Annotated in this window: 43 protein-coding genes and 1 pseudogene (1 of these 44 running past the window's edge); 14 read left to right on the top strand and 30 right to left on the bottom strand. The window is 70.0% G+C overall.

Features of this window, described 5'->3' with window-relative positions; genetic code table 11:
- Positions 1-1,720 carry the 5' portion of a preprotein translocase subunit SecA gene (gene secA, locus ACFQ4H_RS11040; protein ID WP_377569803.1) on the bottom strand. Its footprint begins 1,133 nt before the window's first position, so the window shows 1,720 of its 2,853 coding nt (coding positions 1-1,720); it begins with the start codon at positions 1,718-1,720; the stop codon falls past the left edge of the window.
- Positions 1,721-1,902: 182 nt separating this feature from the next.
- Between secA and ACFQ4H_RS11035 the strand changes: the two genes are divergently transcribed.
- On the top strand, positions 1,903-3,156 hold the full coding sequence (locus ACFQ4H_RS11035; protein WP_377569801.1) for a GNAT family N-acetyltransferase: 1,254 nt from the start codon (positions 1,903-1,905) through the stop codon (positions 3,154-3,156).
- Positions 3,157-3,363: 207 nt separating this feature from the next.
- On the opposite strand, the gene hpf is transcribed toward ACFQ4H_RS11035, so the two are convergent.
- The 5 genes from hpf to mtrA all read right to left on the bottom strand — a co-directional run bounded on the left by hpf (position 3,364) and on the right by mtrA (position 9,431).
- Positions 3,364-4,017 (bottom strand): ribosome hibernation-promoting factor, HPF/YfiA family, encoded by a 654-nt coding sequence (gene hpf, locus ACFQ4H_RS11030; RefSeq protein WP_377569938.1) that lies wholly within the window; start codon positions 4,015-4,017, stop codon positions 3,364-3,366.
- A gap of 319 nt (positions 4,018-4,336) precedes the next feature.
- On the bottom strand, positions 4,337-5,053 hold the full coding sequence (locus ACFQ4H_RS11025) for a ComF family protein (protein WP_377569936.1): 717 nt from the start codon (positions 5,051-5,053) through the stop codon (positions 4,337-4,339).
- 69 nt (positions 5,054-5,122) lie between these two features.
- Positions 5,123-6,958 (bottom strand): LpqB family beta-propeller domain-containing protein, encoded by a 1,836-nt coding sequence (locus ACFQ4H_RS11020; RefSeq protein ID WP_377569800.1) that lies wholly within the window; start codon positions 6,956-6,958, stop codon positions 5,123-5,125.
- A gap of 2 nt (positions 6,959-6,960) precedes the next feature.
- Positions 6,961-8,631 carry an MtrAB system histidine kinase MtrB gene (gene mtrB / locus ACFQ4H_RS11015; RefSeq protein WP_377569934.1) on the bottom strand — a complete coding sequence of 557 codons (1,671 nt, stop codon included), beginning with the start codon at positions 8,629-8,631 and terminating at the stop codon, positions 6,961-6,963.
- A gap of 110 nt (positions 8,632-8,741) precedes the next feature.
- The gene (mtrA, locus tag ACFQ4H_RS11010) at positions 8,742-9,431 is read right to left on the bottom strand and encodes an MtrAB system response regulator MtrA (protein ID WP_377569798.1); all 690 of its coding nucleotides are present in this window, start codon (positions 9,429-9,431) and stop codon (positions 8,742-8,744) included.
- A gap of 166 nt (positions 9,432-9,597) precedes the next feature.
- On the opposite strand from mtrA, the gene ACFQ4H_RS11005 reads away from it, so the two are divergent.
- Positions 9,598-9,756, top strand: a complete 159-nt coding sequence (locus tag ACFQ4H_RS11005) for a hypothetical protein (protein WP_377569796.1) — start codon at positions 9,598-9,600, stop codon at positions 9,754-9,756.
- A 111-nt stretch (positions 9,757-9,867) separates the two neighbouring features.
- Here the strand turns inward: ACFQ4H_RS11005 and ahcY are convergent, their stop codons facing one another.
- The 12 genes from ahcY to ACFQ4H_RS10945 form a co-directional block, all read right to left on the bottom strand.
- Positions 9,868-11,367: an adenosylhomocysteinase gene (gene ahcY / locus ACFQ4H_RS11000; protein WP_377569795.1), complete on the bottom strand. Its 1,500-nt coding sequence runs from the start codon at positions 11,365-11,367 to the stop codon at positions 9,868-9,870.
- A 394-nt stretch (positions 11,368-11,761) separates the two neighbouring features.
- The gene (manA, locus tag ACFQ4H_RS10995) at positions 11,762-12,988 is read right to left on the bottom strand and encodes a mannose-6-phosphate isomerase, class I (RefSeq protein ID WP_377569793.1); all 1,227 of its coding nucleotides are present in this window, start codon (positions 12,986-12,988) and stop codon (positions 11,762-11,764) included.
- Positions 12,989-12,990: 2 nt separating this feature from the next.
- The gene (locus ACFQ4H_RS10990; protein ID WP_377569792.1) at positions 12,991-13,944 is read right to left on the bottom strand and encodes a cation diffusion facilitator family transporter; all 954 of its coding nucleotides are present in this window, start codon (positions 13,942-13,944) and stop codon (positions 12,991-12,993) included.
- 73 nt (positions 13,945-14,017) lie between these two features.
- Entirely contained in the window at positions 14,018-15,214 is a 1,197-nt protein-coding gene (locus ACFQ4H_RS10985; RefSeq protein ID WP_377569791.1) for an SIS domain-containing protein, read from the bottom strand.
- Complete coding sequence (locus tag ACFQ4H_RS10980; RefSeq protein WP_377569932.1) at positions 15,211-15,399, bottom strand: Trm112 family protein; 189 nt, start codon at positions 15,397-15,399, stop codon at positions 15,211-15,213. Before ACFQ4H_RS10980 ends, ACFQ4H_RS10985 begins: the two co-directional genes overlap by 4 nt.
- Positions 15,400-15,470: 71 nt before the next feature.
- Positions 15,471-16,880, bottom strand: coding sequence for a phosphomannomutase/phosphoglucomutase (locus tag ACFQ4H_RS10975; RefSeq protein WP_377569789.1), 1,410 nt, complete (start codon positions 16,878-16,880; stop codon positions 15,471-15,473).
- Positions 16,881-16,972: 92 nt separating this feature from the next.
- Entirely contained in the window at positions 16,973-17,908 is a 936-nt protein-coding gene (locus ACFQ4H_RS10970) for a hypothetical protein (protein ID WP_377569788.1), read from the bottom strand.
- A gap of 135 nt (positions 17,909-18,043) precedes the next feature.
- A complete protein-coding gene (locus ACFQ4H_RS10965; RefSeq protein WP_377569931.1) occupies positions 18,044-18,724 on the bottom strand; it encodes an endonuclease V in 681 nt (226 codons plus the stop codon).
- 107 nt (positions 18,725-18,831) lie between these two features.
- Positions 18,832-20,271, bottom strand: a complete 1,440-nt coding sequence (locus tag ACFQ4H_RS10960) for an aldehyde dehydrogenase family protein (RefSeq protein WP_377569786.1) — start codon at positions 20,269-20,271, stop codon at positions 18,832-18,834.
- A gap of 9 nt (positions 20,272-20,280) precedes the next feature.
- Positions 20,281-21,033, bottom strand: a complete 753-nt coding sequence (locus ACFQ4H_RS10955; RefSeq protein WP_377569785.1) for a GNAT family N-acetyltransferase — start codon at positions 21,031-21,033, stop codon at positions 20,281-20,283.
- Positions 21,030-23,597, bottom strand: a complete 2,568-nt coding sequence (locus ACFQ4H_RS10950; RefSeq protein ID WP_377569783.1) for a hypothetical protein — start codon at positions 23,595-23,597, stop codon at positions 21,030-21,032. Before ACFQ4H_RS10950 ends, ACFQ4H_RS10955 begins: the two co-directional genes overlap by 4 nt.
- A gap of 132 nt (positions 23,598-23,729) precedes the next feature.
- Positions 23,730-24,095, bottom strand: a complete 366-nt coding sequence (locus tag ACFQ4H_RS10945) for a DUF3499 domain-containing protein (RefSeq protein WP_377569781.1) — start codon at positions 24,093-24,095, stop codon at positions 23,730-23,732.
- A gap of 147 nt (positions 24,096-24,242) precedes the next feature.
- On the opposite strand from ACFQ4H_RS10945, the gene ACFQ4H_RS10940 reads away from it, so the two are divergent.
- Positions 24,243-24,692 (top strand): metallopeptidase family protein, encoded by a 450-nt coding sequence (locus ACFQ4H_RS10940; protein WP_377569780.1) that lies wholly within the window; start codon positions 24,243-24,245, stop codon positions 24,690-24,692.
- Between the two features lie 211 nt (positions 24,693-24,903).
- Here the strand turns inward: ACFQ4H_RS10940 and ACFQ4H_RS10935 are convergent, their stop codons facing one another.
- The 3 genes from ACFQ4H_RS10935 to ACFQ4H_RS10925 all read right to left on the bottom strand — a co-directional run bounded on the left by ACFQ4H_RS10935 (position 24,904) and on the right by ACFQ4H_RS10925 (position 29,286).
- Positions 24,904-25,161 (bottom strand): WhiB family transcriptional regulator, encoded by a 258-nt coding sequence (locus ACFQ4H_RS10935; RefSeq protein ID WP_184534144.1) that lies wholly within the window; start codon positions 25,159-25,161, stop codon positions 24,904-24,906.
- A 426-nt stretch (positions 25,162-25,587) separates the two neighbouring features.
- Positions 25,588-28,194 (bottom strand): bifunctional FO biosynthesis protein CofGH, encoded by a 2,607-nt coding sequence (locus ACFQ4H_RS10930; protein WP_377569778.1) that lies wholly within the window; start codon positions 28,192-28,194, stop codon positions 25,588-25,590.
- Between the two features lie 198 nt (positions 28,195-28,392).
- Entirely contained in the window at positions 28,393-29,286 is an 894-nt protein-coding gene (locus ACFQ4H_RS10925; protein WP_377569777.1) for a hypothetical protein, read from the bottom strand.
- A gap of 97 nt (positions 29,287-29,383) precedes the next feature.
- Here ACFQ4H_RS10925 and cofD point away from each other — a divergent pair, with 97 nt between their 5' ends.
- Together cofD and ACFQ4H_RS10915 are read left to right on the top strand one after the other, a co-directional pair.
- A complete protein-coding gene (gene cofD, locus ACFQ4H_RS10920) occupies positions 29,384-30,331 on the top strand; it encodes a 2-phospho-L-lactate transferase (protein ID WP_377569775.1) in 948 nt (315 codons plus the stop codon).
- On the top strand, positions 30,328-31,452 hold the full coding sequence (locus ACFQ4H_RS10915) for a coenzyme F420-0:L-glutamate ligase (RefSeq protein ID WP_377569773.1): 1,125 nt from the start codon (positions 30,328-30,330) through the stop codon (positions 31,450-31,452). Before cofD ends, ACFQ4H_RS10915 begins: the two co-directional genes overlap by 4 nt.
- Before the next feature lie 132 nt (positions 31,453-31,584).
- Here the strand turns inward: ACFQ4H_RS10915 and ACFQ4H_RS10910 are convergent, their stop codons facing one another.
- Positions 31,585-32,685: a mannose-1-phosphate guanylyltransferase gene (locus tag ACFQ4H_RS10910; protein WP_377569771.1), complete on the bottom strand. Its 1,101-nt coding sequence runs from the start codon at positions 32,683-32,685 to the stop codon at positions 31,585-31,587.
- A 55-nt stretch (positions 32,686-32,740) separates the two neighbouring features.
- Positions 32,741-33,886 carry a glycosyltransferase family 4 protein gene (locus ACFQ4H_RS10905; protein ID WP_377569769.1) on the bottom strand — a complete coding sequence of 382 codons (1,146 nt, stop codon included), beginning with the start codon at positions 33,884-33,886 and terminating at the stop codon, positions 32,741-32,743.
- A 148-nt stretch (positions 33,887-34,034) separates the two neighbouring features.
- Here ACFQ4H_RS10905 and ACFQ4H_RS10900 point away from each other — a divergent pair, with 148 nt between their 5' ends.
- Positions 34,035-34,736 (top strand): TIGR03089 family protein, encoded by a 702-nt coding sequence (locus ACFQ4H_RS10900; protein WP_377569767.1) that lies wholly within the window; start codon positions 34,035-34,037, stop codon positions 34,734-34,736.
- Between the two features lie 112 nt (positions 34,737-34,848).
- Here the strand turns inward: ACFQ4H_RS10900 and ACFQ4H_RS10895 are convergent, their stop codons facing one another.
- Positions 34,849-36,855 carry an acetoacetate--CoA ligase gene (locus ACFQ4H_RS10895; protein ID WP_377569765.1) on the bottom strand — a complete coding sequence of 669 codons (2,007 nt, stop codon included), beginning with the start codon at positions 36,853-36,855 and terminating at the stop codon, positions 34,849-34,851.
- Positions 36,856-36,912: 57 nt separating this feature from the next.
- Positions 36,913-37,452, bottom strand: a complete 540-nt coding sequence (locus ACFQ4H_RS10890; RefSeq protein WP_377569764.1) for an acyl-CoA thioesterase — start codon at positions 37,450-37,452, stop codon at positions 36,913-36,915.
- A 23-nt stretch (positions 37,453-37,475) separates the two neighbouring features.
- Here ACFQ4H_RS10890 and ACFQ4H_RS10885 point away from each other — a divergent pair, with 23 nt between their 5' ends.
- From ACFQ4H_RS10885 to ACFQ4H_RS10865, 5 genes are all read left to right on the top strand, one after another.
- Positions 37,476-38,132, top strand: a complete 657-nt coding sequence (locus ACFQ4H_RS10885; protein ID WP_377569762.1) for a hypothetical protein — start codon at positions 37,476-37,478, stop codon at positions 38,130-38,132.
- Between the two features lie 210 nt (positions 38,133-38,342).
- Positions 38,343-39,014: a hypothetical protein gene (locus tag ACFQ4H_RS10880; protein ID WP_377569761.1), complete on the top strand. Its 672-nt coding sequence runs from the start codon at positions 38,343-38,345 to the stop codon at positions 39,012-39,014.
- A gap of 140 nt (positions 39,015-39,154) precedes the next feature.
- A complete protein-coding gene (locus ACFQ4H_RS10875; protein ID WP_377569759.1) occupies positions 39,155-40,012 on the top strand; it encodes a hypothetical protein in 858 nt (285 codons plus the stop codon).
- Between the two features lie 58 nt (positions 40,013-40,070).
- A complete protein-coding gene (locus ACFQ4H_RS10870; RefSeq protein ID WP_377569758.1) occupies positions 40,071-40,979 on the top strand; it encodes a hypothetical protein in 909 nt (302 codons plus the stop codon).
- On the top strand, positions 40,979-43,276 hold the full coding sequence (locus ACFQ4H_RS10865; protein WP_377569756.1) for a hypothetical protein: 2,298 nt from the start codon (positions 40,979-40,981) through the stop codon (positions 43,274-43,276). Before ACFQ4H_RS10870 ends, ACFQ4H_RS10865 begins: the two co-directional genes overlap by 1 nt.
- Here the strand turns inward: ACFQ4H_RS10865 and ACFQ4H_RS10860 are convergent.
- Genes ACFQ4H_RS10860 through ACFQ4H_RS10845 form a run of 4 tightly spaced genes read right to left on the bottom strand, consistent with a single transcriptional unit; the run spans position 43,226 to position 49,747 of the window.
- Positions 43,226-44,497: a hypothetical protein gene (locus tag ACFQ4H_RS10860; protein WP_377569755.1), complete on the bottom strand. Its 1,272-nt coding sequence runs from the start codon at positions 44,495-44,497 to the stop codon at positions 43,226-43,228. The two genes, ACFQ4H_RS10865 and ACFQ4H_RS10860, sit on opposite strands and share 51 nt — an antisense overlap.
- A gap of 6 nt (positions 44,498-44,503) precedes the next feature.
- Positions 44,504-45,625 carry a hypothetical protein gene (locus ACFQ4H_RS10855; RefSeq protein ID WP_377569753.1) on the bottom strand — a complete coding sequence of 374 codons (1,122 nt, stop codon included), beginning with the start codon at positions 45,623-45,625 and terminating at the stop codon, positions 44,504-44,506.
- Entirely contained in the window at positions 45,622-49,518 is a 3,897-nt protein-coding gene (fxsT, locus tag ACFQ4H_RS10850) for an FxSxx-COOH system tetratricopeptide repeat protein (protein WP_377569752.1), read from the bottom strand. The genes ACFQ4H_RS10855 and fxsT overlap by 4 nt, the downstream gene beginning before the upstream one ends.
- Before the next feature lie 10 nt (positions 49,519-49,528).
- Positions 49,529-49,747 (bottom strand): hypothetical protein, encoded by a 219-nt coding sequence (locus ACFQ4H_RS10845; protein ID WP_377569750.1) that lies wholly within the window; start codon positions 49,745-49,747, stop codon positions 49,529-49,531.
- A 194-nt stretch (positions 49,748-49,941) separates the two neighbouring features.
- Here ACFQ4H_RS10845 and ACFQ4H_RS10840 point away from each other — a divergent pair, with 194 nt between their 5' ends.
- Positions 49,942-51,363, top strand: a complete 1,422-nt coding sequence (locus tag ACFQ4H_RS10840) for an HEXXH motif domain-containing protein (protein ID WP_377569749.1) — start codon at positions 49,942-49,944, stop codon at positions 51,361-51,363.
- Between the two features lie 177 nt (positions 51,364-51,540).
- On the opposite strand, the gene ACFQ4H_RS10835 is transcribed toward ACFQ4H_RS10840, so the two are convergent.
- Complete coding sequence (locus ACFQ4H_RS10835) at positions 51,541-52,710, bottom strand: acyl-CoA dehydrogenase family protein (RefSeq protein WP_377569747.1); 1,170 nt, start codon at positions 52,708-52,710, stop codon at positions 51,541-51,543.
- A 265-nt stretch (positions 52,711-52,975) separates the two neighbouring features.
- Between ACFQ4H_RS10835 and ACFQ4H_RS10830 the strand changes: the two genes are divergently transcribed.
- Both ACFQ4H_RS10830 and ACFQ4H_RS10825 read left to right on the top strand, forming a co-directional pair.
- Positions 52,976-54,403: a UDP-glucose dehydrogenase family protein gene (locus tag ACFQ4H_RS10830; protein WP_377569745.1), complete on the top strand. Its 1,428-nt coding sequence runs from the start codon at positions 52,976-52,978 to the stop codon at positions 54,401-54,403.
- A gap of 175 nt (positions 54,404-54,578) precedes the next feature.
- A pseudogene (locus ACFQ4H_RS10825) lies at positions 54,579-57,671 on the top strand (SCO7613 C-terminal domain-containing membrane protein); the annotation flags it as partial.

Below are 57,671 nucleotides of genomic sequence, written 5' to 3'. Positions count from 1 at the left end.
ACCGACCACGCAGCTGGTTGTCGATCCGCCGCGACTCGTGCCGTTCGGTGCCCAGCACGTAGAGGCCACCGACCGCCGCGACCTCCTCGGCCTCGGCGTCGCACTCCTGCTTCCACCGGGGCAGGATCTCCTCGTACGCCTTGGCGTACTCGTCGGCGTGCTCGACCGGGTCCAGGCCCCGCTGACGCAGCTCGTTGGCGGCGAGGAACTCCGGGTTGCCGCCGAGCAGGATGTCCGTACCACGGCCCGCCATGTTGGTGGCGACCGTGACCCCGCCCTTACGCCCCGCCTGGGCGACGATCTCGGCTTCCTTGGCGTGGAACTTGGCGTTGAGCACCGCGTGCGGGATGCCCCGGCGGCGCAGCAACTGCGACAGGATTTCCGAGTTCTCCACCGAGACCGTGCCGACGAGCACCGGCTGACCGACCTCGTGCCGCTCGGCGATGTCCTCCACCACCGCGTTGAACTTGGCCTTCTCGGTCTTGTAGATGACGTCCGGCCGGTCGAGGCGCATCATCGGCCGGTGGGTCGGGATGGTGACGACACCGACCTTGTAGACCTTGTTGAACTCGCCCGCCTCGGTCTGCGCGGTACCGGTCATGCCGGAGAGCTTGTTGTAGAGCCGGAAGTAGTTCTGGAGGGTGATGGTGGCGAGGGTCTGGTTCTCCTGCTTGATCTCCACCCCCTCCTTGGCCTCGATGGCCTGGTGCATGCCCTCGTTGTAGCGCCGACCGTGCAGGATGCGGCCGGTGAACTCGTCGACGATCAGGACCTCACCGTCGCTGACGATGTAGTCCTTGTCGCGCTTGTAGAGTTCCTTGGCCTTGATGGCGTTGTTGAGGTAGCCGACCAGCGGCGTGTTCACCGACTCGTAGAGGTTGTCGATGCCGAGCCGGTCCTCGACCTTGGCGACGCCCCGTTCGGTGACCGCGATCGTACGTTTGGCGTAGTCGACCTCGTAGTCGCCCTCACCGTCCTTGCCGGGCTGCAACCGGGCGACCGCACCGGCGAACTCGGAGTACCAGCGGGCCGAGTGCTCGGCCGGACCGGAGATGATCAGCGGGGTACGGGCCTCGTCGATGAGGATCGAGTCGACTTCGTCGACGACCGCGAAGTTGTGCCCGCGCTGCACCAACTCGTCCTTGGACCAGGACATGTTGTCGCGCAGGTAATCGAAGCCGAACTCGTTGTTGGTGCCGTAGGTGATGTCGCACTCGTAGGCCGCGCGGTGTTCCGAGGCCGGCCGGTTCGGCAGGACGACGCCGACGGTCAGGCCGAGGAACTCGTGCACCCGGCCCATCCACGCGGCGTCCCGCTGGGCCAGGTAGTCGTTGACCGTGACCACGTGCACACCCTTGCCGGAGAGGGCGTTGAGGTAGACCGCCATGACCGAGGTCAGGGTCTTGCCCTCACCGGTCTTCATCTCCGGGATGTTGCCGAAGTGCAGGGCTGCCGCTCCCATCACCTGCACGTCGTAGGGTCGCTGGCCGAGCACCCGGTGCGCCGCCTCGCGGGCGGTGGCGAACGCCTCCGGCAGCAGGTCGTCGAGGGACTCGCCATCCGCGATGCGCTCGCGGTACTGATCGGTCAGGCCGCGCAACTCCTCGTCGGTGAGGTCGACGTAGTCGTCCTCCAGTGAGTTGACGGCAGCGGCGATTGCCTTGAGCCGGCGCAACATGCGACCTTCGCCGGCGCGGAGGACCTTTTCCAGAATCGACACGGATCAACGCTCCCCTAGACAGTCTGCCGACCTATCGTAGGCGCTGTATCGGGGCATTCGTCAGCCGCGCCACTGACCAGGCTGATCGAACCAGACATTCCACCCGCCAAATCGGCCAGGTCGGGGTCCGGGAGAGGAAAATCGGTTACGCCCAGCGCGAACCTGCCGGAAAGATCCGCGACATGGAACCCACCGAACTCCATGAGGCCGACCTCCTGCTGCGCCCATGGCAACCGTCGGACGCCGAAGCGGTCCACCGGGCCTGCCAGGATCCGGACATCCAGCGCTGGACCGGCGTACCGTCGCCGTACCTGCTGGAACACGCCACCCATTTCGTGACCACGCTGGCCCCGCAGCGCTGGGCGGACGGTACGGGTGCCGCGTTCGCCGTCTGCGACGCCGGCACCGGCGAACTGCTGGGCTCCTGCGGCCTGGTCACCATCGACCAGGTGCTGCGTTCGGGCGAGGTGGGTTACTGGACCGTTCCCGGGGCCCGGGGACGGGGGGTGACCGTACGCGCCGTCCGGGCGGTCAGCCGGTGGGCGTTCGAGGTACTCGGCCTGCGGCGGGTCACCTGGCAGGCGGAGGTTGGCAACCACGCCTCCCGACTGGTCGCGCTGCGGGCCGGTTTCCGGATCGACGGCCGGCTCCGGTTGGCCGATCCGCACCCCGGGGGCGGCGGCGACGGTTGGGTGGGTTCCCTGCTCCCGGCCGACCTGGTCGAACCACCACCGACCACGCCAGCCGAGCCCGGCTCGCTCGTCGCCCGGCGGGCTGCCGTGTTCGGTCGGCCCCAACCGGTGCTGCCGGCCACCGCCGGTGACGTGGCGATCCGGCTACGGCCGCTGGCGGACCGGGACCTGGACGCCATCGTCGCGACCTGCCGTGATCCGGAGACGCAGCGCTGGACCACCCTGCCGCTGTCGTACCAGCGCTCGGACGCCGAGTCGTTCGTACGCGAGATCGCCCCGACGGTCTGGGCCCGGGGTGTCGCCGCCGAGTTCGCCATCGCCGACCCCGACGACCGGTACGCCGGGTCGATGTCGCTACGGCTGTCGCCAACCGACCCCGGGCTGGCCGACGTGGGCTTCATGGCCGCCCCCGAGGCCCGGGGCAGGGGTTTCGTGCCGGCGGCCCTGGTCGCAATCTGCGCCTGGGGCTTCGCCGTACTCGGCCTGGACCGGATCGAGTGGCGGGCCAACGTCGGCAACGTCGCCTCCCGCCGGGCGGCGGAGAAGGCCGGCTTCGTCATGGAGGGCACCGCCCGGGGCGCCATCGACCAGCGGGGGCAGCGGGTCGACGCCTGGGTCGGTGCGCTGCTGGCCGGTGATCTCCCGGCCCGCGCCGACAAAACCGAACGCGCCGACAAAACCGAACCGGCCTGCACCGGTCACACCGGACCGGTCCGCGCCGACCGCACCGGAAGATCCGGTTGAGCTGGGCGTCCACCGGGAGACGCGACCCGTCACCGAAGGTGAGGACAATTCGCGAAAAGCTGGGGAAACTGTCTCTGCCCCCGGCCCGCCGACGAAACGGGTAATTGGCCGGCCCCCACCGGTGGGGCGGTGAATTGGTGACCGGGGAGGCTGTGGAACATGGTCCAGGGGCGACTGAAGAAGCTTGGCCGCCCCTGGACCACCCGGTCACGCGGCGAGGGCGATGATTCCGTAATCGTAGCCCTTACGTCGATAGACGACGCTCGGCCGACCTGATTCCTTGTCGAGGAACAGGTAGAAGTCGTGACCGACCAACTCCATCTGGAACAACGCATCGTCGACGGTCATCGGGGATGCGGGGTGCAGTTTTTCTCGTGCGATGCGCCAGGGTTGGTTCTCGTCGTACTCGTCGAAAATCGGATCCACGTCGTCGACCTGCGCTTCGGCGACGGCGGTCGCCGTACGGCCGGTCGGGCTCGCCAGCGGCTCGGCGCCGAAGCTGGCCACCGGCAGGTCGGCTGTTGCGGCAGCGACGGAGACCGGCGTGTGCCGGCCGTGGTGGACGCGACGCCGGTCGGCAGCGCGGCTCAGCCGGGTGTCGAGCTTGCTGATCGCCGTGTCCAGTGCGGAGTAGAAGTCCTTGGCGCAGGATTCCGCCCGGATCACCGGCCCGCGGGACACGCACGTGATCTCCACTCGCTGGCAGTGGTCGATCTGACGGGGATTCCGCTCGTGGAACAGCTCGACGTCAACGCGAATCAGCTTATTGTCGTAACGCTCGATCTTCGCGAGTTTCTCGGCTACATGAACCCGGAAATGTTCCGGCACTTCGACGTTGCGGCCCTTGACCACGATTTCCACGTGTGACCTCCCAGATAATCGGATGGTCGGGTAAAACGAGATTCCGGCCGTCCGCCCTCTGGGCGTTTCCCTTCGGCGTCGACCGGTTACTGACGGCACGCCTCCTTTCACAGCTGGGGCGGGGCTGCAACACCCTTGATACCCCTGCTGAGGAAAACGCTAACCCTTTTCCCGCACATAGTCACCCCCATAGGCAAGACCGTTTCGAGAGTTATGCCACGTCGCCACGATCGGGGGAGAAGATCGCTCCGGAGAGTCATCCGACGGGCCGTCGGCCGGGCTGGGCACGGCCTCAACCGATGTGCCGTCGCCTCGTCCCTCATCCGGTGTTGCGTCGCCGCGTCGCAGCCAGCACCGCTGCGGAGTGCACCGGCAGTCCGGCACCGGCCAGCAGGTGGGCAACCGCAGCCAGGGTCGCCCCGGTGGTCACGATGTCGTCCAACACGATCACCGGACGTTCGGCCGCCGACCGGCTCAGCACGGACCGCTTCCCGGGGCGCAGCCGGAACGCCGAGACCGCCGCCTCGGCCCGACCACGGCTGTCCAGGGACGCCGAATCAGGTCGGGGCAACGCCTGTAGCGGCCGGGCCACCTCGACCGGCCAGCCTGCCTGGCGCAGCCGTACGGCGGTATGCCGGGCCAACCGGCGGAGATGATCGCCGTGCCGGGCCCGGACGGCGCTGGCGGTGGCCGGTACGGGAACCAGGAGCACCGGCCGTCGTCGCCCCACCGAGCCGGCCACCACCTCGGCCAGCAGATGCCCCAACGGCCGGGCCAACCCGTGTCGGCCCCGTTCCTTGTACGACAGCAGCACCTCGCGCAACTGTCCGTCGTACGCCCCGAGCGCCACGCAGTCCGGCAGCCCGGGCGGGGCGGGGGTGGGGCGTACCGGTCCTGGCCGTAGCGCCTCCAGTGCCTGGACGCATGACGCGCAGACGCCGTACCGCAGCGGCACCCGCGACGTCCGGCAGCCGGCGCACTCGGCTGGCAGCAGGAGATCCGTCAGTTCCGACCAGAGGCCCATCACCCCTGCCATTCTCGCCACGGCCGGCAAGCCGCGACCCGCCACGGTCGCACTTCGGAGCCATCGGGAGGAAGTCGACGATCAATAGGAGAAGAACGGGGCGGTGCAACTGGTCGTACCGGACGAGGTCGACGGCGAGGCCTTGCTGCCCACCTGGTCCTGACCGATCTGCTCGATGACGGAGTAGCGCGCCTCCCAGGCAGCCGAGTTCGCCTCGTACATGAACCGGACGGCCGGGGAGGGAACCTGCGGGTTGTCCGGATAGGTGGAGATGTTGGTGACCTGGGCACCGGTGTCGGCTGCCAACTCCAGTTCGAGCGCCCCGTCCACGGTGATCTCGTAGATCGCCGACCGGTCCTTGACCCCGGCCAGGGTTATCGAGTTCTCCTTGCTCCAGTCGACCGAGGTGAGTTCACCCAGCGAGGTGACCAGACGCCGGGCCGGGCCGGGGGTGACGACGCCGTTGTCGACGGCCAACGCGGCCACGAAGAGCGCGCCACCGGCGATGAACGCGATCCGGTGGCCATCGAGCGCCGCCGCCACGGCGGTCACCTTGCCGGTCGCGTTGGGCACCCTGACCTCGGTGAGATCGGCATTGTCGCCGAAGCGGTAGAGCTTGCCATCAGCCACGACCAGGCCGACCGGTCGTTCGGCATCGCCGCTCTTCAACCAGACCGGCCGGCTCATCGACCGGTAGGTCTGCGCGCCCTCGGCAAAGGTCCGCACCACGTCGGAACCGGTACCGGTCAGCAGTCGCCGTTCGTCACCGACCTTGGTCACCAACGCTGCCAGAACACCGTCATCATCCCGACTGAAGGCCGCAGAGACCACGTTACGGTTGAACTCGGGCACAACCGGCATCGAACCTGTGGCGGTGTCGGCACCGACGAGGGGATGCACCGCACCGCCGGAGATGCAGTATCGGGTGGGACGGTCGGCGAGCCGGTAGAGCGGGTTCTGCAGAAGATACGCGCCGGTGTCGTCGATGGTCTTCCGGGTCTGGTTCCGGATCTTCAGTTCGAGTTCGCCGTTCAGGTCCCGCAGCGACCAGGCAAGCTGTACGGCCAGCCGGTCCAGCTCGGTCTCCTCGTTCGGGCCGGCCAGACTGGAGAGATTGACCTCGATCCGATCGCCGTTCTGCAACACGTTGCCGATCGAGTTCGTCCCCTCGGGCAGCCGGAGCACCGCGGACGTCAGCCAGTCGGACGGACCGTTCGTCAACCAGTCCAACACCTTGTTGGCCCGTCCCTGACGAGGCAACACCAGCGGTAGGTACCGCATGTCGGGCACCAGTGCGGACCGGTCGGCATTCCAGAAGTAGATGGTCTGCGCCTGGTAGTAGGTCTTCAGCGCCTTGGTGCTCATCAGCAGCACCTGCGGCACGTTGAGCAGGTACAACCCCCGGGCGGCCGGCACCTCGCCAGCGCCACGCTGGGCCCGGCCGATGGTGAACCGGTACGACGACTCGGTGGCCACCGGTGGGGTGAGGGTGCCATCCGCCCGTAGCAGGCCGACCTGTTGCACGCGGATCGTGACCTCGGTGGTGTCGGTCTTGAGGTCGTAGGACGACTGTGGTGTGTCACCGACCAACCGCACGACGTTGATCACAACGTCGCTGCCCGGCTTCTCGCGGATCTTCCCCCGCTGACTCGGCTCGACGAAGTTGGTGACCCGGCTGTAGGCGCCGCTCGTCTCACCGGCGGCGGCCTCCAGGAAGTTGGTCACGAGCTGTTTCGCGTCGTCACCGCTGTCCAGCCGTTCGGGTGGCTTGATGCTGCTGCCATCGACCGAGCCGTACTTCTGGGCCGGGCCGGGTCCGTCGACCTGGACCCCGCTCTCGTCAGGGATGCCGCACCCGGCCACCCCCGTAGCCAGCAGCGTGGCAGCGGTCGCCGCTGCAAGGAGTCGACGGTTCATCGCTACACCTCCGCCCGGGCGTCCTCGCCCATCACCGGCGCTGGCCCGATCGCCAACGCCCCACCGGGTCGCCGTGCCCCACCTTCGATGGCCAGGGCCGCGTCAGCCGGCACCAGGCGCAGCGGCGAACTGGTGAGCCGGTCACCGGCGCGGGCCGGCAGGGTGAGCCGGAACTGCGCACCCTGTCCCGGCGCTCCCCACGCCTCCAGCCAACCGCCGTGCAGCCGGGCGTCCTCCGCGCTGATGGACAGCCCGAGACCGGTGCCTCCGGTCTGCCGGGCCCGGGACGGGTCAGCCCGCCAGAACCGGTTGAAGACGAGTTTCTCCTCGCCCGGTTTGAGCCCCACCCCCCGGTCCCGGACCGTGATGGCCACGGCGGTCTCGTCCGCCGCCAGGGTGACCTCGACGGGCCGACCCTCACCGTGCTCGACCGCGTTGCCGACCAGGTTGCGCAGGATCCGCTCCACCCGGCGGGGGTCCACCTCGGCGATCACCGGAGCGTCCGGCAGGTGTAGCTCCAGGGGCACACCCACCCGACTCGCCAGACAGTCGAGCCGGTCGACCACCCGCTGCACCACCGGCACCAGGTCGGTCGGCTCGGCGTCCAGCACCGCGAAACCCGCGTCGAACCGGCTGATCTCCAGCAGGTCGGTCAGCAGGCTCTCGAACCGGTCGAGCTCGGCCTGGAGCAGCTCCGCGCTGCGGGCCACCGCCGGGTCGAACTCGTCGCGCTCCGCGAAGATCAGATCTGCCGCCATCCGTACGGTGGTCAGCGGGGTACGCAGTTCGTGTGACACGTCCGAGGTGAACCGCCGCTGGAGCCGGGACATCTCCTCGAGCCGGAGGATCTGGCTCTGCAGACTGGTGGCCATCTGGTTGAAGGAGGCGGCCAGCAGCGCCAGGTCGTCCTCACCGTTGACCGCCATCCGCTGGTCCAGAAGTCCCGCCGACAGGCGCTGCGCCGTACGGGCGGCACCCCGGACCGGGTTCACCACCAGCCGGGTAACCAGGGCGGAGAGCAGGCCGAGCAGCAGCACCAGGGCGATTCCGGTGACCAGCACCGTGGAGCGGGCCTGGGCGGCGGTCTGGTCCTGCCGGTCGAGCGGTACGAAGTAGTAGAGCTGCACCTGGCCCAACCGGCTGGGTACGGGTGAGCCGTAGACCAGGTATTTAAGTCGACCACGACCGAGGTCGCCGGTACGGATCTGGTGAGCCACCTTCCCCTGGGCGATCTTCTCCCGCAGCTCCGGACTGATCATGGGCTGGACCTCGGCCGCCGGGGAGGTAACCGTCTTGATCGACGTCGACCCGTCCGCGGTCAGTGCCACCACGGCACCGCCGATCTGTTTCGGGTCACCGCCGGCCAGATAGTCGACGGTGCTCTCGAAGGTGCGTTGCACCCCGGATTCGTACGGCTGGGTGTGGGTGTCCAGTTGGCTGGCCGCGTAGACCTGACCACTCTCCAGCCGTTCCCGAACATCCGCTTTGGCGTTGTTGAGCAGGATGTTGGTGATGTTGTCGGCGACCAGGTAGGCGAAGCCGCCGACCAGCAGGCTCGACGTGACCAGGGTGATGCTGACGACGCGGACCTGTAGGGATCGACGCCAGGTACGGCGCAGCCCGGCGACCGTCGCCCTGCCACGGGTGGCAACGGCACGCCAGGGCGTACGCATGGTCCTGAGCGCGCGAGCGAGAAAAGCCGACACGGCGGTTACGGGGCGGGTCACAATGTCCCCAGGCTATCCGGTGGTATGCGGCACGACCCAGCTATCCGGTCCCGGCCCTATCCCGTACCAGCCTTGTAGCCCACGCCCCGGACGGTCAGGATGATCTCCGGTCGCTCCGGGTCCGGCTCGATCTTGGCCCGTAGCCGCTGGACGTGCACGTTGACCAGGCGCGTGTCCGCCGCGTGCCGGTAACCCCAGACCTGCTCCAGCAGGACCTCCCGGGTGAACACCTGGCGCGGTTTGCGGGCCAGCGCGACCAGCAGGTCGAACTCCAACGGCGTCAGCTTGACCTCGTCGCCGTCCCGGCTGACGGTGTGCGCCGGCACGTCGATGCTGATCTGGTTACCGGGCGGCCCGATGGTCAGCATCTCGGGCGCGGCATCCTCACCGCGCCGGAGGCGGGCCCGCATCCGGGCCACCAGTTCCTTCGGCTTGAACGGCTTGACCACGTAGTCGTCGGCACCCGACTCGAGGCCGAGGACGACGTCGACGGTGTCGCTCTTCGCGGTCAGCATCACGATCGGAACGCCGGACTCGGAGCGGATCGCCCGCGCCACGTCGATGCCGCTCATCCCAGGCAACATCAGGTCCAGCAGGACAATGTCGGGCCGACTCTCACGGAACGCGGCCAGCGCCCGCTCCCCGTCCGCCACGAACGAGGGCAGGAAACCCTCACTGCGCAGCACGATGCCGAGCATCTCGGCCAGCGCAGGATCGTCGTCGACCACCAGTACCCGGGCTCTCATGGATCTAATATTTCATCCCCGGCCCAGCCTGTGGGAACCGCTCCTCCCCGCCGCCAGGCCGGATCCTCGTCAAGATCCTGACAATACTGGACTTGTCCTACCCGACCGGTGCCGGTGGAAGTCCGTCGGACGCCCAGGTCGGCGGATCGTCTGCTGCAATGATCCGATGAGGTCCTTCATTCCGTGGCTCACGGTCCTCGCGGTGATCGTCCTACTGAACGCGATGCGGCTGCGCCCCCTCGCCACGGCGGTGGCCGTCGGCTGGCTCGGCTACTGCATCTGGACCTGGGTACGCGGTGGCCGCCGGTCGGAACGTAGCGACTGACCGCGTCGGCCGGGCCGCCCGGCCGGTCGCTCGATCGACCGCGCCCCGCCCTGAACAACGGCGAACGGGCCGGCTGAGCAGCCCAGCCGGCCCGTTCGCGGTGCGTGATTCTCAGTACCGGTAGTGGTCGGGCTTGAACGGCCCCTGCACCGGTACGCCCAGGTAGGACGCCTGCGCCTCGGTCAGCTCGGTCAGCTTGGCGCCCAGCGCAGCCAGGTGCAGCCGGGCCACCTTCTCGTCCAGGTGCTTCGGCAGCACGTACACGCCGACCGGGTACTCCTCGGTCTTCGTGAACAGCTCGATCTGGGCGATCGTCTGGTTTGCGAACGAGTTCGACATCACGAAGGACGGGTGCCCGGTCGCGTTGCCGAGGTTCAGCAGACGTCCCTCGGACAGCACGATGATCGCGTGCCCGTCGTCGAACTGCCAGAGGTCCACCTGCGGCTTGATGTTGATCCGCTTCACGTCGGAGCGCTTCGACAGCCCGGCCATGTCGATCTCGTTGTCGAAGTGGCCGATGTTGCCCACGATCGCCTGGTGCTTCATCCGGGCCATGTGCTCGTTGGTGATCACGTCGAAGCAGCCGGTCGCGGTGACGAAGATGTCGGCGATCTCCACGACGTCGTCCAGCGTCGAGACCTGGTAGCCGTCCATCGCCGCCTGCAACGCGCAGATCGGGTCGACCTCGGTCACGATCACCCGGGCACCCTGACCACGCAGCGACTCGGCGCAGCCCTTGCCCACGTCGCCGTAGCCGAGCACGACAGCCACCTTGCCACCGATCAGTACGTCGGTGGCGCGGTTGATGCCGTCGATGAGCGAGTGCCGGCAGCCGTACTTGTTGTCGAACTTGCTCTTGGTCACCGAGTCGTTGACGTTGATCGCCGGGAACAGCAGCGTGCCGGACTGCTGCATCTCGTACAGCCGGTGCACACCGGTCGTGGTCTCCTCCGTCACGCCCTTGATGCCGGCGGCGATCCGGGTCCAGCGCCGGTCGTCCTCCGCGAGCGACCGGTGCAGCAACTCCAGGATCACGGCGTACTCCTCGGAGTCCGCGCTCTCCACCGGCGGCACCGCACCCGCGCCCTCGAACTGCGCACCCCGGTGCACCAGCAGCGTCGCGTCGCCACCGTCGTCCAGGATCATGTTCGGACCCTGGCCGTCCGGCCACAGCAGCACCTGCTCGGTGCACCACCAGTACTCCTGGAGGGACTCACCCTTCCACGCGTACACCGGGACGCCGGCCGGCGCCTCCACAGTGCCCTCCGGGCCGACGACGATCGCCGCCGCCGCGTGGTCCTGGGTGGAGAAGATGTTGCAGGACGCCCACCGGACCTGCGCACCCAACGCCACCAACGTCTCGATCAGGACGGCGGTCTGGATCGTCATGTGCAGCGAGCCGGTGATCCGCGCGCCCTTGAGCGGCTGAGCCGCTGCGAACTCCCGCCGGATCGCCATCAGGCCGGGCATCTCGTGCTCGGCCAGCTGGATCTCCTTGCGCCCGAACGCGGCGAGCGACAGATCCGCCACCTTGTAGTCGCCCTCGGCAAGCGTGGTGGGCCGGGCCTTGGTCGACGCTCCACCTGAGGGCGCCGGAAGGGTGCTGGTCATAGAAGCTCCTGTCGTACGGGTCTGCTGCGCGACCCTCCACCTTACGCGCGCCCCGAGCCCGGCTCTTCGGCCGAGTCCGGCCGACGCGTAGCGCGCGGGGCGGCCGGTCATGAACGGACTTTCCGTCCACTATCCGCCCGCCCCGCGCATCCCCCCGGTTTGGTTCCCCATGCGCCACTTCGACACTTCCACCAAGAGGCTGACCCAACCCCTGTCGAAGTAACGCTATGTACCTACAGATTCACACTGGGTCACCACAGTGTCAAGCGATTCCGGAATATCCGACCTGCACCATTCAGCCGACTCCCCCGGGCGCGTCGACTTCCGGACACGTCGAACTTCCGAACACGTCGAACTTCCGAACACGTCGACTTCCGGCGCGTCGAACGACGGGTCAGCTCAGCCCGACCGACGCCACGTACGCCTCGCCGGCACCGGAGAGCGTCAGCGGACCGCCGTCAGCCGCACCGAACGCGGCCTGCCCCTGGCTGATCGCGATGGTGCCAGCCGCGTCACCGACCTCGATCCGCCCGGCCACGCACAGCACCACCCGTGGACCGGTCGGGGTCAGCCGTACCTGCGACGTAACCTCGTCGAGCCGTACGGAGTGCAGCGCGAAGTCGTCGATCTCTATCGGCCAGGTGACCACGCCCGGCGTCACCGGAACGGAGGCGACCACCGGATCGTCCAGCACCTCGAAACACAGCACCCGCAGCAACTCCGGTACGTCGACGTGCTTGGGGGTCAGCCCGCCCCGCAGCACGTTGTCGCTGGTCGCCATGAGTTCCACACCGGCACCCCGGAGATAGGCGTGCAGGTTTCCGGCCGGCATCCAGATCGCCTCACCGGGGGCGAGGCTGACATGGTTGAGCAGCAGCGCGACCAACACACCCGGATCGGCGGGATACTGGCCGGCCAACTGCCGGGCCAGCGCCGCCTGCGGCGCGAAGTCGCTGGCGACGTCCGCGGTCACCACCGCATCCACCAGCGCTGCCCGGTCCGCCTCCGGCCAGGTCAACAACAGCTGTACGGCCTCCCGCAGCCCCTCCGGCCCGGTACGCAGTGCCGCCACGACCGGGTCGAGGGTCGGCACCCGGAACGCCTCGAAGACATCCGCGGAGACCTTCGGATCGCGGAATCCGCACAACGCCTCGAACGGCGACAGGGCAACCAGCATCTCGGGCTTGTGGTAGGGGTCGACGTAGTTGCGGGGTGGCAGCACCCGGCCCGCCGGGTCCGCCTGTTCGGCCTGTTCGGCCGGTTCGGTCGACGCGGCTCGGGCCTGCTCGGCGGCGTACCCGGCCCGGGCCTGTTCCGAGTTCGGATGCACCTGTAGGGACAGCGGGCGCTCCGCGGCCAGCACCTTCAGCAGGAAGGGCAGTCGGGCACCGAACCGGGCCACCACCTCGTCGCCGAGCCAGCGGCGTGGCTCGGCGGCGAGGAGGTCGATGAGACTCACCGGCTGACCGTTGTGCTCCACGCTGGAGGGCGAACCGGGGTGGGCCCCCAGCCAGAGTTCCGCCTCCGGCCCGTCGCTGGGCACCGGCCGGCCCTGCAACTCGGCGAGGACCGACCGGGAACCCCACGCGTAGTCACGGATCCGGCTGCTCATCGGTTCCACGGTCAACCTCCGGTCGGCACGATCGCGGGTGCGCGGTAGATGTCCGGCTCCAGGTAGATCGACCGGGCGATCGGCACCGCCGTACGGATCCGCGCCTCGATCGCGTTGATGTCCCGGGCCAGGTCCTCGGCCCGTTCGTACGGTTCCACCGCGACCTTGACGGCCACCAGCAGTTCCTCCGGTCCCAGGTGCAGCGTCTTCATGTGGATGATCCGGCTGACCTCCGGGCCGTCGGTGATCGCCTGCTCGATCTTCTGCACCTCCTCCGGTCCGGCACCCTCGCCGAGCAGCAGGCTCTTCGTCTCGATCGCCAGGATCACCGCGATGACGACCAGCAGCAGACCGATCGCTGCGGTACCGGCCGCGTCCCAGTACCCGTTACCGGTGATCAGGGTCATCGTGACACCGAGCAGGGCGAGGACCAGACCGACCAGCGCGCCGAGGTCCTCCAGCAGCACCACCGGCAGTTCCGGAGCCTTGGCCCGACGGATGAACTGCTTCCAGGTGGCCTTGCCCCGGATCGCGTTCGACTCCTTGATCGCGGTATGGAAGGAGAACGACTCCATGATGATCGCGAGTACCAGCACGGTGACCGGGACCCAGTGCCAGCTCTCGATCCCGTGCGGTCCGAGTTCCTGCTGCTCGTGGTACTTGTGGTACGCCTCGTAGAGGGCGAACAGGCCACCGACGCTGAACAGCACGATGGAGACGATGAACGCGTAGATGTAGCGTTCCCGCCCGTACCCGAAGGGGTGCTGCGGGGTGGCCGCCCGGCGGGCCCGACGGCCACCGACCAGCAGCAGTGCCTGGTTGCCCGAGTCGGCAACCGAGTGGATCGCCTCCGCCAACATCGACGACGAGGCGGTCAGCGCGAACGCGATGAACTTCGTGACGGCGATGCCCAGGTTGGCCATCAGCGCGGCGATGATCGCCTTGGTGCCTCCACCGGCGCTCATGTCAGCGCTCCTGCCCGCCGCACGCCGTCGGGCAGCACCGCCGCCAGGTCGGCGATGCGCTCGCTACGCTCGCTCACGGATTCGACAACTCCTTCATCTCGGTTACAGCGGGTACGGCCATCGGGTCGAGCCCGTGGGCCAGGGCGAGGTAGATCGAAGCGAAGTCGGGTACGGCGATCAGCGAAGCCAGCCGCTCCAGGGCTGATCCGCCCTCGGCGGTGACCACGTCGCAACGCACCCCACGCCGCTCGGCGAGGGTCTGCACCGCATCGGCCCGCCGCTCCTCGACCGCCAGCGGTTCGTCGGTGTCCTCGTCGGCGTTGAGGCCACCGTCGCGCAACAGCACCACGCGCAGCCGGGTGGCCTCCACCAACTCGTCGTCCGGGTCGGCGAAGATGTCCCGGCTCGACTCGGCCAGCCCACCGAAGACACCGTCGAGCAGCCCCACCCGGCCACGGCCCGCCTCGCCGAGCGCACCGCCGACCACCGGGTAGCGGGCGTTGGCCGACAGGGTGTCACCGAACCGGCGGGCGGCGACGGTGGCCAGCGGCGACGATCCCCAGACGATCGGAATCGAGCCGGCCAGACCGAGGGCCAGCGACTTGGCCGGGTTGACGAACGACTCGGCGGTGGGCCGGCAGCGGTCGGCGTCCGCGTCGAGCCGGGCCGCCGTCTCCGCCAGGTCCGCCTCGTTGACCTTGACCAGTCCGAGGGCACGGGCGGCCAGCAGCACGGGAACCGTCAGCGCCCAGAGGCTGGCCCGGGCGGGCGCCCGTCGGGGCACCGGGATGAACGGCGCGCGTACGCCTTCGGCGACCGACTGGAGCTTCGAGTCGGGTGCGCCGATGGCGACCAGTCGGGCACCCCGCCGGGCAGCGGCCTCGGCCGCACCGAGCGCCTCCGGACCCCGCCCCGAGGCGCTGATGGCGATCACCACGTCCGCCGCGCCCACCCAGCCGGGTACCCCGGCGCTCCGGTGCGGGATGACCGGCACCGGGCAGCGCGGCCCGGCGACGGTGGCCAGTACGTCACCGGTACGGGCAGCGGTACCGATGCCGGCGATCACGACCGCCCGGGGGCGTCCCTCGTCGGCCAGCACGGACAGGTTGGCTTCCGCGGTCAGGGCCGCGGACTCACGTACCTGCGCTCCGGCCGAGGCGGTGAAGCGCAGCATGCCGCCCGGGTCGCTCTCGCTCAGTGCAGCCGGGTCGTCGAGCAGCGCCTCGTCGGCGGTACGCCGCCCACGGATGCCTGCCGTCCCCTCCATCACTGTGCCTCCTGCGCGGGGCCAACGCGCGCCTCGTCCAGGAGCAGTACCGGTACGTCGTCGCGGACCTCGAAGATCCGCCCGCATTCGGTGCAGGTCAGGGTCTGCGCCGCTGCGTCGTAGTCGAGCGGTGCGTGGTGCGTGTCCGGGCAGGCGAGAATTTCGAGCAACTGCGGATCCAGGGCCACGGTTGGCGCTCCTTCCACGTGGGCGGACGGAATACTGGCCGGATCGGCGGTGGTCACCGGCGCAGGGGATCTTATCGGCGAACCATGCCGAGCACCTCGTCGCGCAGCGCCACCATCCGCCGCTCGGTGGGTGCCTCGACGTTGAGCCGCAGCAACGGCTCCGTGTTGGAGGCGCGGAGGTTGATCCAGGCCCCGTCGTCGAAGCGCAGGGTCAGTCCGTCGAGTTCGTCGGTCTGCGCGTCCGGGTACGCCTGCCTGACCTCGGCCACCTTCGCCGCCTGGTCCTCGACCGTGGAGTTGATCTCGCCGGAGGCGACGTACCGCTCGAACTCCCGGGCCAACTCGGACAGCGGTCGGTCCTGCCGACCGAGGGCGGCGAGTACGTGCATCGCGGCCAGCATGCCGGTGTCGGCGAACCAGAAGTCCCGGAAGTAGTAGTGCGCGGAGTGCTCACCACCGAAGATCGCGTTGGTCCGGGCCATCTCGGCCTTGATGAACGAGTGGCCGACCCGGCTCCGGACCGGCTGGCCACCGTTCTCCTGGACGATCTCCGGCACTGCGCTGGAGGTGATCAGGTTGTGGATGATGGTGGAGCCCGGGTGCTTGGCCAGTTCCCGTACGGCGACCAGGGCGGTGATCGCCGACGGGGAGACCGGTTCCCCCCGCTCGTCCACCACGAAGCAGCGGTCCGCGTCGCCGTCGAAGGCGAGCCCGAGGTCGGCACCGTGTTCCTTGACCGCCGCCTGGAGGTCGACCAGGTTGGCCGGGTCCAGCGGGTTGGCCTCGTGGTTGGGGAAGGATCCGTCCAGTTCGAAGTAGAGCGGCACGATGGTCAGCGGCAGGGCCGGCAGGACGGCGTCGCCCAGCACCGCCGGCACGGTGAAGCCCCCCATCCCGTTGCCGGCGTCGACGACCACCTTCAGCGGGCGGATCTTCGACAGGTCGACCAGGGTACGCAGGTGGGCGGCGTAGTCGGGGAGCAGTTCCCGACGCTCGGCCGACTGCCCCGGCGCAACGCCGGCCGGCGAACCCGACCCGCCCGGGGCGCCCGACTCGGCCTTGTCCAGCAGGGCCTGGGCGATGTCGCGCAGTTCCGCCAGGCCGCTGTCCTGTCCGATGGGCCGGGCTCCGGCCCGGCACAGCTTGATGCCGTTGTACTGCGCCGGGTTGTGGCTGGCGGTGAACATCGCACCGGGCAGGTCGAGCGCACCGGACGCGTAGTAGAGCATGTCCGTGGAACCGAGTCCGGCCTCGATGACGGCCACGCCCTCGGCCCGGGCCCCGGCGGCGAACGCGGCGGCGAGACCGGGCGACGAGTCCCGCATGTCGTGGGCGATCACGATCGTGTCCCGGCCGTCCGGCGAGGCCGTCAGCAGCTGCGCAAACGCGGCACCCAGCGCCTCGGCGCTGCGCTCGTCCCACTGACCTGGGACAGTCCCGCGAATGTCGTACGCCTTGACGATCAGGGACAAGTCGGACACCAGTCTCGCTCCTCAGCCGTACCGTAGTCAACGGCCTGAGCGTATCGGAGCCACCGACCCTCGCCCCGGCCAAGGCGGGTGCCCGCCGAAGATCAGCGTGGCAGTCTCGGCATGATGGCGGTCGCGTCGCCGCCACCGGACGCCGCCGGTGGCGGCGGGAAGCCAGGGCCCGGCTGCGGCGGATGCCCGGCGCCGGGCTGCGACGGGTAGACCGTGCCCGACTGCGACGGATAGACCGTGCCCGGCTGGCGGGGCCTACCCGGGTAGCCCCCTGGCGAAGGTCCGGCCGGGGCCAGGTCCCGCTCCTCCCGATCGCCTCTGCCGCGCCGCAACAGCACCGTCAACAGGGCTATCCCGATCCCGACCATGACGACGCCGAAGAGCATCGCGATCGTGCCCACGCCGAGACCGCCGTCGTCGTCCTGCTTGGGTGCAGCCGCCGCAGGTGACCCGGTCGGCGCTACCGCCTCCTGCGTCTCCTCCGGGGTCGGGCTGGGCGACTCGGTGGGAGTTGGCGTCGGCGTACGGACCGCACGCGAGATCACCCGGGCGTTGTCGTCGTCCCGGTCGAGCGTGTCCCCGCCGTCGTCGGCGGCCTCACCGATCACCGTGGCCTCACCGGACGGCGCTCCGGGCAGGAACGTCACCCGGAACCGGAGGGAAACGCTCTTACGCTTGCAGAGTTCGGGCCGGCTGGGGGCGGCCGGCTCGCTGACGAGCGCGCCATCGCCACCGCCGGACATCCCCACCGGAATCCACTGTCCGTCGGCCGGCACCTCCACCCGCACCTGGTCGGCGGAGAGGCCGGGCAGCATGATCGCCAACCGGAACCGGACCTGGACGCAGCCGCCGTCCCGACGACTCGCGGTCACGGTCACCGCCGCCGGGGTACCGGCGACGAAACTACCCGGGATCTTGACCTTCACCTTGTCGTCGTCCGCCGCTGCCGGGGCTGCGCCGACGGCCAACAGGCCGGTCAGCAACGCGAAGACCACGGCGAGTCGTGCCACACCGCGCCGTACCCGCATGATCACCTCATCGTCGTCCGGATATGGTCCGGCGGACAGGCTACTCTGTGCGCGCAGAACGCCTGCACCATCGATCAGGCGGATACGGACGACCGCACGTCACCCCCGGTCCCGCGGCTGAGCACGGTCCGCGACTCAGCCCCGGTCCGTGACGACCCCGGCCACCAGGGCCGCCCGACACAGCCGGTCGGCCTGGCGGGTCGTCTCGGGCAGCCGATACTGCGGGCTCAGGGTGAGCACCAGGGAACAGGCATTGTCGAGCGCCATCCCGTGCCCGACGGAGACGAAGACCGGCTTCACGCCATCCCGGGTGCGCACCACCCGCCCGACGGTCTCCGTACCGTCAATCAGCGGGGTCCAGGCGCCCCGCTGCCGGGCCGGCGGCTCCCAACTGCCGACCAGCGGTGTCTTACCCACCCCGATCGCCGGTCGACCGGTCAGCACCCCCAGATGACAGGCCAGCCCGAACCGACGCGGATGGGCGATCCCGTGCCCGTCGCAGACCAGCACGTCGGGGATGGTCGTGATCCGGTCGAGTGCGTCCAGCAACGTGGGCAGCTCACGGAAGGCGAACAGGCCCGGCACGTAGTCGAACGCGACCCGGCCGACGGCAACCGCCGAGTCGACCACGGTCAGCGTCCGCGTGTCCAGGACGACCACGGCCGCCGCCAGCCGGACACCGTCCTCGGCGTACGCCACGTCCAGGCCGGCGACCGTACGGGGCTCCGCCGGTCCCGGCCCGACCAGGTCGACCAGCGGACGCAACCGATCCTGTACGGCCTCCGCCTCGGCGATGGTGCGCGGGGCGGAGATCAGTCGGTGGGAACCGGGGTCGACAGTCACCCCGACGGGCGGCTGGATGCTCTCCTCGATCACCTGGGGCGTCTCCTGACCGGTTCGTCGTCCGCCAAGGGAAACCTTCCCTACAGTTCGATGTTGGTGAGGACCATGACGCGGGGCTCGGTGTAGTCGTCCATCGCGCTGCGCAGTCCCTCCCGGCCGACCCCGCTGCCCTTCACCCCGCCGTACGGCATCTGCTCGGCGCGGAACGACGGCACGTCTCCCACGATCACGCCGCCGACCTGTAGTACCCGGTGCGCGGTGAACGCCGTCTGGACACTGTGCGTGAACACTCCGGCCTGTAGCCCGTACGCCGAGTCGTTGATCGCGGCGAGGCCCGCCGCATCGTCGGTGACCTGCTCGACGACCAGCACCGGACCGAACACCTCGTCGCTGGCCACTCGGGCGTCGGGTGGCACGTCGGTGAGGACCGTGGGTGGGTAGGACGCGCCGTCCCGCCGACCACCCACCAGGATGTGGGCACCGGCGGTCGCTGCCTCGTCCACCCACTCCTCCACCCGTCGGGCGGCATCCTCGCTGATCAGCGGTCCGACCTCGGTCGCGTCGTCGGACGGGTCACCGACCGGCAGCGCCTCGACGGCGGCGACCAGCCGGGGAAGGAAGCCGTCGTAGAGCCATTCGTGCACGAAGACCCGCTGTACGGCGATGCAGCTCTGCCCGGCCTGGTAGTTGGCGAAGGTGGCGATCCGCTGCGCGGCCCAGGTGAGGTCCGCGTCCGCGGCCCAGTCCTCGCAGATCAACACGGCGGCGTTGCCACCGAGTTCGAGCGTGACGTGTTTGTCCGGCACCGACCGGCGGATGGCCGCGCCGACCGGGCCGGAACCGGTGAACGACACCACCGGCAGGCGGGGGTCCGGGACCAGTTCGGCGGTCCGCTCGTTGGACAGCGGCAGTACGGAGAACATGCCGGGCGGCAGGTCGGTCTCGGCCAGGATCTCCCCCAGCAGCAACGCGGTCAGCGGGGTGGCCGGTGCCGGTTTCACCACGATCGGAGCGCCCACCGCAAGCGCCGGGGCAACCTTGTGGGCGACCAGGTTGAGTGGGAAGTTGAACGGCGCGATGCCGAGTACGGGACCGCGCGGCACCCGGCGCACCAGGGCCAGCCGACCGGCACCCGCCGGATCGGTGTCCAGGCGTTGCAGCTCACCGGAGAAGCGGCGGGCCTCCTCGGCCGCCCAGCGGAACGTGGACACCGCCCGGGTGACCTCGACCCGCGCCCACTTGATCGGCTTGCCGTTCTCGGCCGTGATCAGCCGGGCGATCTCCTCCGCCCGCTCGGCCAGCCGACGGGACACGTGGTCCAGTGCTGCCGCACGGACATGCGCCGGCAGTGCCGCAGCCTCGTCGGTGACCGCGACTGCGGCGGCCACCGCCTGCTCCACCTGCTCCGGACCGGCGTTCGTGGTACGGCCGACCACCCGTCCGTCGTACGGATTCCGGATGGTCACCACATCGTCGGCGCTGGCCGCCCGGCCCGCGACCCAGAACGGAACCTGGTCCACTCCCGCAGCCTAGTCCGACCCCGGGGCACGATTGTCCGGTCGTGGCCAACCGGTGGGCTGGGACACCTCGACCTTGGCGTACTCGGTGACCGGCCAGGTCGGCACGCCCCCAGGGAGGTCCAACGCCCGCCAGAGGGCGGCGGTCTGGCTGTCCGTGGCGACCCGCCCCTCGGACTCCTGAAGGTATTCGGTGAGGAACGTCCGCAGCCGCGACGCGTCCACGGTGTCCGCGCCGCCGGTGCCGGCCAACTCCGGATCGACCCAGAGCGCCAGCAGCAGCATGCCGGACACCCTCGACAAGCCCGGACCGAGTGCTGGTTGGAAGTAGGGCAGATCGAGCACTCGGGCACCGTGCCGCCCGTAGAACCGCAGCCGCGCCACCGGGTCGCCGTGCGCGTGGTTGCCGGCATGGTAGCCCGGGTGTTCCACCTCGGCCAGAATCAGGCAGGGCTGGTAACGCTCCCGCCACTGCTCGACAAGGGTGGCCAGCAATCGGGTGCCAATCCCGGTCCCACGACCGTCGGACGTGACCGCCAGGTAGCTCAACAGCATCGTCCGGGACGACTGCGACCAGTCGCCGACGGCGGCACCGAGAATTCGGCCGTCGTCGGCCAGCACGGCCGAGGCCTGAGTCGTCCCACTGGCCACGTCCCGGCGCAGATCCTCCAACGAGACCAGTTCGTCCGGCGGGAACGCCGGCTCCAGCACCTCGGTGTAGATCCGGCTCAGGGTCCGCCCAGCAGCGGCATCGACTATCCTCACTTGACATTCCCCTCCATCACCGAGCCGTGTATCGGGGCTCGACGTCGCCGTTGTCGCTCGCGCACCCGTTCGATACTGCCTGGATGCTGTCGGTGCAGGATCCAGGCCACGATAAGGGCCGCCAAGACCACCACCACGACCAGGACAATCGCGGCAAGTTTCCGCAGATCAAATCCAGCCTGAACGATCTGCATCACACCAGAGAAACCCACTGCGGCGATGGCACCCGACAACACGTTGATGCGGTGCTGGTTGGTTCGATCCCGCCGCTCCTGCCGGGCCGCCTCGTCCTTCTCCCGCAGCGCCCGTTCCCGCTCCTCCTGCGCCACCCGCTCCCGCTCGATCTGTGCCAGCCGGGCCTGCTCCTCACGGACCATCCGGGTCAGCGCGTCGTTGCGTTCCTGCTGCCGGCGTACGGAGGCATCCACCAGATCACCGATGCGGTCCCCGAGCACCTTGTCGATCATGCCCTCGAACTCGCTCCGCAGGGTGTCGAACTTCGCCGCCGCGAGTAGCCGGTCGATGATCAGCCGCGCGAATGGCGAGGTCATCAGCGACGGCGAGGTAACGAACATCAGGCTGAGCCGGCTCGCCATGACGAACCGGTGCAGCCGGAGGTGGCGCGCCTCGAGGGCACCCTGCATCTCGATCAGTTCCTGGGTGACACGCTCGTACTCGGCCGACTGCGGATTCGCCGGATCGGGCATCGTCCCGCGCTGCTCCAGCCGTACGATCATCATCGCCAGATCGGCTTGGAGGTGTTCGTAGTACTCGGCAATCTGGTCCTGCCAGCCGGCGAACATGCCCTCCAACGCGGCCACGAACTCGGCCGCTTCCTGCGCGGCGTTGACCGTGTATTCCGGACTGGCCGGGACCACCATCAGCGTGCTGTTGCAGGTACGCACCATCAGGTCGCCAACGAAGCCGGGCACGTCCACGGCGGGCAGCGTCGGGACCTCGACCGGATAGCGGAGCCACTCGGCCAGCGCACTGAGCCCGTGCCGGACCGGATGGCACATCGGTTGCGCCCCAACCGCCGTCGTCATTTCCAATGCCTCAACCGGCGTACGGCTGCCGTCGGGGGCCACCAGCGCGGCCCGATCCACCAAGACCAGAACGTGGTACATGCCCGGCCGGCTGCTGTGCCGGACCTGCCGACCGCTGTGCCGGGCCAGCTCGGCCGACACGTCACCGGTCACCTCGGTGGCGAGGTCGGCGAGACGGGACCAGACCTTCCCCGGTTCTGCGTCGCCGTCGACCGGTCGCAGCGGCGCGCCGAGCTGGACCAGGTCGCCGAACTCCGGCGCGACCCGCGTCATGGCCGCATACACCTGCTGCGGTATCGCCTCGGACAGCTCGCACTCCAGCCGGAGGTAGTGGTTACCGAGTTCCGACAGGCGCAGCTGGACGCTGAAGGTGATCGGATCCTGGTCAGGCTGATCGGGGTCGACCAGCTCGACGTCCGGCAGGGTCACCGCCATCCCCCGGTACTGCCGACCGAGCGGGTCGGAGCCCTTCCACATGTCATCGATCGGGAGTTCCGCCGCCACCAGGGCATCCGGGTGGGTGGCGATGTCCCAGCCGGCGATCCGCCACCGGTCCGCCGTCTGACGAGCCACCTCGACCATCCGTACGGCGAACGCGGCCGAATCCTCGTCCGGGCCGGCCCCCTCCGAGCCGGAACTCTCCGAGCCAGAACCGGGTAGCACCGGCCGCAGGTCCTCGTACAGCCCAAACGGATAGAGGTAGACGAACCTAGCCTGCTCCAGCAGGAGCCACGGCTGGTCGGCCACCTCGATCAGCGCCTCCACGCTGTAGCGGTGGGCGCGCAGCTCGCTGCGTGGGATGCCGTCCGGGAAGAACTCCTCGGCCGTCCGTAGCGCCTCGACCGCCCCGGCCAGGTCGCTACCGCCGACGGCAAAGTGATCGTGTACGGCCTGCGCGGCGCGCGCCTGCGCGGCGTAGTGGACGTAGTCTCTGTGTGCCCCGGCCGCCACCGCCTCGGCGATCGGCGACGGTTTGAGCCGGTCTGCGGCAGCTACCACCTCCTCGGCCCGAGTCGCCGTCTCAGCGGCGCTCCTGGCCCAGGTGGCCAGAGTGCTGCAGGACCCAGCATTGAAGGTGGCCATCTCGCTGTCGAGCAGATCGAGCATCCGCACGGTCAGCATGGTCAGTTCCGCATCGACGGCCGTCCCGGTGGCGACGATGCCGGTCCAGGTACGGACCGCGAAGCGCATGGTGTCCAGGATTGGGGCAACGTCCCAGGCCCGCTCCCACGCCTGGTCACAAAGGCACTTCAGATAGAGCACCAAACGGGGGGCGGCATCCGGGACGCGCGCCGCCGCCGTCAACGCCCGGTCGAGCGTGGCCAGGATCAGTCCGTGCAGATCTTGGTCGTTCTCCTCGGCGTTCCAGACCGCTATCCGGTCCAGCAGCCCGAAGTCGGCTTCGGTCAGGGGCCCACCGGCCTGACACAGCTGTCGGGTGAGCCAACGCCGGATCGGGCGGCCGTCATCTTCCGCCAGCGCGGCCAACTGGTCAGCAAGGCCTGGTTCTTCGTGCACTGTGGACTCCCGGGGATCGACGGCGTCGAACGTCCACTCGAACTATCGCGGATCCGGTCAACAGCAAGGAAGGGCCCTTGTTGTCACTTTCGCCCGGGAACGGGCCCTTTCTCGCAGCTGGTCCAAGCCCGATCAGCGCGAGGGTGGTATCACCCGCAGATGCCCCCTACGCCCGGTCTGCTGCCCGGAGTGCGAATCGGGGGCAGCCTCCTCGTGGCGTTGCACCGGGCGGGCCGCCTCACGTACCGCCTCAGCGAGAGCCACCAGGTCGTCGGTGCTCGGCGGCGGTGGCTGGAACTCACCCTCGTGCCGGACCACCTCCCACCCCCGGGGGGCGGTGAGATTGCGGGCGTGCGGCTCGCACAGGTCGTAGGTGTGCGGCTCAGCGAAGGCCGCCAGGGGCCCGACCACGGCTGTCGACTCGTTGTAGACATAGGTCAACGTAGCGACGGCTTGTCGGGGGCAGCCGTTGCGGGAGCAACGCCGGGTTGACCTCACGGCGGCACGGTATCTCCCTTACCGGCTTCAACACGCCGCTTGCGGATCCGACACGCCGACGACAGAGATCACAATTCGGCCGACCCCGCTCGACACGAGCGAATCCGTGGGCCGACACCTCCCTGGCAGGAGGCTACCCTGGTGCTCATGACCAGTCCGGAGAATCGCCGGCCAGGCCCCGGACGCCGTAACCACCGGGACCGCCACGGGCGTGGCCTACGCGGCCGACTCGTACCCGCAACCGTGCCATTGGCCCGTACGAAGGCGGAGATCTTCGACGACCTGGTGCTGGACACCGTCGAGACCCTGGAACGGCGATTCGCCAGGGAGCTGACCGGAGTCGAGTTCGCCGTCGAGGACGTACCGCCGGACCTCAACGTCTACGACTCGGACGTGCTGGAAGACGGCGAGGTCCCACTGGCCCGGCTACTGCCCGGCCGACCGGGTCGCCACGATTCGCCCCCACGAATCGTGCTCTACCGCCGGCCGCTGGAGTTCCGGGCGATGGACCGCGACGATCTGGCCGATCTGGTCCACGACGTCCTCATCGAGCAGGTGGCCAATCTGCTCGGAATCGATCCCGACGAACTGGCCTGAGCCGGCGACCCTGGCTCGGGAGCCGACGAGTTGACCCGAGCCGGCGAACCCTGGTCCGAGCCGGTGAACCCTGGCCCTGGCCGACGGGCGCGCCTGGGCCCGGGAGCCGCTGCGGGCAGACCCGGGCCTGGCAGGCGAACCTGGGCCGGAACGCTCAGGCGACCAGCAACCCCCGCTGCTGCCCCGCCCTACGCTCCGGTCCGTTGTGAACTCAGGCGGCCCGCCGCTTGAGCTTGCGCCGCTCGCGTTCGGACAGCCCACCCCAGATGCCGAACCGTTCGTCGTGTCCAAGGGCATATTCCAGGCACTCGGCCTTGACCTCACAGCGAGAGCAGATCCGCTTCGCCTCGCGGGTCGAACCGCCCTTCTCCGGGAAGAACGCCTCCGGATCAGTCTGCGAGCACAGGGCCCGCTCCTGCCATTCCGGCGCATTCCCGAGCAGGTCGGCCACCTCGAGTCGGCCGTCCATCAGATGCCTCCTTATCGCGCATCGACGCCAAAGCGTCGCTGCAACCCCCCACGCGGAAGGCGTGTTTTTGTCCGTCCGGTGGCAATTTGATGCGCTCCGTTCGAACGACCCCATCGAAATTACACGCGTGTAATGCGTGCGTCGTCAAGCCGAACCGTGGTACATGGGGTCACCCTCGCGGCGCGCCCGGAACGACTCGGAAGAGCCGTCCAGCCTCGCAACCTGCCCTATCGATTCAGACCCGGCAGGGGTAACGCCCACCCCGGCGAGTTGCCACAGAATGCGGCGTGGCGGACACCCGACACGCCGCTTTCGGCATGCCGGTCCGGCACCGCATCCTCGCTGGTCCAGCCCCGCATCCTCACCGGTCCCGACCACGGTCACGGCCGGGTTCGACCCGGTCCGCCGAACACCGTGGCCGTACGGTCAGCCGGTGTGTCCGTACGCCGTGGTCCGGCGGCGCGCAGGCCGTCCAGCAGCTGCCGCGATCCGCTCCAACTGCTCCGGGGTACGTGCCGAACCGTTGCCGGAACCGGCCATCCGGGAGATCGTCTCCTCCATCAGGGTGCCGCCCAGGTCGTTGCACCCGCCGCGCAGCATCTCGACCGTGCCCTCGTCACCGAGTTTGACCCAGGAGCACTGGATGTTGGCGATGCGCCCGTGCAGCAGCAGCCGGGCCATGGCGTGCACGACCCGGTTCTCCCGCCAGGTCGGCCCCGGACGGGCGATACCGGCAAGGTAGATCGGCGCGTTGGTATGTACGAAGGGCAGCGCGACGAACTCGGTGAACCCGCCGGTACGGTCCTGGACGTCGGCCAGCACCCGGAAATGCCCGAGCCACTGTCCCGGATGGTCGACATGTCCGTACATCATGGTGGAGCTGGACCGGACACCCAGCTCGTGCGCCGTGGTCACCACCTCGACCCAGGTGGCGGCCGGCAGTTTGCCCTTGGTGAGCACCCAGCGCACGTCGTCGTCGAGGATCTCGGCGGCGGTGCCCGGGATCGTGTCCAGGCCAGCGTCGCGCATCAGGGTCAGCCACTCCCGTACCGAAATCCCGGTCTTGGCCGCCGCGGTGACGATCTCCATCGGTGAGAACGCGTGCACGTGCATCCCCGGTACCCGGTCCTTGATCGCCCGTACGAGATCGGCGTACGCGGTCACCGGCAGCTTGGGGTCGATGCCGCCCTGCATGCAGACCTCGGTGGCACCTGCCCGCCAGGCCTCCTCGGCCCGGTCGGCGACCTGCTCGGCGGAGAGCCGGAACGCGTCAGCGTCGCGCTCACGCTGGGCGAAGGCGCAGAACCGGCATCCGACGTAGCAGACGTTCGTGAAGTTGATGTTGCGGTTCACCACGTAGGTGACGTCGTCGCCGACCACGTCCCGACGGACGTCGTCGGCGATCCGGCACAGCCGGTCGAGCGCCACACCGTCGGCGGCGAAGAGCGCCAGCGCTGCTGCTTCGTGCTTCGGGTCGAGCAGCGCCGCCGGATCGTCGGCGGCCAGCCGCAGGCCGGCGCGTACGTCATGATCCAGGGCACCGACGCGCACGGCGGGGTCGACCTGACCGGCTGCCCGGCCATGATCCGCGTGATCGGGAGCGGCCGTTGCCGACACCCCGACGACGCGCGGGAGTTGGTCCCTGATCACGGGGATCTTGGTGGCGAGCTCGGCCCAGTCGCCGTAGACGCTGTCGAAGTCCCCACGCCGGTCGGCGGTACGCCCCGTCGTGTCGATGCTGGCGTGCAGGTCGGTACGGCCACCCGGGACGTACGCGTCGTCCGGCTCCTGCCAGGGGCGGCCCACCGGACGGGCGGCCTCGACGGCCAGCCCGGTCGACGGGTCGGCCAGCGCGGACACGTGCGGGGTCAGCCGGGGATCGAGCCAGGGATCGCCCCGCAGGACGTACCCGGGATAGATGGTCAACCGCTCACGAAGGGTGAACCCGGCGGCAGCCGAACGGCGGGCCAGTTCGTCGATGGCCGGCCAGGGCCGCTCCGGGTTGACGTGGTCGGGCGTGAGTGGGGACACCCCACCCCAGTCGTCGATACCGGCCCGCAGCAGCAGGTGGTGCTCGTCGTCGATCAGGTTCGGCGGTGCCTGGAGCCGGACCCCGGGGCCGAGCAGGATCCGGGCCACCGCCACCGTGGCGGCGAGATCGTGCAGCTCCGCATCGGGCAGTCCGCGCATCGCCGTATCCGGCTTGGCCCGGAAGTTCTGCACGATCACTTCCTGGATGTGGCCGTACTCCCGGTGCGTCCGGCGGATCGCGAAGATCGAGTCGATCCGCTCGGCGGGGGTCTCGCCGATGCCGATGAGGATGCCGGTGGTGAACGGCACGCCTACCCGGCCGGCATCCTCGAGCACCCGCAGGCGTACGGCCGGTTCCTTGTCCGGCGAGCCGTAGTGCGGCCCACCGGGCTCCGACCACAGCCGGGTGGCGGTGGTCTCCAGCATCATGCCCATGCTGGGCGCGACCGGCTTGAGCCGCTGCAACTCGGCCCAGGAGAGCACGCCCGGGTTGAGGTGCGGCAGCAGGCCGGTCTCCTCCAGCACCGCCACCGCGCAGGCCCGCAGGTAGTCCACCGTGGAGTCGTAGCCACGCTCGTCGAGCCACTGTCGGGCCGCCGGCCACCGCTGTTCCGGCCGGTCCCCCAGGGTGAACAGCGCCTCCTTGCATCCCTGCGCCGCGCCCTCGGCGGCGATGGCCACCACCTCGTCCCGGTCGAGGTAGGCGGCGGGCAGTCGGTGCGGCACGGTGGCGAAGGTGCAGTAGTGGCACCGGTCCCGACACAGCCGGGTCAGCGGGATGAAGACCTTCTTGGAGAAGGTGACCACGCCGGCACGGCCGGCATCGCGTAGGCCGGCGTCCCGGATCGCGCCGGCGATCACCAGCAGTTCGTCGAGGAGTTCGCCACGGGCGGCCAGCAGCGCCACGGCTTCGTCGGAATCGACCGCCCGGCCGTCGGCAGCGCGACGAAGCGCTCGTCGAATGCTGGCCGTACTCGGCTGGGAGTCATCGCGTGCAGGCACCCGTGCAGCCTAGGCCGTACCCTCGGCGATTCCTTGCGTTGCAGGTCACATCACAGCGGGAAAAGTGCCGCTGAACGGGCCGGGAAGATGCCGCCGGGCACCTTCCCGGCCCGTGGTTCGACGACCGGGTCGAAGTTGGCGGTCACCACCACCGACGGTCCGGGCTGGACCCTCGGTGGTGGTTACCGGCACGCGTCGTTACTGTCCGGACGGGTTGATGTACTGGGTGCGCTCGCCACCACCGGCCTCACCGGTCGACGGTGGGATCACCTGGGTCGCCTCCGGCATCTGAGGCGCGGCTGCCGGCGGCGCGGACTGCGGGGCTGGCGGCGCGGACTGGGGAGCCGGTGGTGCCGACTGCGGTGCCAGCCCCGGCGCCGGGTACTGGGGAACGTACTGCGTGGCCGAGGCAGCGGCCTGGGAGTCGTACGCCCCGGGCTGGGCCGGTGCGGCCGGCTGACCGTACATGCCCGGTTGGCCGTACGCCTGCGGCTGGCCGTAGGCGGTCGGCTGACCGTACGCCTGGGGCTGGCCGTAACCCTGCGGGTAGCCAGCCGGGTAGCCCTGCTGCGGCTGGCCGTACATCCCCGGCTGCACCTTCGGCTTGGACACGTAGTAGAGGGTGCTGAAGAGCTTGAAGACGGCGAACGCGGCAATCCCGAAAATCGCCAGGAAGCAGATCCGGGAGAGCAGGCCGAAGAAGGCGATTCGGATCTGCCCCTCGTTGAGGCTGATGATCACCCAGCTGAACATGGCGATGATGCCGAAGAGCGCCGACACGGCGTACTCGACGAGCGCGATCATCGTCACCAGCTTGGCCTTGGACACGACCGGCTGGACGTGCGTGGCCAACAGGACCGCCAGCAGCGGCAACCCGATTGCCAGGATCCCGACGAAGTCCGAGAACGCACTTCCGGCACGTCCCTGGAAGGAGTCCCACTCCCCGTCGGGAACCATCATTTCGATCAGCCCGACGAGGAGCATGACGGCGTTCGCGCCGACGAGGACCAACGCGGCGAGTTCGCGTAGCGGCTTCGTTACCTGACTGGCCTGGTTCGCATCGGTCGGTGTGGGCTCGGGTTGGCTGGTCAAGACTCCCCCTGAGTCGATGGCGGACGTTGGCGTCGGAGAGCCTAGTCTGTCAACCCGCCCGAAGCCGACGCACGTCGCATAGGCGAGGATGTTCGACATGCGGATCGTGGTATTGGCCGGGGGCATCGGCGGGGCCCGCTTCCTGGTCGGCGTACGTGCATACGCCCGGGAGGTCGGCGCGGACGTGACCGCCGTCGTGAACGTCGGCGACGATGTCCGGTTGCACGGCCTACAGATCTGTCCCGACCTGGACAGCGTGATGTACACGCTGGGCGGTGGCGCGGATCCGGAACGTGGCTGGGGACGCGTCGGCGAGACCTGGACGGTCAAGGACGAACTGGCGGCGTACGGCGCGGAGCCGACCTGGTTCGGGCTCGGGGACAGGGACATCGCGACCCACCTGGTGCGGACCACGATGCTCAACGCCGGCTACCCGTTGTCGGCGGTGACCGAGGCGCTGTGCACCCGGTGGCAACCGGGGGTACGACTGCTGCCGGCCACCGACGACCGCCTGGAGACCCATGCCGTAACGGATGTGGACGGTCAGCAGCGGGCCATCCACTTCCAGGAGTGGTGGGTACGTCACCGGGGCGCGGTCCCCACCCATCGGTTCGTCTTCGTCGGTGCGGATGCGGCGCGGCCGGCACCCGGCGTGCTCGACGCGCTGGCCGAGGCGGACGTGGTCCTGTTGGCGCCGAGCAACCCGGTGGTGAGCATCGCGCCGATCCTGGCCGTGGCGCAGCTACGCGAGGCTCTCGTCACCAACCGGGCCCCGGTGGTCGGGGTCTCCCCGATCATCAACGGCGCACCGGTACGCGGTATGGCCGACCGTTGCCTGGCCGTGGTCGGTGTGCCGTGTGACGCGGCCGGGGTGGGCGCGCTCTACGGGTCCCGTTCGGCCGGCGGGGTGCTGGACGCCTGGCTCGTCGACAGCACCGACGCGGACACCGAGGTGCCGGGCGTGACCGTGGGCGCGGCTCCGCTCTGGATGACCGATGAGACGACGACAGCCACGATGGTCCGCGCCGCGTTGGAGTTGGTATGAGACTTGAGATCCTGCCGGTTCTCGGCATCGGTGACGTGCTTCCCGGGGACGACCTGGCCGAGTTGATCGCCACCGCCGCGCCCTGGCTACGTGATGGCGACGTACTGGTGGTGACCAGCAAGATCGTCTCAAAGGCCGAGGGGCAACTGGTCGACGTCCCGGCCGATGGGCCGGAACGGGCGGCAGCGCGGGAGGAGATCCTCACCGCGGAGACCGCCCGGCCGGTGGCCAGGCGCGGAGCCACCCGGATCGTGCAGACCCACCACGGCTTCGTGATGGCGTCGGCCGGCATCGACGCATCCAACGTGGACCGGTCGCAGCTGGTCCTGCTGCCCAAGGATCCGGACGCGTCGGCCCGGTCGTTGCGGGCGGCACTGCGGGAACGGCACGGGGCCGACGTGGCCGTCATCGTCTCCGACACCATGGGCCGGCCGTGGCGTAACGGCCTGACCGACGTCGCGCTCGGTGCCGCCGGCATCGGGGCGTTCCGCGACCACCGGGGCGAGGTCGACCCGTACGGCAACGAGTTGCACATCACCCAGATGGCGGTGATCGACGAACTGGCCGGCGCGGGTGAGTTGGTGAAGGGGAAATGCGACCAGGTGCCGGTGGCGGTGGTTCGCGGCTACCCGGGCGTCCCGGTTTCGGACGACGAAGCCGGCGCGGTTCCCCTGATCCGCGATGCCGGGCACGACCTCTTCGCGTTGGGCACGGCGGAGGCGCAGGCAGCCGGGCTGCGGGCGGCGGCCACCCTGGGTGACCTGGGCAGCAACGCCCAACTCCCGGTCGTCGGTGCCACTCCTGAGGATGCCGAGCAGCGGGAGGCCGCCGTCGCCCGGGCGATCGCCACGGTCGCCGGGGTGATCGCGCCCGGCACGGTCTTCACCCCGGTGACGGACGAGGAGGTACGGGTCCGGATCGCCGCCGCGCTGCCGGACTGGCCGGCCACCGCCACCGGCATGATCCGGTGTGGCCTGGCGGCCCGGCTCGATCCGGCCGCGCTGATCCGGTTCGGCACCGACGTACACCGGCTGCGGGCCGCGCTGGCCGCCGAGGGATTGACCTCCGCTCTACTGCCGCCACCCTCCGGTGCGGCCGAGAGCGCCGTGCTGGCCTACTGAACGCCGTAGCCGGCCAACTGAACATCCGTTACGTCACGAACGCCCCGGCTCCTTCCCGAGCCGGGGCGTTCCACACTTCACGGTCCGTACCGACGGTCGGGTACGACCCGTACGTTCAGGGCCGGCCGACGATCAGACGTACGCCTCTTCGCCTCGCTCCTTGAGCTCGTCGACCAGTTTCTTGACCTCCTGGGCGCGGTCGCGCGGACACACCATCACCACGTCCGGGGTGTCCACGATGACCAGGTCCGTCACCCCCAGCGCAGCGACCAGCCGACCCGAGTGCGGCACCACGACCAGGTCGTTGCTGTCCCGCAGCAGGACCCCCGGTTTCGCCGCCCCGGTGTCCCCGGCCAGTACGACGTTGCCCGCGTCGTCGGTGGGGAGCACGTCACCGAGGGTGTGGAAGTCGCCGACGTCGTTCCAACCGAAGTCGCCCGGTACGGTGGCGACCCGGCCAGCGGCGGCAGCCCCCTCCATCACCGCGTAGTCGACCGAGATCTTGGTGAGGGTGGGCCACACGGTGCCCAGTACGTCGTCCCGCTCCGGCGTGCTCCACGCCTGGGCGATGGCCTGCAACCCGGCGTGCAGTGCCGGTTGCTGACGGGCGAGCTCGTCCAGGAACACGTCGACCCGCCAGACGAACATGCTGGCGTTCCACAGGTGCTGCCCGGACTGCAGATAGGCCTGCGCCACGTCGGCCGCCGGCTTCTCCTTGAACTCCTTCACCTGGCGGAGCGGACCGGAGCCGATCAGGTCGCCGCACTCGAGGTAGCCGTATCCGGTCTCGGCCCGGGTGGGTTTGATCCCGACCGTCATCAGCAGGCCCTGCTCGGCCCCCACCACGGCCTGCCGTACCGTCTCCGCCCACTTCGCCGGGTCACCGATCAGGTGGTCCGCGGCGAACGACCCCATCACTGCCTGCGGCTCCCGCAGAGCGATCACCGAGGCGGCCAGCGCAATCGCCGCGCAGGAGTCCCGTGGCGACGGCTCGACCAGGATGTTCTCCTCCGGCAGGCCGGTCAGCTGGCGGGCGACCGCCGCCACGTGCGCCACGCCGGTGACCACCATGGTCCGGTCCGGGGTGGTCAGCGGCCCGACCCGGTCCACCGTCGCCTGGAGCAGGGACGCGGCGGTTCCGGTGAGCGGGTGGAGGAACTTTGGATGACCGGCACGGGACAGCGGCCACAGACGGGTACCGCTGCCGCCCGCCGGGATGACGGCGAAGAACATCAGCACATCATGCCCGAACCGTCAGTTTCGCCACGCTCGGTTACGCCCGGCCCGGTCAGGCACGCGCCCGGCTCCAGGCGGCGATGTGCACCTCTGCGCTGGACTCCCAGGTGAATTCCTTGGCCCGGTCGAAGCCTGCCTTCGCCAACGTCAATCGGCGTGTCTCGTCGTCCAGCAACGCCGCGAGATCGATGCCGATCTGGGTCGGGTCCTCACTGGTGTAGGCGACCGCATCCCCACCGACCTCGGGCAGGGAGAGCCGGGGCGTGGTGAGCACCGGGGCCGCGCAGGCCATCGCCTCCAGGATCGGCAGACCGAACCCCTCCCCGTACGACGGGTAGGCGGCCACCAGCGCTCCGCCCAGGAAACCGGGAAGGTCGGCGTAGCGCAGATAGCCCGGACGCAGCAGCCGCAGGTGGGCCGGTACGTCGGCGACGGCACGGTCAATCTCGTCGTCGTGTCCCTGGCCACCGGCGATCACCAGGGCCGGCGGGTTGGGCCGGTCCTTGACGGCCAGCACCCAGCCACGGATCAGGTTCGGCACGTTCTTGCGGGGTTCCTTCGCGCCGAGGAACGCCACGTAGCTGCTGTTGCCCAGACCGAGCCGGGCGCGTACCCGGGCCTTCTCCTCCTCGGTGGGCGCGTGGAACGCGTCCTGGTCCACCCCGTGGTAGGCCACGTCGATGCGGGTCGGGTCGGCATCCAGCAGCCGGATCAGCTCGTCGCGGGTGGCCTTGCTGGGGACGATCACCCGGTCGGCACGCCGCATCGACGTCTTGATCGCGCTACGGAAGAAGGTGCGCCGGGACTTGTCGTAGTGCTCCGGCTCGGTGAAGAAGGTGGCGTCGTGCACGGTCACCGTCACCGGGCACCCGGCCCGTAACGGGCAGGTGTAGAACGGCGAGTGCAGCACCTGCGCGCCGACCTGCTGGGCCAGCAGTGGCAACCCGGTCTGCTCCCAGGCCAGCCGGGCCGGCCGGTGTGCCACCGCCGCCGGTGCGGCGATCACCTCGGCCGAGGGCAACATCCGCGCATAACGCTCCGTGTCGGTCCGCAGACCGACCACGGCCAACTCCACCGCTGATCCGGAAACCTTGCCCAGCGCGCCGAGCAGGCCGTCGACGTATCGACCGACACCGCCACGGTCGGCCGGGACGCTGGTGGCGTCGATGAGCACGCGGGACGGACGACCGGCGGTCACGGGGCATCTCCTCAACTCGCGGGAATGTGTGGAACAACACTCGCGCCAAGCCTACGCCGCACCGGCGGCCCGGCGTTGACTGCGACCCGACCGTCAGTTGTCTTTCCGGTGGCACCGGCCGGCGATGGCAGAGAGTATCGTGCCCGCGATGGCCGACAACATTGCCCGGATGCTCGCCGCCGCGATCGCACCCGACCCGGGTCGCCCCCTGCTCACCTGGTACGACGACGCCACCGGCGATCGGACCGAACTGTCCGGGGCGACCCTGGACAACTGGGTCGCCAAGACCGCCAACCTGCTCGTCGACGCGGCGGCGGTGGCCCCCGGTGACCGGGCCGGCGTGTCGCTACCGCCGCACTGGCAGTCCGCCGCGGTGCTGCTCGGCTGCTGGTCGGCCGGGATCGAGGTCACCGTCGACCCGACCGAGCCGGTCGACGTGCTGTTCGTCGCGGCCGACCGGATCGACCGGGCCACCGGCTGGTCGGCCGGTGAGCGGTACGCGTTGGCGCTCGCCCCGCTGGCCGCGCCCCTACGCCAGGTGCCCGCCGGTTACGCCGACTACGTGGTGGAGGTACGTGGGCAGGGCGACCACTACACGCCGTACCCGGGTGGTGGCCCGCAGGACGCCGAACTGTGTGCCCGGGCCGCTGTTCGGGCAGTCGCCCTCGGCATCACCGCCGGTGACCGGGTGCTGTTCGACGCGGCCCGGCACCCGGATCCGGTGGACTGGCTGCTGGCCCCGCTGTCGGTCGGGGCCAGCATCGTGCTCTGTGCGCAGCTCGACCCGGACCGGCTGGCCGACCGGGTCGCCACGGAACGGGTGACCGTGGACCTGACCCGGGCCGGCTGACGTAATCGAGGGTGACTCAGCCGGACCGACGACCCAGGGTCCGGCTGACGTAATCGAGGTTGACTCAGCCGGACCGACGACCCAGGGTCCGGCTGACGCAATCGAGGTTGACTCAGTGGGCGTCGCGCTCGTGGGCGAACCGTTCGAAGGCCACCAGGGACTCCGGGTTGGCCAGCGCGCCGGCCGCCGCCGCCGACTCCACCGGAGTTCCGGTCAGGATCTTCTTGACCGGAACCTCCAGCTTCTTCGCCGACAGGGTCCGGGGCACCGCCCGAACCTGGTGGATCTCGTCCGGGACGTGCCGTGGGGACAGGGCGGTACGCAGCTCCCGGGCGATCCGGGCACGCAGGGTGTCGTCGAGTTCGAGACCGTCGGCCAGGACCACGAAGAGCAGCAGTTCGCCGGCCCCGCCCTCGTTGTCCTCCAGGTGGACGACGACCGAGTCGGTCACCTCGTCGAGCCCCTCCACGACCGAATAGAACTCGGCGGTGCCGAGCCGTACGCCGCCCCGGTTGAGGGTCGCGTCGGACCGGCCGGTGATCACACAGCTTCCCCGTTCGCTGACCGTGATCCAGTCGCCGTGCCGCCACACGCCCGGATAGACATCGAAGTACGCCTCCCGGTAACGCCGGCCGTCCGGGTCGTTCCAGAAGCCGACCGGCATGCTCGGCATCGGTGCGGTGATCACCAGCTCGCCCAACTCGCCGACGACCGCCTTGCCTTCAGCCGAGCGGGCCTCGACCCGGGCACCCAGGGCCCGACAGGTGATCTCCCCGGCGTGCACCGGTAGCAGCGGCACCCCACCGACGAAGCCCGTGCACACGTCGGTGCCACCGGACAGCGACTGGAGCTGGAGATCGTTGTTGACCTCCTCGTACACCCAGGTGAAGCCCTCGGCCGGCAGCGGCGCACCGGTGGAACCCAGGCCGCGCAGCGCGGAGAGGTCCACCGTCTCGCCCGGACGCAGACCGGCCTTGCGGCAGGCCAGCAGGAACGGGGCCGAGGTGCCGAAGTAGGTCGTGCCGGTGTCGGCGGCCAGTCGCCACAGGGTGCCCAGGTCCGACTCGGCCGGCTGCCCCGGCTCGGCCCGTACGGCGGGGTTGCCGTCGAACAGCACGATCGCCGCGCCGACCGCCGGCCCGGAGACGAGGAAGTTCCACATCATCCAGCCGGTGGTGGTGAACCAGAAGAACCGGTCGGCCGGGCCGAGGTCGTGGTGCAGCGCCAGCATCTTCAGGTGTTCGAGCAGGATGCCACCGTGCCCGTGCACGATCGGCTTCGGCAGCCCGGTGGTGCCGGAGGAGTAGAGCACGTAGAGCGGGTGGTCGAACGGGACCGGCTCGAACGCCAGCGGCTCGTCCGTACCGCCGGGTCCGCCCGCGAGGTCCGACCAGCTCGACGTCCCGTCGGGCAGCGCGGCGTCCGGGTCCAGATAGGGCAGCACCACCGTGTGTACGACCGACGGCAGGGCCGCCCGGATCGCGGCCACCTCGGCGCGCCGGTCGACGGCCCTGTCCCCGTACCGGTAACCGTCGACCGCGACCAGGACCTTCGGCTCGATCTGCTGCCAACGGTCGGTGACGCTTCGGGTGCCGAACTCGGGCGCACAGGACGAGAAGATCGCGCCGAGGCTGGCGGTGGCCAGCAGCAGCACGAACGTCTCGGGGATGTTGGGAGCGTACGCCGCCACCCGGTCACCCCGGCCGACCCCGAGCCGACGCAGCCCGGCCCGCACCCGACGTACCTCGTCGCGTAGCTCGGCGGCGGTGAGGGTGACCGACGGGCGGGTCTGGCTGTGCGCGATGACCACCGGGGCGTCGTCGGCGAGGCCGGGCATGCGCAGCACGTGCTCGGCGTAGTTGAGCGTCGCGCCCGGGAACCAGCGGGTACCCGGCATGGTGGCTTCGCTCAGCGTCGCCGTCGGCTGGTCGTACGCCTGGACGTCGAAGTAGTCCCAGATCGAGCGCCAGAAGCCGGCCAGGTCGGTCACCGACCACTGCCACAGTTCGTCGTAGTCGGCGAAGTCGAGGCCCTTCGTACGCCGCAACCAGCTCAGATAGTCACCGATCCGCGACTTCTCCCGTACGTCGGCCGGCGGTGTCCAGAGCACGTCACCCACTGTCCATCCCTCCCCGGGTCCACACCACGTCGTGCTGACCTGTGGCGCCATCTTGCCCTAACCGGATGCGCTGTCCCGTTGCCCGCCCCGGTGCGCCTGGATCGCCTTACGTTTGGCCAGCCGGTGCTCACGGCGGATCTCGGCCTCCCGGTACCGGCGTTCGTCCTCGGGGGTCTCCGGGAGCACGGGACGGACCGCACGTGGGCCGCCGGACGCGTCGACGCCGACGAAGACCAGGTACGCCGTGGCCACCCGGACCGGTTCCTCCCCTGCGGTGTCCCACCGTTCGGCCAGCACCTTGACCCCCACCTCCATCGAGGTGTAGCCGGTCCAGTTGATCTGGGCGTGTGCGTGCACCAGGTCGCCGACCCGGACCGGCTCCGAGAATATGATCTCGTCGATCGCGGCGGTTACCGCCGTACCGCCGGTGTGCCGCGCCGCTGCGGCACCGGCGACATCGTCGACGAACTTCATCAATACGCCACCGTGTACCGTCCCGTAGAGATTAACATCGACAGCCGTCATGATCCGGCTGAGCGTGACCCGCGAGTACGAAGTCGGTTTGCCCGATGGGTCGGACACAAGCTGCTGGCTCATGCCGGAAACGGTACGGTGCCCGAATGCGACATCTCTGGAGCTTCCTCGCCGGGATCGTTGTGGCCCCACTCACCTGGGTGCTGGTCACATTGGGTCAAGACGGGTCAAGCCGGACAGTCAACCGCTGGGTGGAGCTTGGCACCTTCACCACAGCCAATCTGATCGAACCGGCCGTCTATCTGGCGGTCGCCGGCATCCTCGCCGGCCTGCTCGGCACCTTGCGCATCTCGCCACTGGGTCCGCTGGTCGCCGGTCTGCTGCTGACCGCCCCGTACGTCGGCCTGTTCGTCAACCCGTTCAACTTCCAGGAGGCGGTGCCTACCGGATGGAAGGTCCTCGGGGATCCACTGCCGCTGCAGCTGCCGGTGGAGAACGGAACGCTCTTCGTGATCGGCCTGCTGCTGGTGATGGCCACCTTCAGCGGACAGCGCTGGCGGCGCTGGCCGGTACGGGTGGCGACCGCCGACACGACACCGGTCACCACCAAGGATGACGACGGCGATGACGACGCGACGCTGACCGACTGGTCGGCGTTGAAGGCCCCGGCCGACCCCGACGTCGAACCACCGACGCTGGGCTACCCGACGGCTTCCGACTCGTCACCGCTACCGCGCCGGGAGGGGACCACGTCTCCGTGGTCCGCACCACCGGCCGGAAACACGAAGACCGAAACCAACTAGTTTGCACCATCTGCGCTGATGGCGGTCCGGCTCGGGCGGATACCCCCGTCGTCCCGGCCGGACCGCCACAGCACCTGCCGAACCTCCGCCCACCAGTAATTTCATTCCGGCGATCCCGGTTGCCGGTCGCGACTAACGTGCCTTTGACGGACGAGACCGCCGAGAGGCCGAGACCGCCGAAAGGCGAGGCCGAGACCGCCGGGAGGCACTGTGCGACATCTTGGCTCACTGCTCCTGTCGCTGTTCCTCGCGCCACTCGTCTGGGTGTTCACCGGATTCGGCCTGACCCACTACGACCAGGCCGGACCCCGATCGCTCGGCGAGCCACGTATCGCGTTGCTCGCCGGTCTGGCCGCCCTGGTCGTCGCCGGGATCTGCTATGCGGTGCTGGTCGGGGCTCGACTGTCCCCAATCGGTCCCACCCTCGCCGGGCTGGCCTATCTGACCTCCGCCGGCTGGGCGGCGCTCGACACCGCCTCGCTCTACGGGTTGTACCCGGGAAGTCCGTTGACCACCGATTCCACACTGGCCCGGCCCGCCGAGGGGGTAGCCGCCCTGCTCGGCGTCCCGCTGCTGGCCACCGTGCTGAGCCCACGCCGCTGGCGGCGCTACGACTGGGCGACTGCACACCCGGCACCACCGGACTACGCCACGTCGTACGACGATGCCGACGCACCGGACTACACCACGTCGTACGGCTATCCGCCCCACGGCTATGCCGACACACCAGGCTATGCCGACACACCAGGCTATGCCGACACACCAGGCTATGCCGACACACCAGGCTATGCCGACGCACCAGGTTATTCCGCACCACCGCCGGGGCGAGCGCCCGGTGCCGAGGAGCCCACGATGGACCTCGACCAGACCCGGTGGAACTAGCCGACGCGCCGCCCACCACCGACGTGTTCCCGGCCGTGCCAGGCGGAGAAGCGTAACGGCAGCACTGTCGTCGTCACGGTGATCGGATAGCCGACCGCCCAATGTCTGTTCCTGGCGCCTGACCATTACAGTGGCGGTCTATGCGATCGCCGGTGACGGATCGACGACGGCTGTGCCCGCGGGGGCTGCTCCCGCTCACCACCGCCGTTCTGTTCACGCTCACCGCAGCCGTTCTGTTCACGCTCGGCCCGTCCCCCTCGCCGGCCCACGCCGACGGCCCGGCCGACGATGCCGCCGTGGTCTTCTGCCTCTCCCGGGCCGAGCGCCCCCGGCTGGTCGACGCGGCGGTGGCGCTCGGCCTGGCCACCCCCGGGTCGACCCCCGAAAGGCTGACCGCACACGGCGAGGAACGCGACGTCGAAGGCTGGCGGAGGGACCGTCGCGCCGACTTCGATCGGGCCTGCCGCGCCCTGGTCGCCGCCCGCCAGCACGAGACCGGAACCGCCGGCGAGAAGTCCTCGGGCTTCCTGACGCTGCTGCTACCTGCCCTGATCAGCGGCGCGGTGGGTTGGTTCTTCAGCGCCCAACTGGCCACCGCCGGGACCCGCCGGGTGCAGGCCGATGCGCTACGAGCGGCGATCCGGGCGTTCGTCAACGCCAGCGAGGGATTCGTCCGTCAACAGCAGGAAACCCGTGCCGGTCTGCCGCCGGACGACGAGGAGGTGCACACCCGCCGCGCCGAACTCGCCGCCGGGCTGGACCAGGTGGCCTCGGCGAAGCGCTGGTGGCGATTGCCCGAACGGCTCAGCGAGGACCTGTACGGCGACACTCTCGGTCCCCGGATGACCCAGGACTGGTTCCCGCTCACCAGCGCCGAGAAGGACGCCCGGGCGGCGGTTCTGCGGGCGAGCCTCGGCCGGTTCTCCGCCGAGGCGGAACAGGTGGCGCAGGCGGTGCAGAGTTCGGGGCTGCCCCGCCCGAGGATGTGGCGACGCTGACCCACGACGGTACGGAGATCGAAGGACCGCGGTTGCGATCAAGTGGAGCAGGAGAGCGATGTTGGTGAATCCTTTCGCCGTACCCGGGCTGAAACGCCCTGACGATCCGCTCAATCCGGTACGCGAGAAGGAGCACACCCACTACTACGTGGACGTCGACAACACGGCCGAGGCGTTCGACATCTTCAAGGCCGAGTTGAGCGATCCGACGAGCCTGGTCACCGACGGCCGGCTCGTGATCGTCGCCGGCCCGGAGCAGTGCGGAAAGTCGGCGCTGGTTAACCGGTGCGCGCACTGGGTACGGGAACGTCTGATGGAAGTCCACCATGCCGCTGCCGTGATCGACCTGACCCGGGTGGTGGAGCTGACCGAGACCCAGGCGGAGCGGAGAAGGAGCGTCTGCCGGACGCTGATCAACCGGCTCTGGCAGACCGGAGCGGTGACCGACCAACAACTGCTGGACTTCCGTGCCGAGCCGGACGACGCCTACCCGTACCTGGCCGGAGCGGTGCAGGAGAGGTTCGTCGCGATCGTGCTGCTCCCGCCCTCCGGCGAGTTGGCCAGGGAACTCGTCCAGTACGCCCGGGACGCCCAGGCCAAGATCCTCTTCTTCGGCGAGAGTTCCTACACCTCGTACGTGGAGACCGCCTGGCCCGAACTCGAGCGGGCCGGTACCGCCCCGCCGATCTACCTCACCGTCGGATCACTGACCAAGCGGGACGCCGGCCGCTTCGCCGACGATCGGCTGCGCAGGTCACCGCATGGCCCCAAGCTGCCGCCGGTGAAGCCGGACACCCTGGATCTGGTCACGGAGAAACGACCTATGTCCATCGGTGAGTTGCAGACGCTACTGTACGGTCTGTACGAGGAGCTTCGAAGGGAACCGGGCCTCACTGACGAGGTGACCTACCAGTACATCAGCGAGTTCTATCTGCGTAAGGCCAAACTACTGGGGAACCGTTTCTGATGGACGGCTTCGAGAGCGCGCGCACGGCCGCTGACGTGAATCCCTACCCGTCGAGCGCGGTCGCCCAGCTCGCCGAGTTCGGCTCGAACTCGGTCACCATCCAGACTCCCGCCATCCGTGAGGCGGTGGGTGCCATGGAGCAGTACCTGTCCCGTGGCGACCAGGTGGACAGCCACGCCCCGCCCGGCCAGGTGATCGCCGTCGTCGGCGACTTCGGCACCGGCAAGACCCACCTGGCCACCTATCTGATGCGTTACGCGGCCAGGCGCAGGGGAAGCTCGGTGCAGACGTTGTACCTCAACGCCCCACCCGACACCTTCGTCTCCCTCTACAAGACCTTCATCGACAAGCTGCACGGCCGCAAGGAGATCGTCCTCTCCCGGGTCCGGCAGTACTACGCCGACATCGTCGCCGAGACCCTGGGCCGGTCCGACGCGACCGCCGCGGTGGCCGAACAACTCACCGAGGGGAAGGTCGACCCGGTCCAGGTCGTCCGTCAGTTCGGGCTGATGGAGAGCGTCTTCCTGCAACAGCTCCAGGAGCGGCTACGCGGGATCACCGACAACGCCGCGTTCAGCCAGGCGCTCACCCTGCTGTTACGCAGCGGCTTCGAGGACGCGGTGTGGGAGTGGTTCAGCGGCCGGCCACCCGCCGCCATCCTGCGCGAGCGGGGCATCACCACCTCGATCATCGACAGCGAGGCCACGGCACTCGAGGCGATGGGAGTCTTCGCACTGTTGATCGGGCATCGCCGCCACCGGTTCGTCCTGGTGATCGACGAGCTCGACCAACTGTTGACGGCGGCCGGCCGCGAGGTTGCGGCCATCGAGGCGTTCAAGCAGTTCCTGGCGGTCTTCGCCGCGTCGGGTGCCTTCCTCGTCCTGGCCGGGCTACCCGACCTGCTGAACGTGCTCCGCCGGGACGTACGGGAACGGGTGGGCACCCAGATCAAGATGTCCCGGCTGACCGCTGCGGACGCCCGTGAGTACATCCTCGCCCGGCAGGACGGGCGGTTGGCCCCCTTCACCGACGAGACCATCCGCTACCTGGCCGACGTCGTCAACGGTTCCCCCCGGGGGATCATCTCGCTCTGCTACCACCTCTACCTACGGGCCCGGGACGAACGCGGTCCGGTCACCCACGCGATGGTGCGCCAGGTGGCGCGGGACATCTACGACGCGGGAAACGCACAGGACGCCCATGCCGACATCCGGCAGGTGCTCGTCGCCGAGAACCGCGAGTACTGGAGCGCCTACCTGCTCGGCGATGCCCGCAACACCCAGGTGGACTACTGGCTCCCGGTCGGCAGCCCCGATCGGGGCTGCGCCGTGCTGCTCACCGAGTCGCTACTGCACGACGAGGACGTGGAGGCGATCCGGGACCGGGCCCTGGCCATCCGCGCCCTGCGGGACTGCGAACTGCTGCTGGTGATCGTCGGCCGGCTGCCCGACAGGTACCTCAACGACCTCACCCTGGCCATCGGTCGGGAGCCGTTGAGCTACGTCCGGCGCTCGTTCGCGGATGTGTTCAGGACCGAGATAAAGGCGATGTCCGACCGGTTGACGGAGCAGCCGAGTGAGGACCCGCTGGACACGCTACGGCTACGGCTGGAGCGGTTCGGTCGACAGCAGACGAACACCCAGAATCTCCTCGGCCGGTTGGCCGGACACCTGGACCTGATGCGTACCGCCTCCGAGCAGCAGCTTGCCACGATCCATCACGAGTTGCACGAGTTGCGTCGGGCCGTTCCGTCCGGGCCGGGCGAACCCGACGAGTACGACAGCACCGACCTGCCCCTGCCGCGTGACGTGTCCGCCCTGTTCAACCAGGCACTGGCCTCGGTGAACGTGCTGACCCGGGTGGAGGTGGTTTTGCGCAACGCCTTCAAACCGGAGGACGACGACCGGGGAACCGAGGCGCGGATGGCGATCCGGGCCCGGCTGCCGAGGGACGACGTCCAGGTCGCCGCCGGGGTCGCCACCCTGCTGACGGCGCTGGTGGAGACGTTCAGCGACGCGATCAGCGAGTGGTACCGGTCGGTGGCCACCGAGCAGCAGCTACGGGCCCACGACCGCGACCAGTTGGACACCCTGTGTCAGCTCTTCGACGCGGCCTGCGAGCATCTGCCGGTCTACCGTCTGGAGACCCTCCAGGACTTCATCGGGGCGGCGGACCATCCTGCCCTGGGTGAGGAGTTGCCGAGCGGTCGGCCGGACGATCCGCAGGAGATCCTCAACGGCCTCAGCTCACGGGTCCGGAGCACCATCCTCAGCCCGTTCGCCACCGCTGGCGGCTAGCGCGTCACCGGTGGGTGCTCCGGCGGCGGCCGATGCCGACGTACCGACCGGCCGTGGGATCTGGGCGACGATCGGCCGGCGGTACGACTCGCGTACCGCGTTGGCCAGCGTGTGCAGCAGATTCACGGTCACCACGGCCGGGGCCACCACCGCCACCGTGCCGGGAAACGTCGGTTCCAGCAGCAGCGCCAGGATGATCGCGGTGATGCCGTTCTGCTGGCCGAGCAGCAGATCGATCCGGTCCTGCCCGGGCAGCCGCGCCCCGATCAACGTGGCGACCAGCGCATGGGCGGCGTACGCGGCGACTCCGAGCACGATCCCCGGCCCAGGTCGTATCCCGCCGACCAGCACCAGCCCGAGTGCGAACGTCGCCAGCAGGAACGCCCCCTGGGTGAGCCGGTGTAGCACCGGCTCGATCGGTGGACGGTAGAACAGCCCGGCCAGCGCCAGCCCCAGCATCAGGAACTGCCAGACCGCGAAACCGACCAGCCCGGCCAGCAGGAGCAACTGGATGCCCAGTCGGAGGCGTCCCCACCAGACCCGGCTGCCGCCGGTGAGCCGGGCCACCCGGCCCGCCGGCCACTCGGTGAGCCGCCAGAGCCCGTACGCGGCCAGGGCGAACAGCAGGTTCTGGGCAACCGACAGGCCGAACGTGGCGAGGCCACTGTCGCCGGAGATCGGCAGCGGCTGCCCACCGGGCTGGTCCAGCAGCGGCAGTACCCAGGCCGACACGTAGACCGTGAGCAGGATGGTGATCGGGTCGTCGAACGACGCCCACGCCGAGAGGATCGCCTTCGCCTGGCCGGACATCCGGCTCTGTAGCCGGGCGGCGGCGAACGAGAGCGGGTCGATCTGGGCGACCGCCACCCCGAGCACCAGGTACTCGGGGCGCTGGAAGGCCAGGTACAGCACGCCGGAGATCAGTAGTGCCTTGACCAGCACACCCAGGCTGACCGCGACCAGCACCAGCCGTACGTTGCCGCTGGCGGCCCGCAGGTCGATGCCGTACGTGCTGGCGAATAGCCCGACGGCCAGCAGTGCGGTGGCCAGCGTCAGGTATTCCGGTGCCCGGTGGAGACCGGTCAGCCCACCCACCCGGGCGACCGCCCAACCAACGGTCAGCACGGCCACGAACGTCAGCATCCGCTGCCCGGCGGGGCGTACCACCTCCGCCACCCGGGACGGCAGCAGTCTTCCGTGCTGGGCGGCCACGCCCGACATCGCCGGTCAGCCCCTGAGGTCGCGGGCGAGTCGGGCGGCCTTGTCGTCGGCGAGCCCGACCCGGTTCTGGTCCAGGGTCACCCCGAGCAGGTACTCCCCCGGTCCGAGGGGATAGCAGTAGAGGGCACCCTGCTCGACGTCGAAGACGGCCCGACTCAGCCGCCTGCCGATCGCCGGATAGACACTGCGCAGCAGGGCACGTAGCCGGGCCTCGACCCGGGTCCCGAACCCGTGGTAGAACCGTCGCCGCTGCTCCACGGTGATGGCACCGAAGAACGGGCTCAGCCGATCGTCGTCCAGCAGGTCGACGGAGAGGCTGACCGTGCCGTGCCGGCAGATCGCCACGAAGTGCAGATCCTCGACGTCCAGCGCCCGCCGACACCTTTCCAACTGGCGCTGGACGTCGTCGTCCGGTCCGGCTGACGGCGACTGAGCCGGCTCCTCCGGTGGCGACTGAACCGGCTCCTCCGGCTGCGACGGCAGCGACTGGTGGACCAGGTGGCTGGTGTATCCCTCCGCGAGGTACCGCTCACCGAGCCAGAGCCAGCCGCCGTAGTCGGTGGGCCGCTGGCTGACCGAACCCCGTAGTCGGTTGGCCAGCTCGGAGATCGCCACGTCCGCTGCCCGTACGACGGGCACCTGCGGTGCCAGCGACCGCCCGGAATCCGCCGGCGGGGTGGGTACCAGCCCCACCAGGAACCGGTTCCGGAGTACGGAGAAACTGAAGATCGTCGCCTGATCGGCCTGTAGCACGAGTCGGATCAGGTCGCCGCTCTGCACCGGCTGCAGTTCCTCGTCGAGGTCGGCCATGTCGTGTGCGATGTTGCGCCCGGCGTCCTGGTACGTCTCCAGTGGCCGGTACGACGCGGGGTCGCCGGTCGGGTCGCCGGTCAGGTCCAGGGTGAAGTCGCACACCCCACCCGTGTACTGGGCCAGATGGGTCAGTCGCCGGCCATCCCGGAGGTCCTGCCGGCACATCTCGAACGCAACCCGGTGCGCCGGCCCGAAGTGGGCACCCAGGAACTCCACCAGCCGTACGGCCGGCCGTTCGCCGGTCGTGCCCGTACCCTCGACGTCCACCGCGTCCCCCTCGCTCCGGTCCCCACCGGCTGGCGGCCTGGTACTCATGTCCCCGGCACCTCAAGATCGACGTAGTCGACGGCCAGGTTCCGTCCGCCGGTCGTCTCCAGCCCGTCACGACGGCTCACCAGGGCACTCAACGCCCGTTCGGTCACCTCGACGTACCAGTGCCCGGTCCCGAGGAAGTCCCGGCAGAGTTCGAGCGTCGCCCGTAGCAGCGGGGCGGCGGCGGTCAGGTCCCCACTCGCGACGAGGTTGCCGGCCTGGTCGATCGCCGCCGCCAACGCCCACGGATGGGCCTGCTCCCCCAGCGAGGTACGCAGGTCCCGCAGTGCCTCGTCCCCGGTGGTGACGGCCTCGTCGTGCCGGCCGCAGCCGCGGAGGAACACCGCGAGGTTGACCCGGCAGATCTGGGTGAACGGGTGTGCGTCGCCGAGTTCCTCGCGGTAGCCGCGCAGGCACCTGGTCGCCATCTCGACCGCGGCCACCGTCTCGCCGCTCAGGTGGTAGTCGGCCGCCAGGCTCAACAGGCAGGACCGGGTCCGTGGATGGTTCTCCCCCACGGTCCGCCGGTAGGCCAGCAACGCCCGCGCGTTCAGGTCCCTGGCCCGGCTGTGTTCGCCACGCCGACGTTCGGTCACGGCCAGGCTGCGGACGATCCGCAGGGTGTCCGGATGTTCGTCGCCACCGATACGCAGCATCCGGGTGTACGCCCGGGTCAGCGTCCGGTACGCCTCGTCGAACTGCCCCAGTTCACGCTCGTAGGTGCCCACGTCCGACGCGGACCACCAGGTGTAGGGGTCCTCCTCACCGAAGAGTCGGAGCCGCCGGCGCAGGGTGTCCCGCTCCCGTTCCAGCGCCTCCTCGGTGAAACCGGCCAGGTACGACGCCAGCGCGAGGTTGTGCGCGGCCCGCAGCGTCTGCGGATGGTCGTTGCCCAACGCGTCCCGGAAGCCCTGCCAGGTGGCCCGGTCCTCGACCAGTGACGCCCGGAACTGGCCCACCGCCCGCTGGTCGCCGGCCATCCCCCGCCGGATCACCAGGGTACGGAGATGGTCGGCCCCGAGCAGCGCCGAAGATGCCTGTAGCGCCTCGGTGTCGAGTTCCAGGGCACCGGCCGCCTGACCGAGGATCCGCCGTAGGTCGGCCAGGATGGTCGCCAGCCGGAGGGTCAACCGGTCCTGCCACCCGTGCACCGAAACCCACCGGGCCAGCACCGGCTGCCCGAGGCGCAGCCCGTCGGCCTGCGCGTCGGCGCGGTTCGACACGCTGAGGTAGCCGAACTGGGTGACCACCCAACGGCGTACCTCGGCCGGCCCGTCGGCGTCCAACGCGCCGGACGGCAGCAGGTGCCGGTGCAGTTCCTCCAGGTCGGCCGCCCGACGGTCGACGGACTCGGTCAGCCCGTCCGCCGGGGCGAACTCCGCCAACCCGAACAGCAGTTGCCGGCGGCGTTGCCGCCGCTCGTCGACGGTCATCGTCGAGCTGACCGCCTCCTGCAACGCCGGATGCATGACCAGCCGGGACTCGGCTCCCCAGTCCACCGTGAAGAGTCCGTACCGGGCACCGGCGGCCAGGGCCCGCTCGATCTCCCAGCCGTCCTGGCGGAGCAGTTCACCCTCCTCCGCCCCGACCGCGATGGCCAACTGGGCCAGCAGTTGCCGGGAACGCACCAGGCGCAGCGCGATACCGTTCGGGGAGACGAAGGCACACATCTGGGCCAGCGTGACCGCCAGCCGTCCGGCGCGTTCCTCCCGCATCAGGTCGAGTGACACCCGGAGGACGTCGCCGAGCCCGGCCCGGGCCGCCCGCCGCCCGGAGTCGGCCGCGGCGGCACGGACCGCCTCCAGGAAGGCGGGCACCGAGGCGTCGGTGGCCTGGGACTTGGGCACCCCCTGCCGGACGTGCAACAGGAGCCCGGCCTGCCACAGCACCCCGGCGGTGGCCCGCAGGGTCAACGGCAGGCCACCCACCACGTCGACCACCTCGGCGGCCAGGTCGACGGCGAGGTTGGGAGCCTGTGCCAGCAGCATCTCGACGCTGTCGTCCCGGCTCAACGGCGTCACGGTCAGTTCCGCCCCCGAACTCGCCGTCGGGTCCGCTCCGGCTGGGCCCCGGGTCACCAGGACGTGCCCCGTACCACCGACCGGCAGCAGGTCGGCCAGTTTGTCGTCACCGGCCCCGTCGTAGACGAGCAACCAGGGTCCGCGCCGTCGCCGCAGTTCCTTGAGCACCTCCTGGGCCGGGTTGCCCTTCGGCTCGACGCCGAGTTGCTCGGCCAGCCCGGCCAGGGCGGTACGGACACCGTGCCGGTCCGCAGCGGGGATCCAGGCGATCAGGTCGTAGTCGTAGCCGAACCGGTGCACGTACTCGCGGGCGATGTCGCTCTTGCCGACCGCCGATTCGCCGTACAGCGTCACGGCTCGCGCGTCGGTCGAGGCCAGGAGGTGGTCGCGTACCGCCTCGAGTTCCCGGGCCCGGCCGAGGAACGACGGTGGCCGGGGCGGTACGCCGACGCTGAGCTGTCGCGGCGGTACCCCGGTCGGGAACCTGGGCTGCCAGCCCGGACCGACGGGAATCGCGGGGACACCGGCCATGCCGAGCGCGGCACGCAGCCGGTTGTAGGCCAACGCCTCCGTACAGTTACCGATGTCCGCCGAGCGGACCCCGGCGGGCAGTCGTCCGGACGGGCCGCTGGCCGTACGCACGACCACGACGTCGGTGGACTGGCCGGTGTCCGGGTCGACCGGCATCAACCGGGCCAACTCCGCTCCGACGTCAGCGGGGTCGGTCGGGGCCAGCAGCATCACGGTCGCGCGATCGGTGAGGTGCGTGGCAGCCCAGTCCCCGGGCAACGTCCGGACCCGGGTGCCGACCCCGTCGAGTTGGGCGCGGATCCAGTCCGCCCAGGGCCGCTGCGCCGGCTGGTACACGAGATGGATGTGCTCCGGTCCGGCAGCGGACTGTAGGCCGAGACTGCGCTGGTAGCGACGGCGCATGGCGTCCGACACCAACGGGACCGTGTCGACCGTGCCCAGGGAGATCGCCGAGGTCAACCGCTGGTACGCCGCCAGCAGCCGGCTCCGGCTCGGCGACTCGTCCATCAGCGGGGCCAGCACCTGGTCGTACGGCCGGTGGGGTAACTCCACCTGGACCAGTTCGTCGGCGGTGGCATCGGCACCCGCATCGGACAGGACGTCCAGGAAGGCCCGACGGATGTCGCTACGGCTGCGCTCGCCCTCGGGGCTGTCACTGTCGTCGAACTGGGTGGCGACGACCATGACCTGCACACCGAACGGTGCCGCCCGATGTACCTGCCGGGCGAGTTCGGTCGCTCCGTCGAGCCGCTGCCGCTGGCTGGTGAAGCAGATCGCGACCGCGTCGCAGACCGCGGCGATCCGGGTGACCGTCGTGCCGGACACTCCGGCCGGATCGTCGATCAGCACGTAGTCGTAGTCGGCGGACCGCAGCTGGCGGCGCAGTTCACTCAACGGCAGTTCGACGGGTGGCGTCTCGTCGGCCCCGGGCAGCGGCAGCGCGGCGGTCGGTTGGACGGGCAGCCAGGCCACGTCCAGGCGACCACCGTCGGCGGTGAGCGCCGCGTACCGCCGGACGACCGGTCGGATGCGCGCACCGTCCTGGGGCGACACCCGGGGCGACCGGAGCATCAGGGTGTCGAGCACCCGGGCCAGCGGTACGGGCAGCAGGTCCCCGGTCAGACCCTCGTCGATGTGGTACATCTGCAGGTACTGGTGGACCCGCATTCCTTCGAGGTCGGAGTCCAGCACCAGGACCCGTTTGCCGGCACTGGCGAGGATCCAGGCCACATTGGTCACGATGCTGGTGCGGCCGGTGTTGCCGGTGGCGGCCACGAACGAGACCACCCTGGTCCGTTCCCGGTCGACACCGCCGTGTCCGGTGTCCGTCGCAGCCTCATACATATTGATCAACTCACCGCTCGGCTGCCGGTCTGACAAGACTCTCCACATCCACGTAGTTCTGCCAACTCGCATAGTCCTCGGCCGGCGCACGGGTTTCCGCGATGAGCCGACGTAACGAACGGAGCAGAGCCGTACGGGGAACCGCATCAAGTTCCTCCGTGCCCATCCCGGACGCGTCGATCAGCTCGGAGACAAATCCAGTCTCGTCGTGGTCCACGGGTTGCGCCATGCCGCCCCACTTTCGACCGTGTCGGCGATACCCCTGCCCCCAGGGGTGAGCGGGACATACACCGCCTCGATGGATTATCGTAGCGTCCGTCAATGCGATGGCCCGCTTCCCGCGCAAATCTTGACGCCGACGCATGCGGCCCGATGCCCACTGCACCCACCCACCTGTCCGCCCGACCAGCGGGAGAATCCTGAGTGGAATCAGCATTTCACCAGCTATCCGGCCAGGTTTTCACCGAGTTCGCCAGAGGGGGCGGCGGCGTCGTGGGCATTCGGTCGTTACTGGCCGGGCAATACAGTAAGAACCTGCTACTACTTCGGGCGATGGTCGAGTTGTCGGCCGACCTCGGACACCCCGATGCGGGTCTGGTCGCGCAGGCCTACACCACCATTGCGCAGACCCGCCGCAACTCGCCGAACGCGGCTCGAATGGTGCTCAACTATCCCTCGGTCAGCGCGTGGGCGATGAATACCACCACGCGACTCACCAACGGCGACCTCGCGGGCGCCCGTCCGGAACGGATGAGCGCGATCGCCGTGGCGACCGCGCTGCGGGCCCGGATGCCGGCGACCGTGGTGCTGCCGGCGGCCACCTGGTCAGCAAAAGCACTGGTCCTGCCGTCCCTGGGACGGGTCCTGCTGCCCCGACCGTCGGGTGCCCGGATGCGCCTGCGGACCGGAGGCGACGGGGTGACCCTGTTCATCCCCGGGGACAGTGAGGCAGCCGGCCGACCCGGGCCAGCCAGCCGGGGCGAGGTGGCCAGCCGGGGCGAGGCCGACGTGGACGGTGGCGAGCTCCGGCTGGCCGTACCCGACGGTACGGCGACGCCGTACTGGCGACCCGTCCCCGGTCTGACGACCGTCCATCGTGGTCTTCGGCTGGCGGTCCGGTTCGACGACCTCGGCACCTTCTCCGGAATCGGCGCCACCGAGACCGCACTGCTCGACCAGCGTGAACTGGAGATCTGGCGGCGACGCGTCACCGCGGGCTGGCGGCTGCTCGTCGATCGCCACCGCTCGTTCGCGACGGAACTCTCGGCCGCGATCTCCATGATCGTGCCGTTGCGCGACCCCGAACGGGGCCAGGTCAGCGGCACCTACCGCAACGCGGTGGGCTGCATCGCCATGTCCCGCCCCATCGACGACCGTTCAGCCGCCGTCACCCTCGTCCATGAACTGCAACACACCAAGCTGTCGGCGTTGATGAATCTGTTCCCGCTGCTCGCCCCCGGGCCCGACGACCGGTTCCACGCACCGTGGCGCACCGACCGCCGGCCGCTGCACGGCCTGTTGCAGGGCCTGTACGCGCACCTCGGGATCGCCGGGTTCTGGCGGCGGCAGGCGTGGCACGAGAACGATCGGGCGCATGTGCTGCGGGCCCAGGTCGAGTTCGCCCGCTGGCGGGAGGCCTGCCGGGAGGTCGCCGATCTGCTCCAGGCCACCGGCCGGCTGACCCAGATCGGCCGACGCCTGGTGACGGTGGCGCAGGAGACCCTGGCCCGCTGGCAGGGTGAGTACGTCCCGACCCGGGCGGTGGCGATCGCCCGACGCCTGGCCGAGCAGCACCGGGACCGGTACGAACGACCCGGCCCCCGGCAGGAGCCGGCCGGACGCTGAGGTCGGCAGCGGCCAGGCCGACCCCGTCGTGGGGAATCCAGCCGTCGGACCCGACCGCCACCGGCCCCGGGAAACCGGCCGTCGGACCCGACCGCCACCGGCCCCGGGGAACCGGCCGTCGGACCCGACCGCTACCGGCGGGTTGGGTCCGACACAACCGCTGTCGCAGGGTCGGGGTCAGCCGACCTGCTTGAGGAGTTCCCGGGCCATCACGATGCGCTGGACCTGGTTGGTGCCCTCGTAGATCTGGGTGATCTTGGCGTCCCGCATCATCCGCTCGACCGGGTAGTCACGGGTGTAGCCGTACCCACCGAGCAGCTGGACCGCGTCGGTGGTGATCTCCATGGCGGCGTCGGAGGCGAAGCACTTGGCCGCCGCGCCGAAGTACGTCAGGTCGGCGTCGCCCCGCTCGGACTTGCCCGCGGCCACGTAGGTCATCTGCCGGGCCGCCTCCAGCTTCATGCCCATGTCGGCCAGCATGAACTGAATGCCCTGGAACTCGGCGATCGGCTTGCCGAACTGCTTGCGCTCGCGGATGTAGCCACGGGCGTAGTCGAGCGCTCCCTGGGCGATGCCGACGGCCTGGGCGGCGATGGTGACCCGGGTGTGGTCCAGGGTGCGCATCGCCGTGACGAACCCGGTGCCGGGTTCACCGATCATGCGGTCGGCCGGGATGCGGACGTTGTCGAAGTAGACCTCACGGGTCGGCGAGCCCTTGATGCCGAGCTTCTTCTCGGGTGCGCCGAAGCTGACGCCGGAATCGGACTTCTCAACGACGAAGGCGGAAATACCCCGCGACCGGGCTGTCGGATCGGTCACGGCGAAGACCGTGTAGTACTCGGAGACCCCCGCGTTGGTGATCCACCGCTTGACGCCGTTCAGGACGTAGTGGTCTCCGTCACGTACGGCACGGGTGGTCATCGACGCGGCGTCGCTGCCCGCCTCCGGCTCGGAGAGGCAGTAGGAGAACATCCCCTCGCCCCGGGCGACCTGCGGCAGGTAACGCTGCTTGAGCTCGTCGGAGCCGGCCAGCAACAGCGGCATGGTGCCCAGCTTGTTGACCGCCGGGATCAGCGAGGACGAGGCACAGGCCCGGGCGACCTCCTCGATCACGATGGCCGTGGCCAGCGCGTCGGCACCGGCGCCGCCGTACTCGACCGGGATGTGCGGGGCGTGGAAGTCCGCGCTGCGTAGCGCGTCGTAGGACGCCTTGGGGAACTCGCTGGTCTCGTCCGTCTCGGCGGCGTTCGGCGCGACCCGGGCATCGCAGACGTCTCGAACGGCTGCCCGGATCTCGTCGTACTCCTCCGGCAACCGGTAGACGTCGAACGACGATTCTGTCGTCATTATGGCCCTCCCCTGGCGACTGTCGTGCCTCTCGCCGATTATCATGCCCATCTGTAGCGTCTGCTCATGGCCTGCCGCGTGGTGTGAGGATACCGACCAGCCATCCGGTGATCCTTACCGCCGCGTAGGCTCACGCACTATCGTCGCCCTACGTACCTGAGCGGCAGACAAAACAGAAATATCCGGTTCCGGTGCCCCAGGCCGAGGCGCCGCAGCAAAATGCGACGCGAGGAAGCGCCGCCCAGCGCGAGCGGAGAACACAGGCGTGACAATCCCGTACTCGAACACTCAACCCATGCCGGCGATTGCTGCGGTGACCCCGCCATCTGGCGCGTCCCGTCCCCGGTTGACCTTCCTTGGCACCGGCTACCTGGGAGCGACGTACGCCATCTGCTTCGCCGAGCTTGGCTACGAGGTGATCGGCTACGACGTCGACGTCGACAAGATCGCCAAACTGGCCGCCGGTGAGGTCCCGTTCCACGAGCCCGGCCTCGACGAGTTGCTCAAGCGCAACGTGGCCGCTGGCCGGCTGCGGTTCAGCACCGACATCGCCGAGACCGCCAACTTCGGTGACGTGCACTTCATCTGCGTCGGTACGCCCCAGCGGGCCGACGGGATGGGTGCCGACCTCTCCTACGTCGAGGCGTCGGTCACCGGGCTGGCCCAGCACCTGACCCGTAAGGCACTGATCGTCGGCAAGTCGACCGTGCCGGTGGGCACCGCCGAGTGGGTCGAGCAGCTGGTCGGCAAGCACACCCCGGCCGACCTCGGGGTCGAGGTCGCCTGGAGCCCGGAGTTCCTCCAGGAGGGCTTCGCCGTCGAGGACGTGCTACGCCCCAACCGGATCGTGGTCGGGGTCAAGAGCGAGTGGTCGCACGCCATGCTCTACGCCGCGCACAAGGGCGTCTTCGACCTGGCCGCCACCGAGGACCGTGAGGTGCCCGTGGTGGTCACCGACTTCGCCACGGCCGAGCTGGTCAAGGTCGCGGCGAACGCGTTCCTGGCCACCAAGATCTCCTTCGTCAACGCGATGGCCGAGGTCTGCGAGGTCGCGGGTGGGGACGTCACCCAGCTGTCCCGGGCGATCGGTTACGACCCGCGGATCGGCAACCGCTTCCTCCAGGCCGGTCTCGGCTTCGGGGGTGCCTGCCTCCCCAAGGACATCCGGGCATTCCAGGCACGGGCCCAGGAACTGGGCGCTGGCGAGGCACTGCGGTTCCTGCACGAGGTCGACCTGATCAACCTGCGTCGCCGTACCCGGGTGTTGCAGCTCGCAGCCGACCTGCTCGACCGCCGCTACGGCCCGGCCGGGCCCGACCTGTCCGGCACCCGGATCGCCGTACTCGGCGCGACCTTCAAGCCCAACACCGACGACGTACGTGACGCACCGGCGCTGGCCGTTGCCGCGCTGCTGGTCAAGGCGGGCGCGGACGTGCACATCTACGACCCGCAGGGGATGGAGAACGCGCGGCGCACCCTGCCCACGCCGACCTACCAGCCCACGATCAACGACGCGGTACGCGACGCTGACCTGGTGTGCGTGCTCACCGAGTGGGCCGACTTCCGCAACGCCGACCCGGTGGCCCTGGGCGAACTGGTCGCCGGTCGCCGGGTCGTCGACGGACGCAACTGCCTGGACTCGGCGCTCTGGGCCCAGGCCGGTTGGGACTACCGGGGCATGGGCCGCCCCTGACCTACCACCGAAGCCCTGACGCACTGCATTGAAAAAGGTTGGCCGCGATCCCTGTCGGGTTCACGGCCGACCTTTTTCGATCTCGCCTCGGCGCGGGACTATCGAAGAGTTGCCAAACTTCGGCATGCTTCGGTGAAGAGTCCACAACGCGGATCCGCCGGGCCGGGAGGGTGCCATGAGTACGTACCAGTGCTCCTCGTGCGGACGGAACTTCGAAGCGGCGCCGAACTGCCCACAGTGCGGTGCCGAACAACGCGCCTGGGTGGAGGACCTGGCCCGGATCGAACGCTCCATTGCGGAGATGAAGGCCCGTGAGGCCGCGATCGGTGCGGAGCAGCGGCAGATCGCGGCCCAGATGCAGGCCGCGATATTCCAGCGGGACATCCTGGCCCATGCCGGCGAGGAACGCGTCCGACGGGTCGCCCGGCCCCGACGGATCCTGCGCCGCCGGGCCGACCGCCGGCCACCGACGAACGAGCCGGGCGTCCGGCTGACCACCGACCCGGGCACCCGGCCGACCGCCGAGTCCGGCCCGCGTACGTTCACCGAACCGCCGACCCGGCCGCGGGTCCCTCGGCAGAGCACCGTCCACACCGGCGGTCGCGACCGGCCACCGCCCACCGCACCGCGCGGCACCCCACCCTTCGTCGACGACGAGCCCGAGCACCAACCGGAAGCCTCGTCCCGCGAGGTACAGAACATCCTGCTCGGTCTCGGGGCACTGCTGCTCGGCGTCGCCGCCGTCGTCTTCGCCGCAGTGGCGATCAGCTCACTCGGCGACCTCAGCCGGCTCACGATCCTGATCGCCGCCACCGCAGTGATGCTGGCCGCCCCGCCCCTGGTGGCCCGGCGGGGGCTCACCTCCACCGCCGAGACGATCGCCGCCGTTGGCCTGCTCCTGGTGCCGCTGGACGGCTACGCACTGTGGACCGTCGACGGGATCCGGCAGATCGGGCCACCCGGCCCGGTCTTCGCGAGCCTGACCTTCCTGGCCACCGCCCTGATCGCCGCCGCCTACTCCGGCACGACCGGGCTGAGCGTACCCCGCTACGCGACCCTGCTGGCCGTACAACCGATCCTTCCGCTCCTCGCGTACGACTGGATCAGCGGCCCGGTCGGCTGGGCGTTCGTACTGGCTGCGGTGGCCGCGATCAACCTCTGCCTCGGGCGGATCTTCGGCCGGGGCGGGCAACTGGCAGTTCCCTGGCTGGCCCAGCGTCGCCGACCACCGGCGGATGCCAGCACCGTCACCGCACCCGGTGAGCAGGATCGGGCGGAACCGGTCGAGACGGACCGCCCCGAGACCGCTGAGGGCGTACGGCCGGGGGCCACCCGGACCGTACGGCCGGAGAGCGCCGGGGAGGAAGCCGACGCCGTCCTCACCGTCGAACCGCCCCGTGGACGCACCCGTACGACGACACCGGCGGCGACCGCCGACTCACCGCCCGATCCGACGGACCCGCACTGGCTGCGGGACCTGGCCTGGGTGCTGCACGGACTGGCCGTCGGTATCGCCCTGTGCTACGCCGTCGCCGCCCTGATCCGTGCCGACACCGTCACCACTGCGGCGCAGGCCGGCCTGGCCCTGCTGCTGGCCGCCGGGGTCGGGCTGGTCGGGGCGCTGGCGCTGGGGCGGGCACCGCTGCCCGACATCGCGGCCGGGCTGATGACGCTGGCCGTCATCGGGGCGGCGGGGCGAGTGGCGGCAGTGGCCCTACCCGATCAGGCCCTGCTGGTCATCGCCGCGGTCATCGCCCTCGCCGGTCTCGGGGTACGCGTGGTGCCGGAGGCGGCCCGACGCGGCCCCCAACTGGCGACTGCTGTCGCGCTCACCATCAGCGGACTGGTCGTCGCCGGCGGAGCGCTACGGGCCGGCCTGGCACCGATCCGGGCCGCCCTGCCGGTGTGGAACGCCGACCTCGTCTTCTACTCCGACGAACTCGCCGCAGCGGTCGGCTCGGCGGGCTGGCAACTCGCCGCCACCGCCCTGCTGCTGACCATCGCCTCGGCACTCTCCCTGCCGCCCTCGATCCGCCGCGAGTTCGCCGTCGTCGGTGCCGCCCTGACCGCCATCGCCATCCCCGCCTCGCTCGGGCTCTCCTGGTCGCTGGCACCGTGGCCGCCCGTACTGGCCGCCATCGGCATCGGGCTGCTCGGCCTGACGGCACAGACCGACCGGGCCGGCGTGACCCACGCGACAGCCGCCGCCCTGGTCGGCCTCGTCGGCGCCGGCGCGTCGATGGCCCGCCCCGGCCTGACCGCGGTGATCCTGTTCACCCTGACCGCGGCCGGCGTACTGGTCTCGTTGCTTCCGACGCTGCGTCCGGTGCCCGACGAGGCGGGTGTGGTGGCTGCCTGGGCAGCCGGTGGAGCCGCGTTCGCCCTGCCCGGGGCCGTCGCGGCGTTCGTCTCGGCGACGGTGCCGGTCGACCCCACACCGACCGCCGCCTCGCTCCAGGACGCCACCGCGCCGGTGCTGGCGGCCAGCTTCCTGGCCGTCTGCGCAACCCTGGGACTCACTGCGATCACCCAGGTTTCGCAGCGGCAGGCCAGCCTGCCCCTGACCCTGGGCACCGGGTTCGGCGCGCTGGCGGTGACCGCCGCCGCCTTCGGTGCGCCCGGTGCCACGGTCACCGACGCATGGGTCGGGGCGCTGCTGCTGGTGGCGGCCATCCTGCTCTTCCTCGCCCCGTCGATCGACGCCGGACGGCGGGCGGACCGGCTGCTCGACGGGTCCGACTTCGCCGCCGCCGCCGCGACCGCCGGGCTGGTCGGCACGCTGGCCCGGATCGCGACGATCCTGGCCCCCGGCTCGGAGTTGGCCGCCGCCGCCCTGCTCATCCTGGTGGTCTGCGTCGGCATCCGTGCCCTGCCGGTCGAGTGGCGGCGGGGACCGATCCTCGGCGTGTCGGTCAGCGGCGGCGTCGTCGCGCTGATCGCCGGCTACACCGCACTGACCGGTGGTATCCAGGCGCTGGCCGCGCCGGGTCGGCTCTGGGAGGCGGACCTCACCAGACTGGCGGTGGAAGCACCGGGCGAGGCCGCGTGGCAGGTGCCGGTGGCGCTGCTGCTGCTGGCTGCCGCCGCCGCGATCGTGCTCCCCCGCCCCTGGAAGTACGACGTGGCCGTGGTCGGTGTCGGGCTCGCCACCGTCGGTGCTCCGGCCGCCCTCGGCCTGCCCTGGTGGTCCCCGATCGTCATCGGCATCGGGGTCGCCACCGGCTACGGCCTGGCCGCTGTCGCCGCCGCCGACCCCCGGGCAGAGCAG

It is taken from the genome of Micromonospora sonneratiae, from assembly GCF_042679305.1.
In the GTDB taxonomy this organism is placed as follows: domain Bacteria; phylum Actinomycetota; class Actinomycetes; order Mycobacteriales; family Micromonosporaceae; genus Micromonospora_H; species Micromonospora_H sonneratiae.
Note: the sequence above shows the minus strand (reverse complement) of the source record. Positions and strands in the feature narration are given on the sequence as shown.

Bases quoted from the DNA above. Each gene is read 5' to 3' on its own strand.
- cofD (WP_377569775.1), top strand. From the start codon at position 29,384: ATGCGGATCGTGGTATTGGCCGGGGGCATCGGCGGGGCCCGCTTCCTG.
- ACFQ4H_RS10845 (WP_377569750.1), bottom strand. From the start codon at position 49,747: ATGGCGCAACCCGTGGACCACGACGAGACTGGATTTGTCTCCGAGCTG.
- ACFQ4H_RS10915 (WP_377569773.1), top strand. From the start codon at position 30,328: ATGAGACTTGAGATCCTGCCGGTTCTCGGCATCGGTGACGTGCTTCCC.
- ACFQ4H_RS10935 (WP_184534144.1), bottom strand. From the start codon at position 25,161: ATGGACGGCCGACTCGAGGTGGCCGACCTGCTCGGGAATGCGCCGGAA.
- ACFQ4H_RS10835 (WP_377569747.1), bottom strand. From the start codon at position 52,710: ATGACGACAGAATCGTCGTTCGACGTCTACCGGTTGCCGGAGGAGTAC.
- ahcY (WP_377569795.1), bottom strand. From the start codon at position 11,367: ATGACCAGCACCCTTCCGGCGCCCTCAGGTGGAGCGTCGACCAAGGCC.
- ACFQ4H_RS10855 (WP_377569753.1), bottom strand. From the start codon at position 45,625: ATGAGTACCAGGCCGCCAGCCGGTGGGGACCGGAGCGAGGGGGACGCG.
- ACFQ4H_RS11020 (WP_377569800.1), bottom strand. From the start codon at position 6,958: ATGAACCGTCGACTCCTTGCAGCGGCGACCGCTGCCACGCTGCTGGCT.
- ACFQ4H_RS10860 (WP_377569755.1), bottom strand. From the start codon at position 44,497: ATGTCGGGCGTGGCCGCCCAGCACGGAAGACTGCTGCCGTCCCGGGTG.
- ACFQ4H_RS10865 (WP_377569756.1), top strand. From the start codon at position 40,979: ATGGACGGCTTCGAGAGCGCGCGCACGGCCGCTGACGTGAATCCCTAC.
- ACFQ4H_RS10990 (WP_377569792.1), bottom strand. From the start codon at position 13,944: ATGAGCGCCGGTGGAGGCACCAAGGCGATCATCGCCGCGCTGATGGCC.
- ACFQ4H_RS11035 (WP_377569801.1), top strand. From the start codon at position 1,903: ATGGAACCCACCGAACTCCATGAGGCCGACCTCCTGCTGCGCCCATGG.
- ACFQ4H_RS10875 (WP_377569759.1), top strand. From the start codon at position 39,155: ATGCGATCGCCGGTGACGGATCGACGACGGCTGTGCCCGCGGGGGCTG.
- mtrB (WP_377569934.1), bottom strand. From the start codon at position 8,631: ATGCGTACGCCCTGGCGTGCCGTTGCCACCCGTGGCAGGGCGACGGTC.
- ACFQ4H_RS10870 (WP_377569758.1), top strand. From the start codon at position 40,071: ATGTTGGTGAATCCTTTCGCCGTACCCGGGCTGAAACGCCCTGACGAT.
- ACFQ4H_RS10940 (WP_377569780.1), top strand. From the start codon at position 24,243: ATGACCAGTCCGGAGAATCGCCGGCCAGGCCCCGGACGCCGTAACCAC.
- ACFQ4H_RS11025 (WP_377569936.1), bottom strand. From the start codon at position 5,053: ATGGCAGGGGTGATGGGCCTCTGGTCGGAACTGACGGATCTCCTGCTG.
- mtrA (WP_377569798.1), bottom strand. From the start codon at position 9,431: ATGAGAGCCCGGGTACTGGTGGTCGACGACGATCCTGCGCTGGCCGAG.
- ACFQ4H_RS10900 (WP_377569767.1), top strand. From the start codon at position 34,035: ATGGCCGACAACATTGCCCGGATGCTCGCCGCCGCGATCGCACCCGAC.
- ACFQ4H_RS11005 (WP_377569796.1), top strand. From the start codon at position 9,598: ATGAGGTCCTTCATTCCGTGGCTCACGGTCCTCGCGGTGATCGTCCTA.
- ACFQ4H_RS10970 (WP_377569788.1), bottom strand. From the start codon at position 17,908: ATGCGGGTACGGCGCGGTGTGGCACGACTCGCCGTGGTCTTCGCGTTG.
- fxsT (WP_377569752.1), bottom strand. From the start codon at position 49,518: ATGTATGAGGCTGCGACGGACACCGGACACGGCGGTGTCGACCGGGAA.
- ACFQ4H_RS10885 (WP_377569762.1), top strand. From the start codon at position 37,476: ATGCGACATCTCTGGAGCTTCCTCGCCGGGATCGTTGTGGCCCCACTC.
- ACFQ4H_RS10890 (WP_377569764.1), bottom strand. From the start codon at position 37,452: ATGAGCCAGCAGCTTGTGTCCGACCCATCGGGCAAACCGACTTCGTAC.
- ACFQ4H_RS10910 (WP_377569771.1), bottom strand. From the start codon at position 32,685: ATGTTCTTCGCCGTCATCCCGGCGGGCGGCAGCGGTACCCGTCTGTGG.